The organism is Sulfitobacter sp. 1A12056 (assembly GCF_043558125.1).
GTDB classification, from domain to species: domain Bacteria; phylum Pseudomonadota; class Alphaproteobacteria; order Rhodobacterales; family Rhodobacteraceae; genus Sulfitobacter; species Sulfitobacter faviae.
Window position 1 is genome coordinate 332,673 of the sequence record NZ_JBIFFY010000001.1, and the last position, 56,047, is coordinate 388,719.

Consider the following 56,047-nt stretch of genomic DNA (forward strand, 5'->3'; position numbering starts at 1 on the left):
TGCGACTGGCGGGGCATGTCATCTGGGCCTCGCAGTTCCAAGAGGTCACCGAAGTCAGTGGCGGGGGAAAGGGCGGCCCGCCGACGCCGAAGACGACCGAATACAGCTATACCGTCAGCCTTGCCATCGCGCTCTGCGAAGGGGAGATCACCAGCGTTGGGCGCATCTGGGCAGATGGGGAGGAGATTGCCCCGGACGATCTGAACATGCGCGTTTACCGAGGCGCCGCGAACCAGCAGCCTGACCCGACCATCGCCGCGATCGAGGGCGCGGACCGGGTGCCCGCCTATCGCGGCACGGCCTATGTGGTGATGGAAGACCTTTCGCTTGCGCAATTCGGCAACCGGGTTCCGCAGTTCTCTTTCGAGGTGCTGCGCCCCGAGCAGCCGCAAGTGCCGGGGTGGGAGCACGCGCCCGCCTATGGTGTTCAGGGGCTCGCCCTGATCCCCGGCACGGGAGAATACGCGCTGGCGACGACCCCGGTGCATTACACCGACGGCCCCGGCAGCCGGTGGAGCGCCAATGTGAACTCGCCCGCCGCCAAGACCGATTTTGCGGTCTCCTTGGAAAGCCTGACCGAGGAATTGCCGCGTTTGGAAGCGGCCTCTCTCGTTGTATCATGGTTTGGCGGCGATCTGCGCTGCGGTGACTGTCGCCTGCGGCCCAAGGTCGAAGACCCGGATATCGATGGGGAGAACATGCCTTGGCGAGTCTCTGGCCTGACGCGTGGCACGGCACAGGTGATCACCCAGCAAGACGCGCGCCCGATCTACGGCGGCACGCCCGCCGATGCGGCGGTGGTCGAGGCCATTCACGCGCTGAAGACAGCGGGCAAGGCGGTGATGTTCTATCCGTTTATCTTGATGGATCAGATCGAAGGAAACGGGCTCCCGGACCCCTATAGCGATGCCGAGGACCAGCCCCGCTTGCCGTGGCGCGGACGGATCACGCTTTCGGTGGCCCCGGGGCGACCGGGCAGCCCGGACGGTACGGCGGTGGCAGAAGCCGAGGTGGCGGCGTTTTTCGGAACCGTCACGGCTGCGGATTTCGCGGTGGGCGAAGGCTCGGTCATCTACAACGGCCCCGAGGAATGGACCCTGTCGCGCTTCATCTTGCACTATGCCGCGCTTTGCGCAGCGGCAGGCGGGGTCGAGGCGTTTTGCATCTCCTCGGAGATGCGGGGGCTGACGCAGATACGCGCGGCAGGCAACAGCTTTCCCGCGGTGGCCGGGCTGCGGGCCTTGGCCGGAGAGGTGCGCGCCTTGTTGGGGCCGGAGGTCAAGATCAGCTATGCCGCTGATTGGTCTGAGTATTTCGGCTATCACCCGCAGGATGGCAGCGGCGATGTCTTCTTTCACCTTGATCCGCTATGGGCCGATCCGCAGATCGATTTCATCGGGATCGACAACTACATGCCGCTAGCCGATTGGCGCGATGAGGAGGGGCATCTGGACGGCGAGAACTGGCCCGCGATCTACGATATCGGCTATTTGAAATCCAACATCGAAGGCGGCGAGGGCTATGACTGGTACTACCATTCGCCCGAGGCCCGCGACGCGCAGATCCGCACGCCGATCACCGATGGGGCGCATGATGAGCCTTGGGTGTATCGCTACAAAGACTTGCGCTGCTGGTGGGAGAGCCCGCACCACCCGCGTATCGGCGGGCAGCGGCAAGCCGCTCCAACGGAATGGCAGCCGATGTCGAAACCGATCTGGTTCACGGAATACGGCTGCGCGGCCATCGACAAAGGGGCGAACCAGCCCAACAAGTTCCTCGATCTGAAGAGCTCGGAAAGCGCCTTGCCGCATTATTCCACCGGCGCACGGGACGATCTGATGCAGATGCAATATCTGCGCGCGATCTCGGACTACTGGCGCGATCCGGCGCATAATCCGATCTCGGAGGAATATGGCGCGGCGATGCTTGATACGACGCGCGCCTTTGTTTGGGCATGGGACACGCGGCCTTTTCCCTTCTTCCCCAATAATGTCAATCTCTGGAGCGATGGAGAGAATTACAGCCGGGGCCACTGGCTGAACGGGCGCGCCTCGGCGCGGTCGCTGGCCTCGGTCGTGGGCGAGATTTGCCGCCGCGCGGGTGTGGTGCATTTCGATACCTCCGCGCTGTTCGGCTATGTGCGCGGCTATACGGTTGCCGAGGTTGGCGAGGCGCGGGCCGCGCTGCAACCGCTGATGCTGCGTTATGGTTTTGACGCGATCGAACGCGACGGGGTTTTACAGTTTCGGATGCGTGACGGGGCAGATGCGCTGCCCCTCGACCCTGATCGTCTCGCGGTTCACCCCGACCTGAGCGGGCTGACCGAGCAGTTGCGTGAGGCGGAGGCCGAAGTCTCGGGCCGTGTGCGGCTGCGATTCATTCAGGCCGATGGGGATTTCGACGCGATTGCCGAAGAGGCGGTTCTGGCGGATGAGGCGACCCATGCGGTCACCGGGACCGAGTTGAACATGGCCTTGACCCGAGGCGAGGGGCGGCAGGTGGCCGAACGCTGGCTGACCGAAGCGCGCGTCGCGCGTGAGACGCTGCGGCTGGCATTGCCGCCGTCGCGGATGGCTGTCGGGGCGGGGGATGTGATCGAACTGCCGGGCGATGGGGCGGAGGGGCCGGGACGCTACCGCGTCGACCGGGTGGAACAGGCCGGCTCCCTGCTGATCGACGGCGTTCGGATTGAGCCCGAAGTCTATGATCCCGCACCGCTTGATGAAGAACTTGCAGCGCTGCGCCCCTTCGTCCCGCCGCTGCCGGTTCTGCCGCAGTTCATGGACCTGCCGCTTTTGCGCGGAGATGAGGCGCCCCATGCGCCGCATCTGGCGGTGACGGCGACCCCTTGGCCGGGGTCCGTCGCGGTCTACCGCTCTGCCGTGGATTCGGATTATGCGCTGAACGCCATCGTGGCGAACCGGTCGATCATGGGCGTTACCCAAACGCCGCTGCACGCAGCACGGCCAGGGTTGATCGACGCGGGGCCGGTGCTGGAGGTCAAATTAACCAGCGGCAGCCTTCAGTCCGTTAGCAGAGAGGCGCTTTTAAATGGGGCGAACCTCGCCGCCATCGGGGATGGGAGCGCGGACCGTTGGGAGTTGCTCCAGTTTCAGGAGGCGCAGCTTGTCGCCCCGATGACCTATTGGCTGACCGGTCGTTTGCGCGGGCAGGCGGGCAGCGATGGGTTGATGCCCGAGGTTTGGCCCGCCGGGTCCCGCTTTGTGCTGATGAACGGGACGCCACAGCAGGTCGAGCTGAGCCCGCATCTGCGCCGTGTGGCACAGCATTACCGCATCGGGCCTGCGCGGCGACCGGTGGATGACCCCTCTTACCTGCATCAGGTTCATGCCTTTGACGGGAATGGTCTGCGGCCCTACAGCCCCTGTCATCTGCGGGCCGAGGCTGGGGCCAGTGGCGATATCACCCTTAGCTGGATTCGCCGAACGCGGATCGACGGCGACCCTTGGGAGGGGGCGGAGGTGCCGCTTGGCGAGGAGAGTGAACGCTATCTCTTACGCGTTTACGAAGGCAGCGAGGAGCGGCTGGAGGTGCTGGTCGATACGCCGCGATGGACCTATAGCACTGCGGCACGGGCGGCGGATGGCGTCAGCGGGGCGTTTGACGTGAGGGTGGCGCAGATCTCGGCCACATATGGCGCGGGGCCCGCTACAGGTTTGACCATCCCCGGATAGGCCCGCGCGTTATCACGATTTTGAGCATGTGCGGATTTACAAATGGTCCTACGCTATTGCATGAGCTACCCTTACGGCAGAGTGAAGGAGCCCGTGCCATGGCGCAGACACGCAGAAATATCTCGAAAGTGGACCCGGTCTGGGACCAGATTCAGCAAGAGGCTGAGGATGCGGTGCGTGATGAGCCGTTGATCGGCGGCTTTGTACATGCCTGTATCCTGCACCATAAATCGATCGAGAATGCGCTTTCCTATCGCATCGCGGCCAAGCTTTCGTCGAACGAGATGTCGATGATGGTCGTGCGCGAGATGGTCGAAGAAGCCTATGCCGAAGACCCCGATCTCGTCGCCGCGGCGCGTGCGGATCTGGTGGCCATCTATGACCGCGACCCGGCCTGCCACCGTTTGTTGCAGCCGATTCTATATTTCAAAGGCTATCAGGCGGTGCAGGCCTACCGTGTGGGCCATTACCTCTATGCCAAGGGCAAGCGTGATCTGGCCTATTTCATCCAGATGCGGGTGAGCGAGATTTTTGGCGTGGATATCCATCCGGCGGCCAAGATGGGCAAGGGCATCATGATCGACCACGCGCATTCCATCGTCATCGGTGAGACGGCGGTGGTGGGTGACAACGTCTCGATGCTGCATTCGGTGACCCTTGGCGGCACCGGTAAAGAGGAAGAGGACCGTCACCCAAAGATCGGCAATGGCGTGTTGATCGGCGCAGGCGCGAAGGTTCTGGGCAATATCTCTATCGGCCATTGCAGCCGCATCGCGGCGGGGTCGGTTGTGCTGGAGCCGGTGCCTGCCTGCAAGACCGTTGCCGGGATCCCGGCGCGGATCGTTGGAGAGGCGGGCTGCGATCAGCCGTCGATGTCGATGAACCATCTTTTTGGGCCGGACGCCGAATAGGGGCAGTTGCCAGTATCGCAATAAAAAGCCGGGGCATGCCCCGGCTTTCTTCGTTTGAATGGTGCAGCCCTCAGGCCAGCATGATCATCGGATTTTCAAGGTTCTCGACAATCGCGTTCAACAGCTGGGCCCCGAGCGCCCCGTCGATCACGCGGTGATCGACCGAGAGGGTCACGGACATAACTGTCGCCGCCGTGATTTCACCGTCCTTGCCGATGATCGGTTTCTTCACGCCCGCGCCCACGGCGAGGATCGCACCATGCGGCGGGTTGATGACCGCGTCGAAATTGTCGATCCCGAACATGCCGAGGTTGGAGATCGCGAAGCTGCCGCCCTGATACTCATGCGGTGCCAGCTTGCGGTCGCGGGCGCGGGTTGCGAGGTCTTTCATCTGCGCGGAGAGGGTCGAAAGCGACTTGGTGTCGGCGTCCTGTAGCACGGGGGTGAACAGCCCGCCTTCGATGGCCACGGCCACGGCCACGTCCGAGGGCTTGAGCTTCAGGATACGATCCCCGGCCCAGACCGCGTTGGCATCCGGCACCGATTGCAGCGCCAGCGCGCAGGCTTTGATGATGAAATCGTTAACCGAGAGCTTCACGCCGCGGGCTTCGAGCTGCTTGTTCAGATCGCTGCGGAAGGACAGCAGCGCGTCGATTTGAATGTCGCGGCGCAGGTAGAAATGCGGGACCGTCTGCTTCGCCTCGGTGAGCCGCGCGGCGATGGTCTTGCGCATGCCGTCGAGCTTGACCTCTTCGACCTCGCGGTCCTCGTACATCTTGCGCACGGCGTCTGAGGAGGGGCCAGCAGGAGCAGGCTGTGTCACCGGCGCGGCGTCCTTGGCGGCGGCGGGGCTGTCGGCCTTGGCAGCCGTCGGCTGGGCGCTTTCCACATCGGCTTTGACAATCCGACCGCGCGGGCCGCTGCCCTCGATCTGGGTGAGGTCGAGACCCTTGTCCGCAGCGATCCGGCGGGCGAGGGGGGAGGCGAAGATACGCTCGCCCTTGTCGTCCTTCGGCGCGGCCGGGGCCTTGGCGTCGCTGTTGGTCGGCGCGTCATTCGCATCCGTCGCACCGCGGCCATAGCCCGCTTCGGGCGTTTCGACCTCGGCTGCTTTGGGCGCTTCCTCGGCCTGAGGTTTCTCTTCTTTGGCCGGGGCGGCGCTGTCGATGTCGTCGGCGCTTTCGCCTTCCTCGAGCAGCACGGCGATCGGCGTGTTTACCTTCACGCCTTCGCTGCCTTCTTCGATCAGGATTTTGCCGATGGTGCCTTCGTCGACGGCTTCGAACTCCATCGTGGCCTTGTCGGTCTCAATCTCGGCGAGGATGTCGCCCGAGGCGACCTCGTCCCCCTCTTTGACCAGCCATTTGGCGAGCGTGCCTTCCTCCATCGTGGGCGAAAGGGCGGGCATGAGAATTTCTGTGGGCATGATCCGCTCCTTACCGGTAGGTGACTTTGCGCACGGCCTCAATCACCTCGTCGGTGGTGACCAGCGCGTGTTTTTCGAGGTTGGCGGCATAGGGCATGGGCACGTCCTTGCCGGTGCAGGTGATGACCGGGGCGTCGAGGTAGTCGAACGCCTCCTGCATGATCACGCCGCTGATGTAGCCACCCACCGAGCCCTGCGGCCAGCCTTCTTCGACCGTCACGCAGCGGTTGGTCTTCATCACGGATTTAAGCACCGTCTCGGTGTCCATCGGGCGCAGGGTGCGCAGGTCGATGACCTCGGCCTCGATACCGTCCTCGGCCAGTTTCTCGGCCGCTTCCAGCGCATAGGTCATGCCGATGCCGAAGCTGACGATGGTGACATCCGAACCCTCGCGCCAGATCCGGGCCTTGCCGAAGGGGACGGTGTAGTCCTCGATGTCCGGCACGTCGAAGCTGCGACCGTAGAGGATCTCGTTCTCAAGGAAGATCACCGGGTTCGGGTCACGAATCGCTGACTTCATCAAGCCTTTGTAATCGCTGGCCGAATAGGGCATCGCGACCTTGAGGCCGGGGATCTGCATGAACCAAGCGGCGTAGTCTTGGGAGTGCTGGGCGCCCACACGCGCCGCCGCGCCGTTGGGGCCGCGGAAGACCATGGGCGCGCCCATCTGGCCGCCGGACATGTAGAGCGTCTTGGCCGCGGAGTTGATGATCTGGTCCATCGCCTGCATGGCGAAGTTGAAGGTCATGAACTCGACGATCGGGCGCAGACCGCCGAAGGCCGCGCCGACACCGATGCCGGCAAACCCGTGTTCGGTGATCGGCGTGTCGATCACGCGCTTGGCGCCGAATTCGTCCAGCAGACCTTGGGAAATCTTGTAGGCGCCTTGGTACTCGGCCACTTCCTCGCCCATGAGGAAGACGTTTTCGTCGCGGCGCATTTCCTCGGCCATGGCGTCGCGCAGCGCTTCGCGCACGGTCTGTTGCTTCATCTCGGTGCCCTCGGGCCAGTCGGGGCTGGTGTCGGGCTCGGGCTGCTTCTTGCCCTCGGCAGGCGCTTCGCGGTCATCGTCCGAGGATTTGGCCTCAGCGGGCTTAGCCTCTTCGCCCTTATCCTCGGCGGGGGCGGATTTCGCGGTGTCGATGTCGTCGGCGCTTTCGCCTTCTTCGAGCAGCACGGCGATGGGGCTGTTCACCTTCACGCCTTCGGTGCCTTCCTCGACGAGGATCTTGCCGATGGTGCCTTCGTCCACGGCTTCGAATTCCATCGTAGCCTTGTCGGTCTCGATCTCGGCCAAGATGTCACCAGAGGAGACTTCGTCGCCTTCCTTGACCAGCCATTTCGCCAGCGTGCCTTCTTCCATGGTGGGGCTGAGGGCGGGCATGAGAATTTCGGTTGCCATTGCTTCAGGCCTCCTGCGGAACTTCGGTTGCGTAGATGTCGGTCCAGAGCTCGTCGAGATTGGGCTCCGGGCTTTCCTTGGCGAAATCGGCGCTTTCGTTCACGATCTGCTTGATCTCCTTGTCGATGGCCTTGAGATCTTCCTCGCTCGCGTGGTTGCCCTCCAACAGCAGGCTGCGCACGGCCTCGATCGGGTCGCGTTCGTCGCGCATTTTCTGAACTTCCTCGCGGGTGCGGTATTTCGCGGGGTCGGACATGGAGTGGCCACGGTAGCGGTAGGTCTTGATCTCCAGAATATAGGGGCCGTCCTTGCGGGCGTGTTCCACGGCTTTCTGACCGGCTTCCTTCACCGCCAGCACATCCATGCCGTCGACCGCCTCACCGGGGATGCCGAAGGCGCGGCCACGTTCCCAGATCTCGGCCGAGGAGGTCGAGCGTTGCTGCGAGGTGCCCATGGCGTATTGGTTGTTCTCGATGACAAAGATCACCGGCAGTTTCCACAGAGCGGCCATATTGAAGGTCTCGTAGACCTGGCCCTGGTTCGCCGCACCATCGCCGAAATAGGTGAAGGTGACGCGCCCGTTGCCCTTGTATTGATCAGCAAAGGCAAGGCCCGCGCCAAGCGGCACCTGCGCCGCCACAATGCCGTGACCGCCATAAAAATGCTTCTCTTTTGAGAACATATGCATCGAGCCGCCCTTGCCCTTGGAATAACCGCCCTCGCGGCCCGTAAGCTCGGCCATGACGCCGTTAGGGTCCATGCCGCAGGCCAGCATATGGCCGTGGTCGCGGTAGGAGGTGATGCGCTTGTCGCCTTCCTCAGCAGCGGCCTCAAGCCCAACAACGACCGCTTCTTGTCCGATATAGAGGTGACAGAACCCCCCGATCAGCCCCATGCCGTAAAGTTGTCCGGCTTTCTCTTCAAACCGCCGGATCAGCAGCATGTCGCGGTAGTAGCTGGTCAGCTCCTCCGCCGAGACATTGGGTTTCTTGCTCGATTTCCTCGCGGCCATGGACGTCTCCTCCGTCGGCTTTGGTCAGGTGCCAAAAGTAGTTTAGCGTTAAACTATTCCCTAACGCATTCCAGAATGGATTGCGAGAGACTTTGTGACGTGGTGCGCGCACCACGGCTGACAAGGCGAAGGAGGCCAGAGATTTGGTGTGATTGCAAGGCCGCAGGCGCAGGGCCGGGGCCAATAGACGATAAGCCGCGAGAGCTTAGCGAATGACGATCTCATCGGTGCGGACCATACCTAGCACTTTGCGCGCGCGTTCGTCCAGAAGATCGAGGTCGAGGTAGTCGTCCGACAGGCGGCGGGTGAGGTTCTCCATCCGGGCCACCTCGGCGCGGACCTCGGCCAGACGGTCGCTCAGCTTTTGGTTCTCGGCCACGATCTCGGTCCGGCGGAACAGGCCGAAATCCCCCTGCACGGCGGCAAAGGTGAAATACAGGCTCAGCGCGAATGCGATTGCGAAGAACAGCAATGTGCCGAAAGCCGGTCGGGTGTTGCGTGTCATGGTACTGCCTCTGCGTCTCTTGGCGGACGTGACATCAGTATGGCACAGGCGATTCGTCATGGGAATCCCACAATTGCGGGAAACCCGTTGTTTTTAGCGGTAAATCGCCTTTTTACGCAGCCGATGCGTCCAATGCGGTGACGCCGGGCAGGGTCTTGCCCTCCATCCACTCAAGGAAGGCGCCCCCGGCGGTGGAGATATAGGTGAAATCATCCGCCACGCCCGCTTGATTCAGCGCCGCGACCGTGTCACCGCCCCCGGCGACGGAGATCAGCGTGCCGTCGCGGGTCTTGGCGGCGGCGGCTTGAGCCGCGGCGACGGTGGCGGTGTCGAAGGGCGGGATTTCAAAGGCTCCCATGGGGCCGTTCCAGATCAGGGTGCGCAGCTCGGCGAAGGCCGTCTCGACCAATGCGACGGTCTCGGGGCCCGCGTCGAGCACCATCTGATCTGTCGCGAGTTTTGCATCAGGCCCAAGCGGGGCGACCTTATGGGCCGCACCCTTGGCGAACTCCCGCGAGACCAGACCGTCGACCGGCAGGATGACCCGGCAGCCTGCCTTTTCGGCCTGCGCCATGATGTCCTTGGCCGTGTCGTAATAGTCTGGCTCTTCCAACGATTTGCCCAGATCGGCCCCGAGTGCGGCGAGGAAGGTGTTCGCCATGCCGCCGCCGATGACCAAGACGTCGAGCCGGTTCACGAGGTTCTCCAAAAGCGCGATCTTGGTGGAGACTTTGGCCCCGCCCACGACAGCGCCCACCGGGCGCTCGGGCTTGGCCAGTGCCGTCTCCAGCGCCGAGAGCTCCGCCTGCATCAAGCGCCCTGCGCAGGCGGGCAGCAGCCGCGCCAGCGCCTCGGTCGAGGCATGGGCGCGGTGCGCGGCAGAGAAGGCATCGTTGCAATAGATATCGCCAAGCGCGGCCAACTGGCGGGCGAAATCTTCGTCATTGGCCTCCTCACCGGGGTAGAAGCGGATGTTTTCCATGAGTTGCAGATCGGCCTGCGCGTCGCCTGCGGCGTCCAGCGATGGCAGGAATGCCACGTCGCGGCCCAGTGCCTTTTCCAGCGCGGGAAGGACTTGGCGCAGGCTCATCTCCTCGACGACTTTGCCCTTGGGCCGTCCGAAATGCGCCAGCAGCGTCACCTTGCCGCCGCGCGACAGGATGTCGTCCACCGTGGGCGCAATCCGCTCGATCCGCGTGGCATCGGTGACGCGGCCCTCCTCGACCGGCACGTTGATATCGACGCGCAAGAGCACGCGCTTGCCGTCCAGTTCCATATCGTCCAGTGATTTCCAGCCCATCGGTCTTCTCCCAATCCAATCTCTTGCGCTGTGTTTTGCTGTTATCTGGCCTCAGGTCAATGCGCGGCTTGGCAATCGCGGCTAAGCTCCTTAGGTATCTGGCAAAGACAAACCAAAGGATTGCCCCATGGCCGAGATCAAAGACCCCGAGAACACCATCCTGATGGAGCTGAAAGGCGGCACCGTCGTCATCGAGTTGATGCCCGACCTTGCGCCCAAACATGTGGAGCGGATGAAGGAACTGGCCCGCGCCGGGAAATACGACAACGTCGCCTTCCACCGCGTGATCGAAGGTTTCATGGCCCAGACCGGCGACGTGGCCAATGGCAACATGGAAGACAACTTCAACCTGCGCGCGGCGGGCACTGGCGGCTCGGACCTGCCGAACCTGCCCGCAGAATTCTCCAAGGTTCCGCACGCACGCGGCACCATCGGTGCGGCCCGTTCGGCCAACCCCGACAGCGCCAACAGCCAGTTCTTCATCAACTTCAAGGACAATGACTTCCTCAACGGTCAATACACCGTTTACGGGCAGGTCATTTCCGGCATGGAGCATGTCGACGCGATCACCCGCGGCGAGCCGCCTGCGAACCCTGACCGCATGATCTCCGTCAAGGTGGCCGCAGATGCGTAAGATCGCCACCTCCAGCGCCTTTCTCGCGCTCCTCGGCTCGGCGGCCATGGCCACCGGGCTCGAGATCGAGGTCGCGGGCGAGGCCAATGGCACCGTCAAGATCGACCTGCTCGAAGACGTTGCGCCCAACCACGTGGCCCAGATCACCGAACTGGCCGAGGAAGGCGCCTATGACGGGGTGGTCTTCCACCGCGTGATCGACGGTTTCATGGCGCAGACCGGCGACGTGCAGTTTGGTCGCGCCGATGGCGACACCGCCCGCGCCGGCATGGGCGGGTCCGAGAAGCCCGACCTCAAGGCCGAGTTCTCGGACATCGCCTATGAGAAAGGCGTCGTCGGCATGGCCCGTAGCCAGAGCCCGAACAGCGCCAACAGCCAGTTCTTCATCATGTTCGACGAAGCACCTTTCCTCAACGGTCAGTACACCGTTGTCGGCAAGGTCACCGAAGGGCAGGACGTGGTTGATGCCATCAAGCGCGGCACCGGCCCGAACGGGGCCGTCGTGGGCACGCCGGACGTGATGAAAACGGTCACGGTGACCGAGTAACGTCCCGACGAGCATCGTGTGGGGTGGGCTTGCTCTCCCCACGCCTCGGCCAGCTCAGGCCCTGATGAAATGAGCGTTATCGCCAGTGTTCTGCCAGCAACGCAGCGGGGCGAAATTCCCGAGCTATTAATTTTTATGAAGCGGGCAGGGCGCAGCGTAGCCTGTCCCCCCAAAAGCAAACAGGCGCCGCATTGCCTGCGACGCCTGCGAATGTTCAGCCTGCCGAAGCTTAGGACGCGGGGTTCGGCTTCTGCGCGGGTGCGGATTTCGCGCCGGGGTTCAGCGGGTCGTCCTGACGCTGCACGGAGCCTTCGAAATGCGCGCCGGATTCGATCGCGATGGTCTTGTGGATGATGTCGCCCTCGACCCGCGCGGTCGATGTCAGGCGCACCTTGAGGCCCCGCACGCGGCCCACGATGCGGCCATTGATCACCACGTCATCGGCAACCACTTCGCCCTTGATCGTCGCCGTCTCACCGATGGTCAGCAGATGCGCGCGGATGTCGCCTTCGACTGTGCCTTCAACCTGAACGTCGCCCGTCGTTTTCATGTTGCCGGTCACATGCAGGTCCGAAGACAGAACGGATGCGGGCGGCTTCGCCTTGGGCGCGCTGGCCTTGAACTCGCTCTGCTTAGCGGGCGCGGGGGACGCCGAAGCACTGGAAGGTGCCGGTTTGGATACATCTGCATCCTGAGGGGCGGGATCGTTGATTTTGCTTTTAGAAAACATCGTTTGCAGCCTTGATATAGATCATGGGGTTAACAGCCTTGCCACCTACGCGGACTTCATAGTGGAGATGGACACCGGTGACCCGTCCTGATGCTCCCATATCACCAATATGCTGCCCGCGCGAGACTCTTTGACCAACTTTCACGCGCAGCTTGGACATGTGGGCATAACGGGTCTCAATGCCGAACTCATGCTGGATCTTGACCAGACGGCCATAGCCCGAGGACCAGCCTGCGTGAATCACCACGCCATCGGCGGTTGCATAGAGCGGCGTGCCCATCCCGGCGGCAAAGTCGACGCCCTTGTGCATCCGGCGGCCGCCGGTCTTGGGATCGCGGCGATAGCCGAACTGGCTGGTGAAGCGGAAAGCGTTTTTGACTGGGTTCGCGAAGGGCGCCTTTTCGGCGGCGATGCGGTAGAGGTTCAACCGGTCCATCTGGCCCAGCAACTTGTTCGCGCGCAGCGTGTCGGGGCTCAGCTCCTCGCCGCGGGTGGTGAAGGACAGCGGCGTCATCGGCCCGCCCTGGCCCGAATAGCCCCGGCGCACGGTGGCGAGGATACGGTCGGTCGGCATGCCCGCGCTGCGGAACATCTTGTCGAGCGGGGCGACGGAAACGCTCATCGCCTCTTCAAGCTGGCGGAAGATCGCGTCGTTCTGATCGCGCATCAGGGCGATTTCTTGGGCCATCTCATCGGCCTGCAAAAGCGCATCCTGCGCGTCGACCACGACTTTGTCACGCTCCGCTGCCGTCCGGGCAAGGGCTTGGGCAAGGAAATCGACCGGCGCTTGATCGGCATCGGCGCGCAGGCTGCCCGCTTCGCCGTTCTCAAGGCTGCCTTCCAGTTCGGCCAGTTTCAGCCGGGCCTTCTGGCGGTCTTTCATCGTGTCGCGCAGGGTGGATTGGATCACCTCGATCCCGGTCTCCAATTCGCGGCGGCGCGTCTCAGAGGCCAGCAGTTCGGACTGCATGACGGAAATCTGCGTCAGCGCGGCGTTAAAGCGGTCTTGGGCGGCAAGCGCCTCTTCGGCGCGCAGGTCGCGCTGTGCGGAAAGCTCGTTCAGCCGGGCCTGATAGGTGCGCTGGTCGCGTTTGGCCTGTTCGCGAAAATTGCCGGAGCCAATGCTGTCCATCAAGATGATGGCGGTGGCAATGATGGCCCAAGAAACCAGAAAGGCCGATCCCGCCAGCCCGAGGATCTGGGTGCCGGGCCGCAGGCGGATGAAACGTGTGTCGCTGTCGGATTTCAAAAAGACGCGGCGTTCGGGAAAGTAATGCTCAAGCAGAGCATGCGTCTTGATGGCAATCCGTGTGCGCACGTTTTCGTCCTTTGTCCCGTCCCGTCGGTGCGCGGGGCTCGGCCCCTTCGCGCCCAACGTCAATAGCCAGTGCCCGCGAATGGGGCAACCCTATTGACCCGCGCCTGCGCGGCATTCCCCCATTCGCCCAAAAAAGCGCTTCTTAATTGGCAAAAAACCGCCGATACCAAGCACTTGCTGCGTTAGGCCCGGTTCAGCTTGGCCCGCCATCCGCGGTCAGGGGCCAGTAGAAATCGGGCGGGATTCCCGCCTCGGCGCGCTTTTCCTCGTTGAAGGGCGGCTTCAGATCGCCATGGAAATACTTGCGCACGAGGGCATGAAAACGGTCCTTTGGGTCGTCGTCATGGCGGCCACAGAGAAAGTGAAACCACTTGCTGCCGTAGGCCACATGGGCAACCTCTTCGGCATAGATCGTCTCAAGCGCTGCCACGGCGCTGTCGGCCTTCGCTTTGCGGAAAATCTCGATCATCCCGGGGGTCACATCAAGGCCGCGGGCCTCCAGCACCATGGGCACCACGGCGAGGCGGCCCATCAGATCGTCCACCGTGTCTTCGGCGGCGCGCCACATGCCGGCATGGGCGGGCATGGCACCGTAATGGCTACCCATTTCCTCAAGACAATCGCACATCAGGTTGAAATGTTTGGATTCGTCATCAGCCGCTTTGACCCAATCGTCATAAAAGCCCAAGGGCAGCGGCACATGGGAGAAGCGGGCGACCACATCCCAATGCAGGTCCACTGCGTTCAACTCGATATGCGCCACGGCATGAAGCAGCGCCGCGCGGCCCTCGGGTGTGCCGGGACGGCGGCGCGGGACGTCGCGGGGCGAGAGCAATTCGGGCTGTGCGGGCCGGGCAGGGTGCAGCGGCGGGTCGGCGCGGCCCACTTCGGGGCGCTCACCGGCCTCCCGGGCCGAAAGCCACTGCGCCGCATATTTCCGCGACAGCGCGGTCTTCTCGCGCCCATCCGCCGTGCGCAGCACCGCCTCGGCCATTTCCGCCAGCGGCATCATGCGCCGCGCACCGCGTCGAGCACGGCATCCACATGGCCCGGCACCTTCACCTTGCGCCAGACCTGCGCGATCTGCCCTTCGGCGTCGATCAGATAGGTCGCGCGTTCAATGCCCATGGATTTCTTGCCGTACATGTTCTTTTCGACCCAAACCTCATAGGATTCGGTCACCGCGCCATCGGTGTCCGACAAAAGCGGCACCGTCAGCGCGTGTTTGGCGGCGAATTTGTCGTGTTTGTCCATACTGTCGCGCGAAATGCCAAAGACCTGCACGCCTGCCTCGGCGAAGTCAGACAAACGCTCGGAAAAGCCCACCGATTCCTTGGTGCAGCCGGGCGTGTCGTCGCGCGGGTAGAAGAATAGAACAACCGGCGCGCCGCGCAAGGCAGAGAGCGTGATCTCGCCACCGCCGGTCACGGGAAGGGTGAAATCCGGGGCCGGTTGGCCGGGCTGGGGTCCGATCTGCGACATGGGGCGGTTCCTTTGGCTTGTGAAGGGTCGTTCAGGGCTGTCATACTGCATCTGATTTGACAACGTCAAAGCCGCCCCAGAGAGCCGCCCTATCCGAACCGGAGCCCGATGCGCGACCCGTCCTCTTCCAGCCCCCCTGCGCCAGACGGCGAAAGGCCGCCGCGCCGCCGGTCGCGCCGCCGCGCGGGGATCGTCTCGGCTGTGGTGCTGGTGCTCTTGGCGGCGCTGGCCACCGGGGCGGCGGTCTATTTCACCGGGCGTCCGATTCCGGCGCCGCTTTGGGTGCAGACACGGATCGAGGCGCGGATTGCTTCGGCCCTGCCGCAGGCGCGGGTGGATTTCGGCGCGATGGAATTCGTCGTCGACGAGGGATGGCGCCCCCGCGTGCGTTTGCAAGACATCTTTGTCACCACGCCCGAGGGCGATGAGATCGTCAGTTTCAATGAGTTCAAGGCCAGCCTGTCGATGCGGTCCCTGCTGCGCGGTGTGGCGCAGCCGCGGGCGATTTCGCTTTCGGGCGTGGTGGCCAATCTGCGCCGCGGGGCGGATGGCCGGGTGAGCCTGAGCGCCGGGGCCGGGATTGCGCCACCCGAGCGGGAGGCGGCGACCTTGCCGCAACTCATCGGCCAGATCGACGAGGTGCTGGCCGCCCCCGCGCTTTCCGCCCTGCGCTCGGTCGAGCTGCGCGCGCTGACGCTGCGGTTCGAGGATGCCCGCGCGGGCCGCGCTTGGACCGGAGATGGCGGGCGGCTGCGCCTGTCGCGCAATGGCGATGCGCTTGACCTCTCGGCGGACCTTGCGGTGCTCAGCGGGGGCGCGGGGGTGGCCACGCTCACCGCCAATTACAGCAGCCAAATCGGTGAGAATGCCGCGACCTTTGGTGTGACGTTCGACGGGGTCGATGCGCGCGACATCGCGGCGCAGGGGCCTGCCTTTTCATGGCTTGAAGTGCTGCGGACCAATATCTCGGGCGCGGTGCGCAGCGGCATCGACAGCGCGGGCCGTTTCGCACCGATCAACGCCTCTTTGCAGATCGGCAAGGGCGTCTTGCAGCCCAACCCGCAGACCAAGCCGATCCCCTTCGATGGGGCGCAAAGCTATTTCAGCTACGACCCCGCGCGCCAGCTGTTGCGCTTTGACGAGATGTCCCTCGATAGCCCTTGGGTCTCGGGCAATATCACCGGCAGTTCGCAACTGGGCGATGTCACGGGCGGCATTCCGGGGCGGATGGTGGGGCAGTTCAGTCTGCGCGATCTTCGGGCCAATCCGGCGGAAGTCTACCCCGAAACGGTGGCTTTGGATCAGGCGGATATCGACTTTGAACTCAGCCTTAATCCGTTTCACCTGAAACTGGGGCGTCTGGAGATCAGTGATCAGGGCCGCAACCTGCGCCTTGACGGCGGGCTGGTGGCCGAGCCTGAGGGCTGGAACCTGTCCCTCGACGGGCGGATGGACCGGGTCAGCCCCGAACGCCTACTGGCGCTCTGGCCCGAGGGGGTGAAGCCCAAGACTCGCAAATGGCTGGATGAGAACCTTCATGCGGGCCGGATGCGCAACCTCGATCTGGCGCTGCGGATGGCGCCGGGGGAAGCGCCGCAGACCTATGTTGCCTTTGACTATGCCGGGGCCGAGGTGCGGTTTCTGAAGACCCTGCCGCATATCACCGATGGCAGCGGCCATATGAGCCTGCTCGACAACCGCCTTGTCGTCACGGTGGACGCGGGCGAGGTGATCGCGCCGCAGGGCGGGGCGGTGACTCTGGATGGCTCGTCCTTCATCATTCCTGACGTGCGGGTGAAAGACGGCAGCCCCTCGGTGATCCGGCTCAACACCCGCTCCACCCTGAGCGCGGCGCTGTCGCTGCTGAACCAGCCGCCGATGCGGGTGATGGATAAGGCCGGGCTGCCCGTGACGCTCGCGGATGGGGAGGCAGTGCTGAAAGGCACGCTGGCGCTGCCGTTGAAAAAGGGCGGCAAGCCCGAAGACGTGCGCTATCACTTCGCGGGGGATCTGCTGGCGCTCTCGACCGATACGTTGGTCAAGGACCGGAGCCTTCAGGCCAACAGGCTGGCCATCACCGCAAGCAATGACCGTATCACCATCGGCGGCGAAGGGCGTATCGACGGGGTGGGCTTCGACGGGGAATGGTCGCAGGCGATCGGCCCCGGCTCGGATGAAAGCCGCCTGACCGCGCAGGTGGCGCTGACCCCGGCGGGGCTCGAAGCCTTTGGCGTGGCACTGCCCCCCGGCAGCCTTCGTGGCGAGGGACGCGGGCGGATTGCCGTGGACCTCAAGAAGGGTGAAGCGCCGCGGTTCACCTTGCAAAGCGATCTGGCGGGTTTGGACGTCTCCGTCCCGCAACTGTCATGGAGCAAGGCGACGGGCACCGAGGGCGAGTTGCGACTGGCGGGGCGTTTGGGCGAGACGCCGAATATCGACGCCTTTCAGCTAAACGCGCCGGGGCTGCGGGTGGCGGGCTCCATCGACCTCGCCCCCGGCGGCGCATTGGACCGGGTGCGGATCGACCGGCTGCGGCGGGGCGACTGGCTGGATATCCCGTTGCAACTGATCGGGCAGGGCAAGGGCAACCCGGTGCAGGTGGTGCTGGGCGGCGGCACGCTGGATATGCGTAGGGCCGAATTCGGCGGGGCCGGGGGGCAAGCAGGGCCGCCGATGCGCGTGGCGCTGGACCGGTTGCAGATCACCGACACGATTTACCTGACCGATCTTTCGGGCACATTCGACACCGCCAAGGGGATGGACGGCGCCTTTACCGCCCGGCTCAATGGCGGCACGCCGGTGCAGGGGCGGGTGCTGCCCCAAGCGGGGCGCAGCGCGGTACGGGTGGTCTCGGACGACGCAGGCGGGGTTCTGCGCTCTGCCGGGTTGGTGAAACAGGTGGTCGGGGGCAACCTGTCGCTCACCCTGCTGCCCGTTGGCTCGGGCGGCGCCTTTGACGGACAGCTCACGGTCAGGGACGTCGCTATTCAGGACGCGCCGGGGATCGCGGCGCTGGTCAATGCCATCTCGGTCGTCGGGTTGATTAACGAGCTCAACGGCGATGGGATTTACTTTGACGATGTGGAGGCAAACTTTCACCTTACCCCGAACCGCCTGACCCTGACCGAGGCCAGCGCCGTGGGCGCTTCCTTAGGCTTGTCGATGGATGGGGTCTATGCGCTCGACAGCGGATTGATCGATATGCAGGGCGTGATCTCTCCGGTCTATATGTTCAACGGGATCGGGTCGCTCTTTACCCGCAAGGGCGAGGGGCTGATCGGGTTCAACTACCGGCTCACGGGGGCCGCGAAAGACCCCAGCGTTTCGGTCAACCCGCTCTCGGCGCTCACCCCCGGCATGTTCCGCGAGCTGTTCCGCCGCCCGCCGCCCCAGCCGCCACAGGTGCAGGGCCAAGCGAATCCGGTTGCCCGGGTGCCGGAGGAGCGCTAAGCGCCGAAGCGACCCTGCCGCCAGACCCGGAGCCGCGCCGATGAAGCTTTCCGATTTCGATTTCGACCTGCCTGAGACCCTGATCGCCACCCGCCCTGCCAACCCGCGTTCCTCCGCGCGGTTGCTGGTGGCGGAGGGTGACACTCTGCACGACCGGCGCGTGACCGACCTGACAGACTGGCTGCGCCCCGGCGACCGATTGGTGCTGAACGACACCCGCGTGATCCCCGCACGGCTGAGCGGCATTCGCCATCGCGCTTCGGCCCAAGGGGCGGTGCAGGCCAAGATCGAAGTCACCCTGTTGGAGCCGCGCGGGAACGGCACTTGGTCGGCGCTGATTAAGCCGCTGCGCAAGCTGAAGATCGGCGAAGAGGTCGTCTTTTCCGGCGATCTGCGCGCCACGTTGGAAGCAGTGGAAGACGGGCAGGGGCATCTGCGGTTCAACTGCGCGGGCGATGATTTTGACGCGGCGCTCAATGCCGCGGGGGCGATGCCGCTGCCGCCCTATATCGCCGCCAAACGTGCCGCTGATGCGCAGGACATGACCGACTACCAGACCGTCTTTGCCCGCCACGCGGGTGCGGTCGCGGCGCCCACAGCCTCGCTGCATTTCGACGAACCGCTGCTCGAAGCACTGGCCGCGAAGGGCGTGAGTTTTAGCCATGTCACCCTGCATGTCGGCGCGGGCACCTTCCTGCCGGTCAAGGTCGACGACATCTCGGAACACAAGATGCACGCCGAATGGGGCCGGGTCAGCGCAAAGGCCGCTGAAGAGATTGCCGCCACCCGCGCGGCCGGAGGGCGCGTGATCCCCGTGGGCACCACCGCCCTGCGCCTGATTGAGACGGCGGCGCGCGAGGGTGAGATCACCGCATGGGAAGGCGACACCGATATTTTCATCACGCCGGGGTTCACGTTCAACGTGACCGACGGGCTAATGACAAATTTCCACCTGCCCAAATCCACGCTGATGATGCTGGTCTCGGCCCTCATGGGGGTGCAGCGGGTGAAAGACATCTATGCCCATGCCATTGGTGAGGGCTATCGCTTTTTCTCCTACGGCGATTCCTCCCTTCTGCTGCCTGAGGCGCAAAAACCCGCTTGAATGTCGCACTAGGGGGTGACTAGCCTGCGATTGCCGTCCATGGGAGGGCTTGGGCGAACAAGGAATTGACTGATGATTCAAGTGGTTTCAAGCGCATGGGCGCTTTTGCTGGGCATGTGCCTGTTGATGGTCGGCAACGGCATGCAAGGCACGCTGCTGGGTATCCGCGGCGGCATCGAAGGCTTCTCGACCTTCCAGATGTCGATCGTCATGTCGGCCTATTTCGTGGGCTTCCTCGGCGGGTCGCGCATGGCGCCGGGGATGATCCGGCGGGTGGGCCACGTGCGGGTCTTCGCCGCATTGGCCTCGCTGATCTCGGCGGTGATGATCATCTATCCGACCTTCCCCAACACCATCGTCTGGTCGCTGGGTCGGGTGCTGATCGGCTTCTGCTTCTCCGCCGTCTACGTCACAGCGGAAAGCTGGCTCAACAACGCCGCCACGAACGAAAACCGAGGACAGGCGCTCTCGGCCTATATGATCGTGCAGACGCTGGGCATCGTGATCGCGCAGGCGCTCTTGCTGACCGCCGACCCCTCGGGCTTCGTGCTCTTCGTCATCCCGTCGGTGCTGGTGAGCATCGCGGTGACCCCGATCCTTCTGTCGATCAGCCCGACACCGCCTTTCGATACCACCAAACCGATGAGCCTGCGCGAGTTGATGGATTTCTCGCCGCTGGGCTGCGTCGGCATGTTCCTTCTGGGCGGCGTATTCTCGGCCCAGTTCGGCATGGCGGCGGTTTACGGCGCCGAAGCCGGGCTGAGCGTCGGTCAGATTTCACTTTTCGTGGCCATGTTCTTCGTCGGCTCCGTGATCCTGCAATACCCCATCGGCTGGATCTCGGACCGCATGGACCGCCGCAGCCTGATCGTCATCGTCGCGACCCTCGGCGGTATCGGCTCGGTCATCGGGATGACGCTGGGCCATGTCTTCCCGATCCTGCTGGCCACGGCCTTTCTTGTGGGGGGCATGTCGAACCCGCTCTACTCGCTGCTCATGGCCCACACCAACGACTTTCTGGAGCATGAGGACATGGCCTCGGCCTCGGGTGGGATGATATTTATCAACGGCTTGGGTGCGGTTCTGGGCCCCGTAATCACCGGTTGGATGATGGGCACGGCGCTCGGGCCGGGGGGCTTTTACCTCTTCACCGCCGTGCTTTTCGCCGCTCTGGCCGCCTATGCCTCCTATCGTAAGACACAGCGTGCCGCGGTACCGGTCGACGAGACGGGCAACTACGTGCCGATCTACCCCTCGGCCACTGCCGTGGCCGTGGAGATCGCGCAGGAATATATCATTGAAACGGAACAGGAGGCCGCCGAGGAAGCTGCCCAAGAAAACGCCGAAGCAGAGAAAAACGCCTCTGATAGCGATAACGATGTCGCGGATGACATAAAACGTGACTAGGCTTTTGCGGTAAGACGTTCTTAACTTTAACGAAACGCCCCAGATGCGGCAAAGGAGTGTGCGGGATGGCTGCCACAAATGCAGAACCCCAAGATGTACTGAATTACTGGCTCAAGGACGTAGGTCCGGCCGGGTGGTACAACAGTTCTGAAACGTTGGATGCCGATATCCGCGCGCGTTTCGAGGGGCTTTGGGATGAGGCGCAGGCTGGCAAGCTGAACCACTGGCTGACCAATCCCACCGATGCGCTGGCCTTTCTGATCCTGACGGATCAATTCCCGCGCAACATGTTTCGCGACACGGGCAAGGCGTTTTCCAGTGACCGTACCGCGCTGGCGGCGGCAAAGCTGGCCATCGAAAAGGGGTGGGACATGCGGGTTGAGGCGCCCGCGCGGCAGTTCTTCTACCTGCCGCTGATGCATTCCGAGAACCTCTGCGATCAGGACCGCTGCGTGCGTCTGATGTGCGAGCGGATGCCGAAAAGCGACAGCAGCAACCTGTTGCATGCCCGCGCCCACCGCGAAGTGATCCGCCAGTTTGGCCGTTTTCCCTATCGCAATAAGGCGCTGTCACGCAGTTTCACCGCGCAGGAGACCTCCTATCTCGACGCGGGCGGCTATGGGCGAACAGTCAAGGACCTGCGCGCGGAACTTCAAGCGGCCTGAGCCTTGGCAGGCCGGGGCAACACGCGTGGTTGTGGCGATTGCAAATATGGTTTAGCGGTAAACTATATTTGCAAACCCTAACGCGAGGTCCTTGCCATGGCTGCCAAATCCTTTGATCTGATCGTGATCGGTGCGGGGCCGGGCGGCTATGTCGCCGCGATCCGTGGCGCCCAGCTTGGCCTGAAGGTCGCGGTGGTCGAACGGGAGAATCTCGGCGGCATCTGCCTGAACTGGGGCTGCATCCCCACCAAGGCGCTGTTGCGCTCTGCCGAAGTGTTCCACCTGATGCATCGCGCCAAGGACTTCGGTCTGGCGGCGGATAAGATCGACTATGATCTCGCCGCCGTGGTCAAACGCTCGCGCGGCGTTGCCAAACAGATGGAAGGCGGGGTCAAACACCTGCTGAAGAGAAACAAGGTCGATGTCTTCATGGGCGAGGCTTCGATCCCCGCGAAGGGGAAGGTCTCCGTCAAAACCGATAAGGGCGGCGAGGAGTTGACGGCCAAGAACATCGTGCTCGCCACCGGCGCACGGGCCCGCGAATTGCCGGGGCTAGAGGCGGACGGCAAACGCGTCTGGACCTATCGCCATGCCTTGCAACCTGTGCATGACCCCAAGAAACTGCTGGTCATCGGGTCCGGTGCCATTGGCATCGAATTTGCGAGCTTTTACAACACCCTTGGCGCCGATACCACGGTGGTCGAGGTGATGGACCGCGTGCTACCTGTCGAAGACGAAGAGATTTCGAAATTCGCCAAAAAGGCATTCGAAAAACAGGGCATGACCATCATGCAAAAGGCCACGGTCAAGAAACTCGACCGTGCGGACGACAAGGTCACCGCCCATATCGAACGGGACGGCAAGGTCGAGAAGCTTGAGTTCGACACCGTGATTTCCGCTGTTGGCATTGTTGGCAATACCGAAGGGCTGGGGCTGGAAGAGCTTGGTGTCAAGGTCGACCGCACCCATGTCGTGACGGATGAATATTGCCGCACCGGGGTCGATGGGCTCTTTGCCATCGGCGACATCGCGGGCGCGCCTTGGCTTGCGCATAAGGCCAGCCACGAGGGCGTCATGGTGGCCGAGCTGATCGCGGGCCAGAAACCCCATCCCGTCAAACCCGAAAGCATCGCCGGCTGCACCTATTGCCACCCCCAAGTCGCCTCCGTCGGTTTGACCGAGGCGAAGGCCAAAGAGCAGGGCTATGACATTAAGGTCGGGCGTTTCCCCTTCATCGGCAATGGCAAGGCCGTGGCCTTGGGGGAGCCTGAGGGGCTGGTGAAAACCATCTTCGACGCCAAGACCGGCGAGCTTCTGGGCGCGCATATGGTCGGGGCCGAGGTGACGGAACTGATCCAAGGCTATGTCGTGGGCCGCCAGTTGGAGACCACCGAAGAAGACCTGATGAACACCGTCTTCCCGCATCCGACGCTCAGCGAGATGATGCATGAATCCGTCCTCGACGCTTTCGACCGCGTGATTCATATGTAAAGCGCGCGGGGCAGGGTGCGCCCAACGCGCCTCGCCCCCTCGCACTTCGGCCAAACCGTCGGGAGCCATGTCGTGGTCAGCCTAAACCGTGTCGTCATGCACCGCAGCACCCGCCGGATGATTGACCGTTTGAACCCTGAAATGCTGGATGCCGCCGAAATCTCCGGCAAGTTCGGCAAACGGTTTACGTTCAAGAGCTACACCCAGTTCGCCTATCCGACCTATGACATCTGCGCAGGTCCCTTCACCGATCCGGCGAGCGGTGCCGTGCGGCAGTTCGATCTGATCCTCGCCAATCAGGTTTGGGAGCATCTCGACCGGCCTTATACGGCACTGGGCCATGTTCAACAGATGCTCAGGCCGGGCGGATATTTCTGGATCGCCGTGCCCTTTTTCGTCCCCTTTCATGCGGCCCCAAATGACAACTCCCGTTGGTCCGCCCGGGGCCTGAAGAACCTGCTGATCGAAGCCGGGTTTGAGGCGCATCGGATCACCGCCAAACAATGGGGCAACCGCGCCGCCGCCGCCCGCAATCTAGAACCCGACTGGCCCCCGGCTTTCGACAAGACCACGGATGATCTGACCAACGACCCCAAGATGCCGCTCTGCGCATGGGCGCTGGCTCAAAAGGCTTGAGGGCAGATGGCTGAACACACCTCCTTTCTGCGCGTCTTTGCGCTTTGGGCCGCGGGGCTGGGGGCGGCGGCGCAGTATGGCAAGATGAGCGTCATCTTTGACCTGCTGCCGGATATCTACCCGCAGGCCGGGGCGGCGCTCGGGTTCTTGGTCTCCTTGGTGGGCGGTGTCGGTATCCTCCTTGGTGTCGTGGCGGGGCTGGTGGTCGCCCGGGTCCGCTATCGCCGCGCGCTCCTCTTCGCCCTTTGGCTTGGCGCGGCTGTGTCGGCTTTTCAGGCGCTTTTGCCGGGCTTTGGCTGGATGCTGGCCAGCCGGGTGGTCGAAGGGCTGTCACATCTGGCCATCGTCGTCGCCGCGCCGACCCTCATCGCGCAGCTTAGCGCTGTGAAAGACCGCGGGTTTACCCTGACCCTCTGGGGCACCTTCTTTGGCGTCGCCTTCGCGGTCCTGACGCTTTTCGGCCGCCCGCTCGCATTGAACTGGGGTGTGCCAGCGCTCTTCGCCGTTCACGCGGTCTATATGGCGGGCTGCGCGCTGGTGCTCTCCACCAGTCTGCGCAGCTTGCCGGAGGAGGGGGCGCAGCCGCCTTTCTTCCTGCCGCAGATACTCCGCGATCACCTTGCGATTTACCGGTCACCCTTCCTCTCCGCCCCGGCGGCGGGGTGGTTGTTCTATACATTCAGCTTCGTCTCCATCCTTACTGTCTTGCCGCCCTACCTCCCCGAGGGATGGCGCGCGGTCACCATGGCCGCCATGCCGCTCACCAGTATCGCGGTGTCGATGACCATTGGCGTGGCGCTGCTGCGCCGCCTGCCAGCGGTCTACGTCGTGCAAACGGGCTTTGGCCTCTCGGCCCTTTCCATGGTTTGGCTCTGGCTCGCCCCCGGCACCCCGCTGGCCTGTCTGGCGCTTGCTGGGGCCATGGGGCTGATCCAAGGGGCAAGTTTCACCGCTGTGGCGCAGCTGAACACCGGCCCTGCCGCGCAGGCGCAGGCCAACGGCGCGGTGGCGCAGATGGGCAACCTCGGCAACAGCCTGGGCACGCCGGTCATGGCCTTCGGTCTGGCAAGCTTCGGCGCCGCGGCGCTGCCGTTACTTGCGGGCGGGGCCTTCGTTATGGGGCTTGTGGCACATCTCCTCCTCGGTGCGGCCCGACGTCGCAGGCGGCACGTTCCTGTTTAGTTCTCACTTTTCCGTTGGAAAACACTGCATCAGCACCTATGTACAAATCGTTAAGAGGGGCATGTGATGGCTGAGCTGAAGAATATTGAAGTGCGCGGCGCGCGCGAGCACAATTTGAAGAACATCGACGTGGATATTCCACGGGACCAACTGGTTGTAATCACCGGGCTTTCTGGTTCCGGCAAGTCGAGCCTTGCCTTCGACACGATCTATGCCGAAGGGCAGCGGCGCTATGTGGAATCGCTCTCGGCCTATGCGCGGCAGTTCCTTGATATGATGCAAAAGCCGGATGTGGATCACATTTCCGGCCTCAGCCCCGCCATCTCAATCGAGCAAAAGACCACGTCGAAGAACCCAAGGTCGACCGTCGGCACGGTGACCGAGATTTACGACTACCTGCGTCTGCTCTTCGCCCGCGTCGGCACGCCCTATAGCCCCGCCACCGGCAAGCCCATTGAAGCGCAGCAGGTGCAGGATATGGTCGACCGGATCATGACAATGGAAGAGGGCACGCGGGCCTATCTGCTGGCCCCCATCATCCGTGACCGGAAAGGTGAATACCGCAAGGAATTCATTGAGTTGCGCAAGCAGGGCTTCCAGCGGGTCAAGGTGAATGGCGACTTTTACGATCTGGATGAGCCGCCCACCTTGGATAAGAAATTCCGCCATGACATCGACGTCGTCGTCGACCGGATCGTGGTGCGCGAAGGTTTGGAAACGCGGCTTGCGGACTCGCTCCGCACCGCGCTCGACCTTGCCGACGGGATCGCTGTGCTAGAGACGGCCCCCAGCGAAGGTGAGGCAGAACGCCATACGTTCTCCGAGAAATTCGCCTGTCCCGTCAGTGGCTTCACCATCCCCGAGATTGAGCCGCGGTTGTTTTCCTTCAACGCGCCCTTCGGGGCTTGTCCGTCTTGTGACGGCCTTGGGGTCGAGCTTTTCTTCGACGAACGTTTGGTGGTGCCGGATCAAAACCTAAAGATCTATGATGGTGCGCTGGCGCCTTGGCGTAAGGGGAAGTCACCTTACTTTAAGCAGACCATCGAAGCCATTGCGAAACATTACAATTTTGACCAGAAGACCCGTTGGAAAGACCTGTCTGAGAAGGTCCAGAACGTCTTCCTCCACGGCTCCGGCAAAGAAGAGATCACCTTCCGTTATGACGAAGGCGGCCGCGTCTATGAAGTGAAGCGGGTGTTCGAAGGGGTCATTCCCAACATGCAGCGGCGCTACCGCGAAACCGATAGTAATTGGGTGCGCGAGGAGTTCGAACGCTATCAGAATAACCGCCCTTGCGGCACCTGCGGCGGCTATCGCCTGCGGCCCGAAGCGCTGGCGGTGCGGATTGGCCCGCGCGACGGTGGTGAAGATGAATTGCTGCATATCGGCAAAGTCGTCGAGATGTCGATCCGCGAGGCTTTCGACTGGTGCAAAACGGTGCCAGACCATCTGACCGATCAGAAGAACGAGATTGCCCGGGCCATTTTGAAGGAAATCCGGGAACGTCTTGGCTTCCTAAATAACGTTGGTCTTGAGTACCTTACGATGTCACGTTCAAGTGGAACGTTAAGTGGTGGTGAGAGCCAGCGCATTCGTTTGGCGAGCCAGATCGGCTCGGGGCTGACGGGCGTTCTATACGTTCTTGATGAGCCGTCGATTGGTCTGCACCAGCGCGACAATGACCGTCTCCTCGATACGTTGAAGAACCTGCGCGATCAGGGGAATACCGTGATCGTGGTTGAGCACGATGAGGAGGCCATCCGCGAGGCGGATTACGTCTTTGACATCGGGCCGGGGGCTGGGGTGCACGGCGGGCAGGTTATCAGCCATGGCACGCCGCAAGAGGTTGCAGCCGACCCGAATTCAGTTACGGGTCAATACCTTACCGGCGTTCGCGAAATCTCCGTCCCGGCGAAGCGGCGCAAGGGGAATAAGAAGAAGTTGCAGGTGGTAAAGGCCACCGGCAACAACTTGCAGAATGTGACGGTGGACTTTCCGCTGGGGAAATTCGTCTGCGTGACGGGCGTGTCGGGGGGCGGCAAATCGACCCTGACGATTGAAACCTTGTTCAAGACCGCTTCGATGAATCTGAATGGGGCCCGGCAGACGCCAGCGCCATGTCAAACGATCAAGGGGTTGGAGCATCTCGATAAGGTCATCGACATTGACCAACGCCCGATTGGGCGGACTCCGCGTTCTAATCCAGCGACTTACACCGGGGCCTTCACCCCAATCCGCGACTGGTTTGCCGGTCTGCCGGAGGCCAAGGAGCGCGGCTATAAGCCCGGGCGCTTCTCCTTCAACGTGAAGGGGGGGCGTTGTGAGGCCTGTCAGGGCGATGGGGTCATCAAGATTGAGATGCATTTCCTGCCGGACGTCTATGTGGAATGCGAAACCTGTAAGGGCGCGCGTTATAACCGTGAGACGCTAGAGGTGAAGTTCAAGGGCAAGAGCATCGCCGATGTCCTTGATATGACTGTGGAAGATGCGCAGAACTTCTTTGCCGCGGTGCCGTCGATCCGGGAGAAGATGGACGCGCTGATGCGGGTCGGCCTAGGGTATATCAAGGTGGGTCAACAGGCGACGACGCTTTCGGGCGGTGAGGCGCAGCGGGTGAAGCTTAGCAAGGAGTTGAGCAAACGCTCGACCGGGCGCACGCTTTACATTCTAGATGAGCCAACCACCGGTTTGCATTTTGAGGACGTGCGTAAGCTTTTGGAAGTGCTGCATGAATTGGTTGATCAGGGAAACTCCGTCGTGGTGATTGAGCATAACCTCGACGTGGTGAAAACTGCCGATCACATCATCGATATTGGCCCCGAGGGCGGTGATGGCGGGGGCCGTGTCGTGGCCACGGGTACGCCCGAAAAGGTCGCGAAAGTGGCCGAGAGCTACACGGGGAAGTACCTTAAGCCCATGTTGCGCAAGGAGACGAAAGTGGCGGCGGAATAACCGCCGCCACTTCACCGTGTCAGTTATGTTAGGGGCTTAGCCCTTATATCCGCGCTGTTCGAACCGCGGGAGCATGGCAGAGAAATCTTTGCCCTTGCCGCCTTCCTCTTCGACGAAGCGGGTGTAGAGCTCTTTCGCCAGCGCGCCCATGGGCGTGTCGGCATTGGCCATTTCAGCGGCTTGCTGCGCGAGGCCCAGGTCCTTCAGCATCAACTCCGCCGCGAAGCCCGGTTTGTAGTCGTTGTCGGCAGGCGACTGCGGACCGACGCCGGGGGCAGGGCAGTAGGCGTTCATTGACCATGAATAGCCGGAGGACGTGCTAACCACGTCGAACATCCGCTCACGATCAAGGCCCAGCTTGTCGGCGAGTGCGAAGGCTTCGCACGTGGCGATCATCGTGGCGCCGAGGATCATGTTGTTGCAGATCTTCGCGGCTTGGCCCGCGCCCGGGTCGCCGCAGTGCACGGCCTTTTGACCCATGATGTCGAAGAGCGGTTTGGCTTTCTCGAAGGCCGCTTCTGCACCGCCTGCCATGAAGGTGAGCGTGCCGCCCTGTGCGCCGCCGATGCCGCCGGAGACGGGGGCGTCGACGAAAAGCAGCCCGGCTTTCTGCGCCGCCTCTGCCGCGAAACGCGCGCTTTCAACGTCCACGGTGGAACAGTCGATCAGCAGCGCGCCGGGGGCCATATGGGCGACCGCTTCCTCGGCGACTTGGCGCAGGATCGCGCCATTGGGCAGCATGGTGATGACGACTTCGGCGTCGGTCACCGCTTCGGCGATGGTCTTGGCTTCGGCCACCCCTTCGGCGGTGGTACCGGCCACGTCATTGCCGCGCACCGTATGGCCCGCGGCGGCGAGGTTGGCCGCCATCGGGCCGCCCATGTTGCCCAGCCCGATAAAACCGATTGTGAGTTTGCTCATGAATTTTCCTCCAACTTCAATTCGTTATCGCCCAAGGGGGCGAGCATGGCTTCGACATCGGCCTGCGGTACGTTCCAATCGGCATGTTGCCAGTTGGGGCTGCGATCCTTGTCGATGATCGCGGCGCGCACGCCTTCGATGAAGTCGCCTTTTTCCAGTGACCGCGCGGTAAAGCGGTATTCTTGTTGCAGCGCCGGGACCATGCCGATGCCCGGGCCGCGCAGACGGCGGAGCATTTCCAGCGTGCATGCCATCGACAGGGGGGAGTTGCGGCGCAGGGTCTTCAGCGTCTCGGCGGCGAAGGCGCTTTCCGATATGGAAAAGGTGGCTTCGATCTTTTCCAAATTCTCCGGGGCGAAGAGGTGATCCACCTCATCCTGAACTTCGGCCAGTTTGGATGGGGGCGGGGTCGTTGCCGCGCGGTCGAGGATGAAGGGATCGCCGTTTTCTTCCAGTTGCGCGATCAGCTCGGGCCATTGGTCCTCGGGGATGAAGTAGTCGGCAAAGCCCGCGTGCAGTACATCCGCCGGACCCATGCGCGCCCCGGTGAGGCCGAGGTATTCGCCCATCCGCCCCGGCGCTTGCGCCAGCAGCAGCGTGCCGCCCACGTCTGGCACCAGTCCGATGCCGCATTCCGGCATGGCGATCGTGCTCGTCTCGCCCACCACGCGGTGCGAGCCGTGGCAACCGATGCCGACGCCGCCGCCCATGGTGAAGCCCTGCATGAAGGAGATCACCGGCTTGGGGTAGCCATGCAGCTTGTTGTTGAGCCGGTATTCATCGGCCCAGAACTGCCGGGCGAAATCGTAATCGCCCTCCTTGCCGGTCTGGTAGAGTTGCGCGACGTCGCCGCCAGCGCAGAAGGCTTTCTCGCCCTCCGCGTCCAACACGACGACCGCGACCTCCGGGTCGTCGCGCCAAGCATCAATGGCCTTCTCGATGGCGATACACATGTCGTAGCTCAGCGCGTTCAGCGCCTTGGGCCGTGTTAGGGTGATGCGGCCCGCGCGACCCGTTTTGCGGATGTCGATGTCACTCATGGGGGCCTCAGCGGTTCTTGAGCATGTCGCGGGCGACGATCACGCGCATGATCTCATTGGTGCCTTCGAGGATCTGGTGCACGCGCAGGTCGCGGACCAGCTTCTCGATGCCGTAGTCGGCAAGGTAGCCGTAGCCGCCGTGCAGTTGCAGACATTGGTCGACGACCTTGCTGCCGGTCTCGGTCACGAATTTCTTGGCCATGGCGCAGAACTTGGTGGCGTCCGGCGCACCGGTGTCGAGCTTCCACGCCGCTTGGCGCAGGAAGGTGCGCGCGGCCTGCAACTCGATCTCCACGTCGGCGAGACGGAACTGCAGCCCCTGGAACTGGTCGATGGTCTGGCCGAAGGCCTTGCGGTCGCCCATGTATTCCAGCGTCTTGTTCAGCGCGGTTTGTGCCGCGCCAAGCGAGCAGGCGGAGATGTTAAGCCGCCCGCCGTCGAGCCCCGCCATGGCGTATTTGAAGCCTTTGCCCTCTTCACCGACAAGGTTCTCGGCCCCGATCTTGCAATCGTCGAACTGCACCAGCGCGGTCGGCTGGCTGCGCCAACCCATCTTGTCTTCCAAACCGCCGAAGCTGAGGCCCGGGGTGCCGTCCTCGACATAGACGGTGGAGACGCCGCGCGCGCCCTCGTCGGAGGTGCGCACCATGGTGACATAGGCATCCGAATAACCGCCGCCTGAGATGAAGGCCTTGGTGCCGTTCAGCGTGTAGCCCTCATTGCTGCGCTCGCAGCGGGTCTTCAGCGCCGCCGCGTCGGAGCCGGAGCCGGGTTCGGTGAGGCAGTAGCTCAGTACCGTCTCCATGGTCAGCACCTTGGGCATGACGCGCTCTTTCATCTCATCACTGGCGAAAGTGTCGAGCATCTTGGCGCACATGTTGTGAATCGAGAGGAATGCCGCGACGGAGGGGCAGGCCATCGAGAGCGCCTCGAAGACCAGCGTGGCGTCAAGGCGCGTGAGACCCGCGCCGCCGGTTTCCTCCGAGACGTAGAGCCCGCCGAAGCCCAGCTCGCCGATCTGCGGCCACAACTCCTTGGGGATGGTGCCGTCCTTTTCCCACTGGTGGGCATGGGGGGCGATATTGTCCTGCCCGAAGGCATGGGCCATGTCGAAAATGGCGGTCTGTTCCTCGTTCAATGCGAAATCCATCGCGGCTCCTCCCTGAAGTCATGTGTCCTTGGAACTGAACACTTGTTTAATTCTATCAGCCGAAAGGAGCCGCAACAAGCGTCACAGATCGGCGTGGTATTCCTCTATCAATTGGCGCACGACCGCTTCGCCGCCTTTGCCCTCGGGCGCGTCGGTCCAGACTTTGCGCTGGCGGTCGGCAGAGGTGCCCTCTTTCACCACATCACGCAGGGCGCAGACCTCATCTAGACACCCGAGCGCTTCGGCATCCTCGGCGATCATGCCGATGATCTCTTCGAAAATCTGATCGAAGGGTTTGAGGGTCGGCCCGCCGAAGTCGATCAGCGTCTCGTTCACGCCGTAGCGCTGCGCGCGCCAGCGGTTTTCCTCGATCAGGAAACGGTCATACTCACGCCAGCGCAGGTTGCTGTCGCGCAGGCGCAGCAGGAAGCGGGCGATGGATTGCGTCAGCCCCGCCAGCCCAAGCGCATGTGACAGGCGCGGTTGGACGTCGCAGATACGGCTTTCTAGCGTTGGGTAATGGGTCGAAGGGCGCAGGTCCCACCAGATTTTCGACTGGTCGGGGATGATGTCGAGGTCGATCAACGCCTGCGTGCTGCGTTCATATTCCCCCCAGCTATGGAGCAGAGGCGGCAGGCCGGTGCGCGGCATGCTTTCCATCACCGCAAGTCGGTAGGAGGCCAGCCCGGTGTCTTCGCCCTGCCAATAGGGCGAAGAGGCCGAGAGCGCCAGCAGATGCGGCAGGAAATAGGAGAACTGCGGCATCAGATCGATGCGCAGGTCGTCGCCCTCGATCCCCACATGGACATGCATCCCGCAGCTCAGCATGCGGCGGGCGACGTTTTCCAACTCGTTCTCGATCTTGGCGTAGCGTTCCTTGTGGGTGATCTCTTGGTTCTTCCAGTCCGAAAACGGATGGCAGGACACGGCGATGGGGGCGAGGTTGTGTTTGGCGGCATGTTTGGCGATGGTGCTGCGCAGGTGGCGCAGATCGTCGCGGGCCTCGGCCACAGTGGCGCAGGGTTTGCTGCCAATCTCGATCTGACAGAGCAGCATCTCGGGGCTGACCTGATCGCCAAGGTCTTTGCGGCAATCCTCCATCAGCCCTTCGGGGGTGTCAGCCAGCGCCAGTGAATCCTTGTCGACCAGAAGATATTCTTCTTCGATTCCGATGGTGAATTCTTTTTGCATGGCGCTGGCCTCGTTCTTTGAGGCCGACTGCCCGGGGGCAGCCGGCGTGATGATTTACTCCATCACCGGGATGGAGAACTCGCCACCCTCCTTGATGCCCGACGGCCAGCGGGCCGTCACGGTCTTGGTGCGGGTGTAGAACTTGAACGCATCCGGGCCGTGCTGGTTCAAATCGCCGAAGACGGATTTCTTCCAGCCGCCGAAGGTGTGGTAGGCCAGCGGCACCGGGATCGGCACGTTCACGCCGACCATGCCGATGTTGATGCGGTTGGCGAAGTCGCGCGCCGCGTCGCCGTCACGGGTAAAGATCGCCGTGCCATTGCCGTATTCATGGTCCATCGCAAGGCCAAGCGCTTCTTCGTAGTCCTTGGTGCGGACGCAGGTCAGCACGGGGCCGAAGATTTCCTGCTGGTAAATGTCCATGTCCTTGGTCGCGCGGTCAAACAGGTGCGGGCCGACGAAATAGCCGTTCTCGTAGCCCTGAAGTTTGAAATCGCGCCCATCGACGACCAGTTCCGCGCCCTGATCGATGCCGGTCTGGACCAGACGCTCGATATTGGCCTTGGCGGCGGCGGTGACCACGGGGCCGTAGTCCACGTCATTGCCCGCGGTATAGGGGCCGACTTTCAGCTTCTCGATTCGCGGCACCAGCTTCTCGATTAGACGGTCGGCGGTTTCCTCGCCCACCGGCACGGCGACCGAGATCGCCATGCAGCGTTCGCCCGCAGCACCGTAGCCCGCACCCACAAGCGCGTCGGCGGCCTGGTCGAGGTCTGCGTCGGGCATGATGATCATGTGGTTCTTGGCACCGCCGAAGCACTGCACGCGTTTGCCGTTGGCGCAGCCGGTGGCATAGATGTACTCGGCGATCGGCGTGGAGCCGACGAAGCCGATGGACTGGATCACGTCGTGTTGCAGGATCGCGTCGACCGCTTCTTTGTCGCCATTCACGACCTGGATGATGCCCTTGGGCAGACCGGCTTCTTCCAGCAGTTCGGCCAGCATCAGCGGCACGGAGGGGTCACGCTCGGACGGTTTCAGGATGAATGCGTTGCCGCAGGCGATGGCGGGCGCGAACATCCACATCGGGATCATGGCCGGGAAGTTGAAGGGCGTGATGCCCGCGGTGACACCCAGCGGCTGGCGCATGGAGTACATGTCGATGCCGGGGCCTGCGCTGTCGGTGAAGTCGCCCTTCAGCAGTTCCGGCGCGCCAATGCAGTATTCCACCACTTCGAGACCACGCTGCACGTCGCCGGCGGCGTCGGGCAGGGTCTTGCCGTGCTCGCGGCTCAGCGCTTCGGCCAGCTTGTCCATGTCGCGGTTCAGCAGGGCCACGAATTTCATCAGCACGCGGGCGCGGCGCTGCGGGTTGGTGGCGGCCCATTTCGGCTGTGCAGCCAAGGCGTATTCCACGGCCTTGTTCAGTTCTTCGCCATTGGCCAGCGGCACCTTGGCCTGCACCTCGCCGGTGGCGGGGTTCATCACGTCGGCAAAGCGCCCGGAGGTGCCCTTAACGTGTTCGCCGTTCAGGTAATGGGTCATCTCTTGCATGATCGGTCTCCTCTATGGTTGGCGGCACGATAGCCTTGCAAAAAGAACCGGAACAGAGGAAGGATGGCAAAACCGTCTTGCATTTTTGCAAAGCGTAGGAGGGCAGGTAGATGGATCAGAATTGGGATGACCTGCGGCTGTTTCTGGCCGTCGCACGAGAGGAAAGCCTGTCTGGCGCGGGCAAACTGCTGCGGCTCGACCCCGCAACGCTGGGCCGCCGTATGGCACGGTTGGAAAAGGCGTTGCAGACCGTCCTCTTCGTGAAATCGCCGCAGGGCTATATGCTGACCGAAGCGGGGCGAGACCTCATGCAGCGGGCAGAGCGGGCCGAACAGGCGATGCGCGCGGCCACCGCCGGGGTGCAGGTGCAAAGCGATCAGCTTTCGGGGCAGATCCGTGTCGGCGCGCCCGATGGGGCGGCGAACTATCTGCTACCGCAGGTCTGTGCGGCGATTGCCGCGAAGAACCCCGATCTGGACGTGCAGATCATCGCATTGCCGCGCGTTTTCAACCTGTCCCGGCGCGAGGCGGATATGGCCATCGGGGTGAGTGCGCCCACGGCGGGGCGGCTGGTGGTGCAAAAAGTGACGGACTACCACCTCCATCTCGCCGCCGCGGAAAGCTATCTGGCGCAGCATCCTGAGGTGACCGCCGTGGGCGATCTGCAAGGGCACCGGATGGTCGGCTATATCCCCGATATGATCTTTGACCGTGAGTTGGACTACCTTGCGGACCTTGGCATCAGCCGGGTGGCGCTGGCGTCGAATTCCGTCTCCGTGCAGGTGCGGATGATCCAGCAGGGCGGGGGGATTGGGGTCGCGCATGACTTCTCGCTTGCCGCGACGCAGGGGGTGCGGCGCATCCTCACCGATGCCGTGAGCCTCAAACGCGCCTTCTATCTGATCCGCCACGCAGATGACCGCCGCAATGCCCGGTTGGCGGCCTTTGCCGAAGCGCTGGCCACCGGATTGCGGGCCGAGACCGCGCGGCTGGAGGCGCTGGCCTCGGGCCGGGCTGCGCCAAAAGCTTGACAGAAAAGGATTTCGCGGTGACGCTGGAGGTGACTTTGCCCTGTACCCAAGGAGGCGCCAGATGCTCGTATCGCAGATTCTCAAGACCAAGCCCGATGACAAGGTGGTGACGGCCAAACCCGGATTGGCGATCTCCGAGGCGGCGGCGATGCTGGCCGAGAAACGGATCGGGACGCTGGTGATTTCGGCCGATGGCAAGACGCCTGATGGGATCCTGTCCGAGCGGGACATCGTGCGCGAGCTGGGCCGCGCAGGCGCGGGCTGTCTGGAGCAGGCGGCCGAAACCCTCATGACCCGCAAATTGGTGACCTGTAGCCGCGACGACCGGTCCGATGCGGTGCTGCAAAAGATGACCGATGGTCGCTTCCGCCATATGCCCGTGCTTGAGGACGGAGAGCTGGTGGGGCTGATCTCCCTCGGCGATGTGGTCAAAGCACAATTGCAAGAGCTGTCGATGGAGAAACAGGCTCTTGAAGGCATGATCATGGGCCACTGAAGCGGCCGTTGAACTGTGACCCCTGCCGACTGACGGCGGGGCAATGCTACCGCTAACCGACTTGCGCTTGGGGCGGTGAAATGATTGGCTGTGCCGCAACGCAGCAGATACGCAGGACAATTACATGCGCATAGCCCTTTACCCCGGTACGTTCGACCCGATCACGCTGGGGCATATCGACATCATCCGCCGCGCGGCCCGTATGGTCGACCGGCTGGTGATCGGCGTGGCCATCAACCGCGATAAGGGGCCGTTGTTCACCCTCGAAGAACGGGTCGCCTTGATCGAAGCGGAATGCGCGCAACTTGCCGAGGAGACCGGCGTCGAGATCGTGGTGCATCCTTTCGAGAACCTGCTGATCGACTGCGCCCGCGATGTCGGCGCCCAGACCATCGTGCGCGGCCTGCGCGCCGTGTCCGATTTCGAATATGAGTTCCAGATGGTCGGCATGAACCGGCAGCTAGACGATTCCATCGAAACGGTCTTCTTGATGGCCGAGGCCACCCATCAGGCGATTGCCAGCAAATTGGTGAAAGAGATCGCGCGGTTGGATGGGGATGTCAGTAAATTCGTGACGCCGGCTGTGAATAAGGTGCTGATTGAGCGGTTTTCGCAGAAGTAGCGTTTGGAGTGGCGAGTGGGCCGTGTGGGGCGCGGTTCTGCGAGGTATTTTTAAAAGGATGAAGGGGGAGGGGCGTGGCGCTTGGTTGGTGGCCGCGCCTTTTTTGGTTGGCGTAAGGTCGAGCTTGGAGAGCTGAGCGGTTACCGCCAGAAGGCCATCCATTCTATCAGCTCAAAGAGCTTTTTGCCGAGATAGACCATATGGTCCGCGCCATAGACGTAGAGGTCAATCATCATCGCCCCGGCAATGACGAGGGCCAGCACAATGGCGATGGGATTGGTCATGGTGTGGCTCCGGGCGGGGATGGCCTGATATTACAGGCACGTCCCCGCCGTGCAAGCCTTAGCCCAACTGGCCCATGGCCACGGCCACATCGGCCATGCGCACCGAGAAGGCCCATTCGTTATCGTACCACCCCAGCACGCGCACCGTGCGGCCTGCGACGACGATGGTCTGGTCGGGGGCGAAGATGCAGCTTTCTTCGGTATGGTTGAAGTCGATGCTGACCTTCTGCTCGGGGTCGTAGGCCAGCACGCGTTTCATCGGGCCATCGGCGGCGGCGCGGGCGGCGGCGTTGATTTCCTCCACCGTCACGTCGCGGCTGGCCTGGAAGGTGAGGTCGACAGCGGAGACATTGGGGGTGGGCACGCGCATGGCGGTGCCGTCGAGTTTGCCCTTCAGCGCCGGCAGCACTTCGCCCAGGGCCTTGGCGGCGCCGGTGGAGGTGGGGATCAGCGCCATGGCGGCGGCGCGGGCCCGGTAGAGGTCGTTGTGGCGGCGGTCGAGCGTCGGCTGGTCGCCAGTGTAGCTGTGGATCGTGGTCATCAGACCGCTTTCGATGCCCACGGCTTCGTGCATCACCTTGGCCAGCGGCGCGAGGCAGTTGGTGGTGCAGGACCCGTTGGAGATCATCCGGTCGGAGACTTCGAGCTGGTCGTCGTTGACGCCGTAGACGATGGTCTTGTCGACGTTCTTGCCTGGCGCCGAGAGGAGCACGCGTTTGGCGCCATTTTCGAGGTGCACATTTGCTTTGTTGCCGTCGTTGAACTTGCCGGTGCATTCCAGCACCACGTCGCAGCCGGACCAGTCGAGCTCTTCAAGGTTGTAGGTCGACATCATCTCGATGTCGTTTTGGCCGAGGTTCATGTAGCCGTCGTCGATCTGAACCTCGCCCGGGAAACGGCCATGGACGGAATCGTATTTGATGAGATGCGCCGCGGTGCTGAGCGGGCCGGTGGCGTTGACCTTGATCACTTCGATATCATCGCGTCCCGAGGCCGCGATATGGCTGAGCGTGCAGCGGCCGATGCGGCCAAATCCGTTGATGCCAACTTTGATGGTCATGGTGCATTCCTTGTCTCGGGCCGCGCGGGTGGGGGGCCGTATGTCGGGGTCGCGGGTTCTATATCCGGCAGGGGCGGTCAGGGGAAAGGGGCAAAACCAAATGATTTCCATATGTTAGCGTTAAACTTGCATGTTAGCGGTAAAGGTCGCAACGGCTTCGGACTTGCCAGATGGGCTGCACATGCTACTTCGGATGCAGCACGCAAAAAGGGGCATGGAATGAGCGGTTTACTGGCACTTGTGGATGACGTGGCGGCGATCGCCAAGGTTGCAGCAGCGAGCGTGGATGACGTGATCGGGCAGGCGGCCAAGGCGGGCTCTAAAGCGGCGGGCGCGGTGATCGACGATGCCGCCGTGACGCCGAAATATCTGCATGGGTTCAAGGCCGAGCGTGAATTGCCGGTGATCTGGCGGATCACCAAGGGGTCGTTGCGCAATAAGCTGGTCTATTTGCTGCCCGTGGGTCTGCTTTTGGCGAATTTTGCGCCATGGGCGATCCCGCCGCTTTTGATGCTGGGCGGGGCCTACCTGTGTTTCGAGGGGGCCGAGAAGGTCGCCCATGCGCTTGGTTGGGGGCATGGGCATGAGGATTATCCCGATAAGGAGAAGGTGGTCGAAGACCCTGCGCAGCTGGAGGAGAAGAAGGCCGCAGGCGCGATCAAGACTGACTTTATCCTGTCGGCGGAGATCATGACCATTGCCCTTTCTGCGATCCCCGAAAGCAACTTTTGGATGGAGGCGGCGACGCTTGCGGCGGTGGCGATTATGATCACCGTGGCGGTCTATGGCGCTGTCGCCTTGATCGTCAAAATGGATGATGTGGGGCTTGTAATGGCGAACCGGGGGCGGTTTGGCCTGACGCGGAGCTTGGGCCGCGGTCTGGTCCGCGGGATGCCGGGGTTCCTGAAGCTGCTGACCATTGTCGGGACCGCGGCCATGCTTTGGGTCGGTGGGTCGATTATCATCCACGGGTTGGAGCAGATGGGTTATGCCGCACCTTACAAATGGATTCATGACATCGCCGTGACCGTTGGTCATGCAGTGCCGGCGCAGTTCCAAGGGGCCGTCGAATGGATCACCACGGCAGGGTTTGACGGGGTCTTTGGTCTGGCGCTTGGTCTTGTTCTGATCCCAATCGGGGAAAAGATCGTGACGCCGATCTGGCGTAAGGTGTTTCATAAGGCTGCCGTTTAAGAGCGACCTTATCTCGCAAAGGAAAAAGGGGGCGACGGATGAACCGTCGCCCCCTTTTGGTATTGTATGACCCGCAGATCAGAGCAGCGCTTTGGCCTTCTCTGCCACGTTCTCTGCGGTGAATCCGAAGCGCTCGAAGAGTTCTTCCGCCGGGGCAGAGGCGCCGAAACGGTCCATGCCAACGAAATCGGCTTTGCCGTATTTGCCGCGCTCACCAAAGAGCCACTGATCCCATCCCTGACGGGCACCGGCCTCGATCCCGACGCGCACGGCGCCACCGGGCAGCACGCGCTTGCGGTAGGCTTCGTCCTGCGCGGCGAAGAGTTCCATGCAAGGCATGGAGACGACGCGGGTGCCGATGCCTTCGGCTTGGAGCAGCTCGCGCGCGGCCAATGCGACATGCACCTCAGAGCCGGTGGCAATCAGGATCACCTGACGTTTGCCCTCGGCATCAGCCAGCACATAGGCGCCTTTTTCGGTGAGGTTGTTGTTTTTGTGCTCCAGGCGCACGGTGGGCAGGCCCTGACGGGTCAGCGACAGAACCGACGGCGTGGTTTTCGTGGTAAAGGCGAGCTCCCAAGCCTCTGCCGTTTCCACCGCGTCGGCGGGGCGGAAGACGTAGGTGTTGGGCGTGGCACGGCTGATCGCCAGATGCTCGATCGGCTGGTGGGTCGGGCCATCTTCGCCAAGGCCGATGCTGTCATGGGTCATGACGAAGGCCGTGGGGATTTGCATCAGGGCCGCCAGACGCATCGCGGGGCGCGCATAGTCGGTGAAACACATGAAGGTGCCGCCATAGGGGCGCAGGCCGCCGTGCAGCGCCATGCCGTTCATCGCCGCCGCCATGCCGTGTTCGCGAATGCCCCAGTAGACATAGCGCCCGCCGCGGTTGTCGGTGTCGAAGATGCCAAGATCGCTGGTCTTGGTGTTGTTCGAACCGGTCAGGTCCGCCGAGCCGCCAACGGTTTCCGGCAGGATCGGGTTCAGCACTTCGAGGGCTTTCTCGCTTGCCGCGCGGGTCGCCATCTTGGGCGCGCCTTCGGTGATCTGCTTTTTGAAGGCCTTGACCCTCGCGCTCATCTTTTTCGGCGCGTCGAGGGCGAGGGCACGATTAAAGGTCTCGCGCTTGGCGCGGGGCAGTTTGTCGAAACGCTCTTCCCAGTCGCGGCGGGCATCGGCGCCGCGTTTGCCGATCTCTTCCCAAGCGGATTTCACGTCCGCGGGCACTTCGAAGGGGCCGGTGGTCCAGCCATAGGCGGCTTTGGCTTCGGCCATCTGGTCGGCGTCGGTCAGCGCGCCGTGGCCTTTCGAGGTGTCCTGCGCGGCGTGGCCGAGCGCGATATGGGTTTTGCAGGCAATCATCGTGGGCAGGTCAGAGGCTTTCGCCTCGGTCAAGGCCGCGTCGATCTCATCGGGGTTGTGGCCGTCGATCTCAATCACATGCCAGCCGGCGGCCTTGAAGCGGGTGACCTGATCGGTGGTGTCTGACAGGGTGACGGGGCCGTCGATGGTGATGTTGTTGTTGTCCCACATCACGATGAGCTTGCTCAGCTTGTGACGGCCGGCCAGCGTGATTGCCTCTTGGCTCACGCCTTCCATCAGGCAGCCGTCGCCAGCGATGACATAGGTGTAATGGTCCACGACCTTCGCAGCGTATTGCGCGCGCAGCATCTCTTCGGCCATGGCGAAACCGACGGAGTTGGCGATGCCTTGGCCCAGCGGGCCGGTGGTGGTCTCAATCGCATCGGCGAGGAAGTTCTCCGGGTGGCCCGCGGTGCGCGCGCCCATTTGGCGGAAGTTCTTCAACTCTTCGATGGGGAATTGCTCATAGCCCGTCAGGTGCAGCAGCGAATAAAGCAGCATGGAGCCGTGGCCCGCCGACAGGATGAAGCGGTCGCGGTCGGGCCAAAGCGGGTTGGACGCGTCGAACTTCAGGTGCTTCTCAAAGAGGACGGTGGCCACATCGGCCATGCCCATCGGCATGCCGGAGTGGCCGGAATTGGCGGCGGCCACGGCATCGAGGGTCAGCGCGCGAATGGCGGTGGCCTTGGACCAGTGGTCGGGGTTTGCGCTTGCGAGGGCTGTCAGATCCACGGGGGCTTCCTTTGGGGCTGTGGCAGATTGGGCTCGTGCATACCAGCGATGGGGCAAAGTTCAAGCACAACCGGGGTGCGCGAGCGGGTCCGGGGCGGCCCATAGCGGGGGCGAGAGTGAACTTGGCGGCTCAAGTCGCTGAAACGAAAGGGGGGGCGCAATTTGAGCGCGCTTTGGCTAGGATTGCGAAAACCGGCTGATACGGGCGATTCGCGCGCGTGACATTGGGCGTGGCGCGCGCTATCTGCGGGACGGGCCGCCGCAACAGGGTGCAGCCCGGGGCACGGCAGGCGAAAACGCCGCCGAGAGAGCAGGACGAGTGAGGAGAATTCATGCGGATGAGTGAACTTGAAGACTATCAGCGCCGCATCACGGCCGCGATGGACCAGATGGCCAAGGGGGTGGACCGGCTGAGCGCCGCGCCCGCAGAACCGGATGAAGATATCGTGCAGGCCTTGGAAGAGGAGCGGCAAGCCAACGCTCAGCTGACCGACCGGGTCAAGACGCTGAAGGAAAGCCATCAGGACGAATTGAACGACCTGCGTGCGCAGATGGACTTTAACAACGACCGGGTGACCCAGCTTGATATGGACGTGCAGCGTCTGCGTCAGGCGAATGAGCAGCTGTCGGCGGCCTGTGAGCAGTTGCGGCTGGCCAATGCCGAGGGGCTGGCCGATCCCAAGCTGATCGACACCGCCGTGATTGCAGAGTTGGAGAGCCTGCGCGCCACCCGCGCGATCGAGATGGCCGAGATCGACGCGGTATTGACCGCGCTGGCCCCCTTGGTCGAAGAAGGCGAGCCGGAAGTTGAAGCTGCGGATGAAACGGGGGCAGAGGCCAAAGCCGAAGCGCCCGCGCCCGAGACAACTGCGCAAGACGACAGCGCCGAAGAAGAACCCAAGTCAGGAGGGGCCGACTGATGCCCGAGGTACGGATCACCATTGGCGGCCGCCATTTCGAGGTCGCCTGTCAGGAAGGTGAAGAAAGCTATCTGCAATCCGCCGCCAAGATGCTGGACGACGAAGCCCGCGTGCTGAGCGATCAGGTGGGCCGCATGCCCGAGGCGCGGATGTTGCTGATGGCGGGCCTGCTTCTGGCCGACAAGACCGCAAGCGTCGAGGATCGCATCGCAGAGTTGCGCGCGGAACTGGCCGAACGTGAGGCCGAACTCACCAGCCTGCGCAACGTCAAGGTCGAGCCTGAGCGGATCGAAGTGCCGGTGGTGCCGCAGGGGGTGAAAGACACCCTTGCCGAAATCGCCGCCCGGGCCGAGGCGCTGGCCGCCGAGATCGAGGAGAAGGCGGGCAAATGAGCCGGGTCCTCAGGGCAGCCTTTTGCGCGCTGCTCTGGGCCGCGCCTGCGGGGGCCGAAACCTCCGCCGTTACTTACATTTGTGAGCGCGGCGTTTCGGTGCCGGTGGTCTATGTGCCCGATGCCGATCCGGGCATGGCGGTGCTCTATGTCGAGGGGCGGTTGATCCAGTTGCGCAGTCTGCCATCCGCCTCGGGCGCGCGCTATGGCTGGCCTTCGGACGGCGCGGGCTATGAGTGGTGGGAGCATCAGGGCCGTGCTTCGCTGGCTTGGCGGGCAGGGGGCAATGACGCAGTGACCCCGATCTACACCGACTGTTTGCCGCAAGATTGAAGGGCCGGGATTGCGGCGCGGGCTGCAATATGCTCTGGGGGGCGCGAAACGTGCCCCTTTGGGGTTTCCTCCCTCTGCGCTCCTTTGGCGCGACCCTCCATGACGTAACAATCAGGACGCCTTCCGATGACCACAAAACCCCGCATCATCATCTCCAGTGACCACGCCGACATCGCCCTACGCCAAGACATCGCGCGTCATGTGGCCGAACGTGGGTTCACGGTTGAAGACATCGGCCCCGAGACGGCGGAAAGCACCGATTACCCCAAACACGGCGAGGCCGCCGCACGGCGCATCGCGGCGGGGGAATTCGATCTGGGCATTTTGATCTGCGGCACGGGGCAGGGCATCATGATGGCCGCCAACAAGGTCAAAGGCATCCGCTGCGGCGTTTGCAGCGATACCTTCTCGGCCAAGATGATCCGAGCGCATAATGACGCGAATATGCTGTCGATGGGCGCGCGGGTGATCGGCGGTGGTCTGGCGCTTGAGATCGTGGATGCCTTCCTTGATACCGAATTCGAAGGCGGGCGCCATGGGCGCCGGGTGGATATGATCTCGGCCATCGAAGACTGAGGCACCGCCCGAGCCTTACATACAAAAACACCCCGGAGCGCGAAACCGCTCCGGGGTGTTTTGTTTGACGCGGGCGCCCGGCTTAGCCGTTGGCTTCGCGGATCTTATCGGCGGCTTCCTTGTCGAAGGCGACGCCGTTCTCGTCGAACAGGGTGTCCAATTCGCCCGACAGCGTCATCTCGGTGATGATGTCGCAGCCGCCGACGAATTCGCCTTTGACGTAAAGCTGCGGGATGGTTGGCCAGTCGGAGAAATCCTTGATCCCTTGGCGCAGGTTCTCATCTGCCAGCACGTTCACGTCGCTGTAGTTCACGCCCATGTAGTTCAGCACCCCGGCCACGCGGCTGGAGAAGCCGCACTGCGGCATTTCTTTCGTGCCTTTCATAAACAGAACCACGTCATTCTCGGTGATCTGTTCCTTAATCTGGCTTGCGGCATCGCTCATGTCATTCGTCCTTCGTATCTGGTTTCTTGAACGCAGCGTGATAGCGCCGCGCATAGGTTTCATCGTCGGCCCAGGGTTTGACCTCAACCTCGGCCCCGCCGAGGAAAAAGCCGCCCCGTTTCTTGGTCCAATTCGTATGCCCGCGCTCTAGGCTTTCGTTGCGCCGCGCGGTGCGGGCCACGGCATCCAAATCCAGCGCCTCCATCCCCAGCGGCACCTTGCCGGTCTCAGGCCGGGGTGGCTGGCGCCGCGACAGCGGCACATGCTGGCCGCGCCGGGCGCGGTGCTGGGCATAGGCGGTGGCGGCGATCCCGCCCACGACAGCCGCAGCGACCCAGCCCCACATGATTAGTCCGGGGTCCGGGTGGTAAGCGCCAGCGCGTGCAATTCGCCGTTTGACCCGTCCATCTTCCCTTTGAGGGCCGCATAGACGGCGCGCTGCTGTTGGACCCGGTTCATGCCGCGAAAGCTTTCGTCCACGACCATGGCCGCCATATGCACGCCATCATTGCCTTCGACGGTGATCTTGGCATCCGGAAAGGACGCGCGGATCAGGTCTTCGATTTCGCTGGCTTGCATGGGCATGGGGTGGCTCCGGCTGTTGTGAGTGCTTGGGCTAGATGTAGTGCCGCAGGCCACGGCGTGCAAGGCGAAGCCGAAGGCCGGATCGGCCATTGACCTTTGCCCCTATTGCGACACACTTTGCGCCCTCACGTTGAAAGGACAACCGATGGACCGGATCCCCGAACAAGCGCTCGACTGGGCCGAAGCCGGACAGCCTGTGGCCTTTGCCACGGTGGTGGAAACATGGGGCTCCGCCCCCCGCCGCGCAGGCGCGCAACTGGCGGTGGCGGGCGACGGCATGATGATGGGCTCCGTCTCGGGCGGCTGCGTCGAAGGGGCCGTGGTGGTCGAGGCGCTGGAAGCGCTGGAGGACGGGCGCACGCGGCTGTTGGAATATGGCGTCAGCGATGGTGATGCCTTTGCCGTGGGGCTGGCCTGCGGCGGCACGATCAAGGTGCTGGTGGAGCCGGTGGGGTCGGAGGCGCTCAGCCTTAAGATGCTGCGCGAACTGGTGGCAAGGCGCGCGGCCCGTAAGCCGGTGGCCTATGAGGTGGCGTTGGACGGCAGCGACCGTCGGCTGACAGAGGCGGGGCATGAGGACCGCTTTCGCCGCGACCGCTCTGGCGTGGAGGATGAAACCGGGCGGTTCATTGCCATCCACAATCCGCCGCTGCGGCTGGTGATCGTGGGCGCCGTGCATATTGCGCAGCATCTGGTGCGCATGGCGACGGAGGCGGGGTTCGATCCGATCGTCGTCGACCCGCGGGAGGCTTTCGGCTCACCCGCCCGCTTTTCCGATTGCCAAGTGGTGAACGATTGGCCCGACGTCGCCCTGCGTGAGATCGGTATTGATGCGCGCACCGCCGTGGTCTTGCTGACCCATGACCCGAAACTCGACGATCCGGCGCTGCATGTAGCGCTCGTGTCCGAGGCTTTCTATATCGGCGCGCTCGGCTCGACCCGGACGCAGGCCAGCAGGCTTGATCGGCTGGCGGAAGCAGGTGTGGCGGCAGAGCAGGCGGCGCGTATCCACGGGCCGGTCGGCCTCGATATCGGTGCGGCCAGCCCAGCTGAAATCGCCGTGTCGATCCTTGCCCAGACGATCCAAAGCCTGCGCCGCCCATGAGGTTTGGCCCGGTCCCTTTGAGCGCGGCTTTGGGCGCGACGCTGGCCCATTCCGTCGCGGTGACGGCGGGGCGGCTGCGCAAGGGCCGCGTGCTGACCCAAGAGGATATCGCAGCACTGGAAGGCGCAGGCATCGAAGAGGTGATCGTCGCCCGGCTCGACCCCGGTGATATTGACGAGAACGCAGGCGCCGCGCGGCTGGCCGAAAGCCTCTGCGGTGCGGGGCTGCGGATGTCGAAACCCTTTACCGGGCGGGTGAACCTGCTGGCCGATGGGCCGGGGGTGGTGGTGATGGACCGCGCGGCGCTTGAGGCGGTCAATGCGGTGGACCCGATGATCACGCTGGCCACCGTGCCACCCTATCAGCAGATGGGCGAGAGCGGCATGGTGGCGACGATCAAGATCATCTCCTACGCCCTGTCTGAAAGCACAGTCGAGGCTGCCTGCGCGGCGGCGGGAGAGGGCGCCTTGCGCCTCGCGCCGCCTCTGCTGCGCGATGCCACGCTGATCATCACAGACGTGCCCGGCGGGGCCGGGGACAAGGGCCGCGCCGCGGTGGAGGGGCGGCTGACGGCGCTTAATGTGATCCTTCGCGATGTTGTAACCGTTCCCCACCGCAGCGCCCCGTTGGCCGAGGCGATTGCGGCGGCAGAGACCGATCTGGTCCTGATCCTCACCGCCTCCGCCACGTCGGACATCAATGACGTCGCCCCCTCCGCCCTGCGCGCGGCGGGGGGCGAGGTCACGCGCTTTGGCATGCCGGTCGATCCGGGCAATCTGCTCTTTCTCGGCCAACTTGGCACCCGCGCCGTGATCGGCCTGCCGGGCTGCGCCCGTTCGCCCGCGCTCAACGGAGCCGATTGGGTGCTGTCACGGCTGGTCTGCGGCATTCCCGTCACCAGCGCGGATATCGCGGCGATGGGGGTGGGCGGCTTGCTGAAAGAGATCCCCACGCGCCCGCAGCCGCGCAACCCCGGCAAAAGCGCGGGCAACGGCTGAGGCAAAACCTTAGGAAAATATATGTTCTCAACTAGGGCTTGTCGTGCTTAACTGATCTCAACAAGCGTCAGACTGGGAGGAAGAACATGACACAGGTCAAGATGACCGTGAACGGCAAACCCGCGTCGGGAGAGGTCGAAGGCCGCACGCTGCTGGTGCATTTCCTGCGCGATGATCTGGAACTGACCGGCACCCATGTGGGCTGCGACACCAGCCAATGCGGCGCCTGCGTGGTGCATGTCAACGGCAATGCTGTCAAGGCCTGCACCATGTTCGCGGTCGAGGCCGATGGCGCCGAGGTTGAGACCATCGAAGGGCAGGCGGCCCCCGATGGCACGCTCAGCACCATCCAACAGGCGTTTCAGGATCACCACGGGTTGCAATGCGGCTTTTGCACGCCGGGCATGGTGATGTCGGCGGCGGCGCTGCTAAAGGAAAACCCGAAACCTTCGGAGGCCGAGGTGCGCCATTACCTTGACGGCAACATCTGCCGCTGCACCGGCTACCACAACATCGTCAAAGCGGTCATGGCGGCCAGCGGCCAGGAGGTCAGCGCGCTGGCGGCAGAGTAACGTTGGAAGCAGTGTCGCGCTGAGCAGACCTGTGATGGCGGAGGGAGGACCGCCAGAACCGGAACCCGCGTGACGGATCAGGTGCATCGCACCGCCACCAAACGGGAGGATATTATGCCAAAGGATTTTGAACCGACGAGCGGTATTGGGGCCAGCAGCAAAAGACGGGAGGATGTGCGCTTTCTCACCGGGGCGGGGCGCTATACCGATGACATCAACCTGCGCCGCCAGACCCATGTATTTTTCCTGCGCTCGGATGTGGCCCATGGGCGGCTGACCGGGGTCGATACCTCTGCCGCCGAAGACATGCCCGGCGTGCTGAAGATTTTCACCGGCGCGGATTTCGCCGAAGTGGGCGGGATGCCCTGCGGCTGGCAGATCACCGACAAACACGGCCAACCCATGCAGGAGCCGAAACACCCCGTGCTGGCGCATGAAAAGGTCCGCCATGTGGGCGAGCCCATCGCCGCCGTCGTGGCCGAAACGTTGGCGCAGGCCCGTGACGCCGCCGAAGCGATTGTCGTCGATATCGACGAGTTGCCCGCCGTGGTGAACATGAAAGACGCCGTGAAAGACGATGCGCCCAAGGTGCATGACGATCTGACCAGCAACCTCTGCTATGACTGGGGTTTCGTGGAAGAGAATAAGGAGGCGGTGAGCAAAGCCTTTGACGAGGCCGCCCATGTCACCACGCTTGAGCTCGTGAACAACCGCCTCGTCGCCAACCCGATGGAGCCGCGTGTGGCAATCGGCGATTACAACCGGTCGGACGGGGAGCATACGCTCTATACCACCAGCCAGAACCCACATGTGATCCGCCTGCTGATGGGCGCCTTCGTGCTGGGCATTCCCGAGCACAAGCTGCGTGTGGTAGCTCCGGATGTCGGCGGCGGCTTCGGCACCAAGATCTTCCACTATCAGGAGGAGGCCTTTTGCACATTCGCGGCCAAGGCGGTGGGGCGTCCGGTGAAATGGACCTCGAGCCGGTCGGAAGCCTTCATGTCCGACGCCCATGGCCGCGACCATGTGACCAAGATCGAACTGGCGCTGGATGCGGAGAATAACTTCACCGCCCTGCGCACCGATACCTATGCCAATATGGGGGCCTACCTGTCGACCTTCGCGCCTTCGGTGCCGACTTGGCTGCACGGCACGCTCATGGCGGGGAACTATAAAACGCCGCTGATCTACGTGAACGTTAAGGCGGTCTTTACCAATACCGTGCCAGTAGATGCCTATCGCGGGGCCGGTCGGCCCGAGGCGACCTATCAGTTGGAGCGTTTGATCGACAAGGCTGCGCATGAGTTGCAGGTCGACCCGATCAAACTGCGCCGCCAGAACTTCGTGACGGAGTTTCCCTATGCCACCCCGGTGGCGGTGGAATATGACACGGGCGATTACAACGCCACGATGGACAAGCTCGAAGAGATCGCTGACCACGCGGGCTTTGAAGCGCGGCGCCGTGAGAGTGAGGCGAAGGGCAAGCTGCGCGGCTTTGGCGTGAACTGCTATATCGAGGCCTGCGGCATTGCACCGTCGAACCTTGTGGGCCAACTCGGCGCGCGCGCGGGGCTCTATGAAAGCGCGACGGTGCGGGTCAACGCCACCGGCGGGCTGGTCGTGATGACCGGCAGTCACAGCCACGGGCAGGGGCATGAGACCTCTTTCGCGCAGGTGGTGGCCGATATGATCGGCATCGACGAGAATATGGTCGAGATCGTCCATGGCGACACCTCTAAGGTGCCGATGGGCATGGGCACCTATGGCTCGCGCTCGCTCGCGGTGGGCGGCAGCGCCATGGTGCGCGCGACCGAAAAGATCATCGCCAAGGCCAAGAAGATCGCAAGCCACCTGCTCGAAGCCTCGGAAGGGGATATCGAGTTGAAGGATGGGGCCTTTAGTGTTGCGGGCACGGATAAATCCGTGGCTTGGGGCGATGTGACGCTTGCCGCCTATGTGCCGCATAACTACCCGTTGGAAGAGATCGAACCGGGGCTTGAGGAAACCGCATTTTACGACCCGTCGAACTTCACCTATCCGGCGGGGGCCTATGCCTGTGAGGTCGAGTTGGACCCCGAAACCGGCCATGTCACCGTCGAACGTTTCACCGCCGCCGATGATTTTGGCAATGTGGTGAACCCGATGATCGTGACCGGCCAAGTCCACGGCGGTTTGGCCCAAGGCATCGGTCAGGCGCTCTTGGAGAACTGTGCTTACGATGAAGACGGCCAACTCCTCAGCGCGTCCTACATGGATTACGCCATGCCGCGCGCCAGCGATTTGCCGTTCTATGACGTGGATCACTCCTGCCAGACGCCCTGCACCCACAACCCCTTGGGCGTGAAAGGCTGCGGGGAGGCGGGGGCCATCGGCTCGCCCCCTGCGGTGGTCAACGCGGTGCTCGATGCCATGCGCTCGGGCGGGAAGGACATCGGCCATATCGACATGCCGGTCAGCCCCGCGCGGGTCTGGGAGGCGATGAATGGCTAAGCGCCTGCTGAAGATTGGTTTGAGAAAAGAGGCGACGCTCGGGCGGCCTCTGGGAAGGATGAAAGATGTATGATTTCGAAGTAGAGCGCCCCAGCAGCGTGGCGGATGCGGTCAAGGCTTTGGGGCAGGAGGATGCGCAACCGCTCAGCGGCGGTCAGACGTTGATCCCCACGCTGAAGGCGCGGCTGGCGATGCCCTCGGTTCTGGTGTCGCTGGCGGGGATCGATGCGCTCAAAGGGGTTGAGATGCGCGATGGCGCGCTTTGGATCGGTGGCGGCACGACCCATGCCACGGTCATGCGCGAGGCGGCGGAGAGCTACCCGGCGCTCGCCAGCCTCGCCGCACGGATCGGCGACCCGGCGGTGCGCAACCGGGGGACCATCGGCGGATCGCTCGCCAATAACGACCCCTCTGCCTGCTACCCGGCGGGCGCTCTGGCCAGTGGCGCGACGATTGAGACCGACCGCCGCGAGATTGCCGCGGATGACTATTTCCAAGGCATGTTCACCACCGCGTTGGAGGAAGGGGAGATCGTCACCGGCGTCCGTTTCCCCATCCCTGAGGCCGCGCATTACGAGAAATTTATTCAGCCCGCCTCGCGCTTCCCGCTGGTCGCGGCCTATGTCGCGCGCCTCGGCGATGGGGTGCGCGTGGCGATCACGGGTGCGTCGAACGACGGTGTCTTCCGCTGGACCGAAGCCGAAACTGCCCTCTCGGAACGCTTCGCGCCGGAAGCTTTGGAGGGGCTGGCCCTCGACGCGGGCGACATGATCAGCGATCTGCACGGCAGCGGCGCCTACCGCGCCCATCTGTGCGGCGTGATGACCCGCCGCGCCGTGGCCGCCATCGCCTGATAGCCGATAACAGCAGCGTAAACTTTTGCCGCGTCCTTATAGGGGGCGCGGTATTTTCATGGGGTAAGCTCTTGATATTGGATAGCGGAACCAGCGCCCCCATCATGCGTTGGGTGACAAGCGCTGCCCGAACGGCGTTCCCGTAATGATGAGGACGTGAACATGAAAAACCTACTGAGATCTACGACTTCGCTGGGTCTGAGCCTTGCCTTGGCTTTCCCCCATGGCGCCTTTGCGCAGGAGCAAAATTTGAATGAATGCGGCCCCGTGGGCGAAGCGACCGAATTCCCATGCGCATTCGATGATCAGACGGTAGAAAGTGCCGAAGAGCTTCGTGTTATGGCCGGGCTGAGCGGTGAGGCCGAGGCGGAAGTCGAAGCGGAAGGTGAAGCAGAGGTCGAGGCCGAGGCGGAGACCGAAGCCGAGGCGGGTTCGCTGCTGGATCAGGCAACTGGCGCGGTTGAAGCGACGGGTGACGCTGCTGCGGCTGCCGTGAACGACGTGACCGAACAGGCCGAAGAGGCCGCGGACGCAGCAGAGGCGCAGGCTGAAGCCGCAGAAGAGGCGGCAGAGGAAACCGCAAGCGAAGCGGAAGCGGAGACCGCCGAGGCCGAAGCCGAGATGACCGCCGAGACTGAGGGCGAGGTTGAAGTCGAGGAAGAGGTTGAGACCGACGCGGAAGTTGAAGCCGAGCAGGAAAGCGAAGCCGAGGTTGAGGAAGAGGCCGAGGCCGAGATCGACGAAGACGTTGAGGCTGAGATTGCGCAGGACGTGGAAGCTGAAGCCGAAGCGACCGATGAAGTTGATGCTGAGGCGACCGAAAGCGTAGAAACCGACGAAAACGCCGAAGCTGCAGCTGGCGCGGAAACCAATGAGACTGCCGTCGAGACCTCGGAAGAAGCCGAGGCCGAAATGGAAGCCGAAACCAGCGGCGAAGCGGTCGGCGAGGAAGACAACGCCGGTCTGACCGAAGAGCAGATCCAAGCCCGTGAAGAGCGCCGCGAAGCCCGCCGTGCCGAACGCCGCGAAGAGCGCCGTGAGCAACGCCGCGCCGAGCGTGAAGCTGCCGCCGCCGCCGCCGCTGCTGCCGAAAGCGATGCGGACGCCGAAGTCGTGACCGAAGAAGTTACCGAAGAAGACGTGCGCAGTTCGGACGAAGACTTCGAGACCGAAGTGACTGCGGCAGGCGAAGCCGATGCCGCCGCCGCTGAGGACGACGACAGCGGGATGTCGGACTTCGAAAAAGCGCTGCTGCTTGGCCTTGGGGCCGTCGCTGTCGGCTCGGTGCTGAACAACGGTGAGAAAATCGTCAGCCGCTCCGGTGACCGTGTGGTCGTGCAGGACGACACAGGCGAGCTGCGCGTCCTGAAGGATGACAACGCACTGCTCCGCCGCCCCGGTGACGAGGTGCAGACCCAGACCTTCGACGACGGCTCCACCCGGACCATCGTGACCAAAAGCGACGGCAGCCGGGTCGAGACCATCCGCTCGCGGGATGGCACCGTGCTGCGCCGGACGAATTTTGACGCGCAGGGCCGTGAATATGTGCTGGTCGATGACCTCGTGGAAGAGCGCGAAGTCGTCGTGAACGATCTACCGCAGGTCCAGCAGACCCAGCAGGCACAGCGCGCCAGCACCCAAGATGAGGCTGCGCTGCGTCAGGCCCTGCAAGCTGAGATGCGCAACGATCAGGGGCGGACATTCTCCCTGCGTCAGGTGCGCGAAATTCGTGAGGTACGCTCCCTCGCGCCGGAACTGGAACTCGATGCCGTACGCTTCCCCACCGGCTCTGCCGCGATCCAGCCGGAACAGGCCCGCGCACTGGCCAATATCGGGACCACACTGCGTGACCTGATCCAGAAGGACCCGCGCACCGTGATCCTCGTCGAAGGTCACACCGATGCGGTGGGCGATGCGAGCTATAACCTCGCCCTGTCGGACCGCCGCGCGGAGACCGTGGCGCTGGCGCTGACCGAGTACTTTGATGTGCCGCCCGCCAACCTGATCACGCAAGGCTATGGCGAGAGCCAGCTGCGCGTGCCGACCACGTCGGCGGAACCTGCGAACCGTCGTGCCGTGGTGCGCAACATTACAGGTCTGCTGCGCTAAGCAGACCAGCACCCCAAACAGAAAACGCCCCCGGAGCGATCCGGGGGCGTTTTGCGTTATTGGATGGTGAATGGGCCAGTCGGGCCCGTCATGCGGACCCGATTGAGCTGATCACTTGTTGGGTAGCGGCCCGATCACCATGACCATTTGGCGCCCTTCCATCTTGGGGAAGTTCTCCACCCGGCCGATCTCTTTGGTGTCGGCAGCGACGCGCTCCAAAAGCTCACGACCGAGGTTCTGGTGCGCCATCTCACGGCCACGGAACCGGAGGGTAACCTTCACCTTGTCGCCACCTTCAAGAAACTTGAAGACATTGCGCATCTTCACATCGTAGTCGTTCGTATCCGTGTTCGGACGGAACTTGACCTCTTTGATCTCGATGATCTTCTGTTTCTTGCGGGCTTCGCTCTCGCGCTTTTGCTGTTCATATTTGAACTTGCCGAAATCCATGATCTTGCACACGGGCGGCTTGGCATTGGGCGAAATTTCAACAAGGTCGAGGCCGGCGTCATCGGCCATTTCCATGGCGCGCTGTGGCGAGACAACGCCGACGTTTTCGCCATCGGCACCGATCAGGCGGATTTCGGGGGCACGGATCTTGTCGTTGACGCGCGGGCCGGTGTCACGTTGGGGCGGCGCGTTATGAGGTCTGCGAGCGATGGTGATGGTCCTTTGATTGTTACCTAATTCGAGAATGCAAGGTAAACCCGCGTGGGGCCATCTTCAAGTCGCAAAATCACGCTATGCGTGGGCTTTGGGGCGATTTACCCTTGATCTGGGGCGATTGTGGCGCAATTCACGGCTATGCGGCCCCGGGGGAAATCTTTAACCTCGCGGGGCGTAGATTAAGGGGAATGGAATGAAGAATCTGGTCTGGTTGGTCGTGGCGGCGCTGATTGCGCTGGCGGGCTATATGCTTTTCACCGGCAAAGGGCCGCAGGAAGTGGCCATCGAAGCTTCCGAGGCGATCAATGCGCCCGAGGTGGCCGAAGATATGACCAACGCCGCTGAAGACGCCGCCGATGCAATCGCGGGCAGCGTGGATGCCGCCGGGGAGGCGATCAGCGATGCCGTGGATGACGCAACCGAGAGCGCCAATGACGCGGGGGAGCCTGCGGCGCAGAATTAAGCGGCTCCGCGCAGCGCGGTAAAGCAAAGGCCGTGTCCTGGGAACCGGGCGCGGCCTTTGCTTTGGTTTGATCCGTCTGACGGATTACTCGGCGGCGGGTTTCATTTGGAAACCTTCCTTAACCTGATCGGCAGGGGTCACCGGGTAGTCGCCCGAGAAACAGGCGTCACAATACTGCGGGCAGTCGGCGTTGCGGCCTTCGGCTTCGCCCACCGCGCGGTAGAGACCGTCGAGCGAAATGAACTTGAGACTGTCGACCTGCAAGTGGTCGCGCATCTCATCCTCGGACATGGTCGCCGCCAGTAGCTTTTCGCGCTGCGGGGTGTCGACGCCGTAGAAACAGGGCCAAGCCGTGGGGGGGGAGGCGATGCGGAAGTGCACCTCTTTCGCGCCCGCGTCGAGGATCATCTCTTTGATCTTGCGCGAGGTCGTGCCGCGCACCACCGAGTCGTCGACCAAGATCACCCGCTTGCCCTTGATCAGCGCACGGTTGACGTTGAGCTTGAGACGGACCCCCATGTTGCGGATCTGCTCGGTCGGCTCAATGAAGGTCCGGCCCATATACTGGTTGCGGATGATCCCCATCGCGTAGGGAATACCGGATTCAAGGCTATAGCCAATCGCCGCCGGGGTGCCGCTGTCAGGCACGGGACAGACGAGATCGGCCTCCACAGGGCTTTCCTTGGCCAGTTCGCGGCCAATATTCTCACGCGTTTCATAGACCGAGCGACCGCCGAGGATGCTGTCGGGGCGGCTGAAGTAGACATGTTCGAAAATACAGAAACGCGAGGCGACACGGCGGAAGGGGAAATGGCTTTCGACCCCTTTCTCGGTGATCACCACCATCTCGCCCGGTTCGATCTCGCGGACGAATTCCGCGCCGATGATATCGAGCGCGCAGGTCTCCGAACTTAGCGCCCAGCCATCGCCGACACGGCCCAGCACCAGCGGGCGCACCCCCAGCGGATCGCGCACGCCGATCAGCTTGGTGCGTGTCATGGCAACGACCGAAAAGGCCCCCTCGACCCGGCGCAGCGCATCTTCCATCCGCTCGGGGATGTTTTGCTGCAAGGATCGGGCCATCAGGTGAATGATGCACTCACTGTCGGATGAGGATTGGAAGATCGAGCCCCGCTCGATTAACTCACGGCGCAGGGCGTTGGCGTTGGTGATATTGCCGTTATGGGCAATCGCGGCGCCGCCCATGGCGAACTCGCCAAAGAAAGGCTGCACGTCGCGGATCGCGGTGGGGCCTTTGTTGCCAGAGGTCGAATAGCGGACGTGACCGATGGACAGCTCGCCGGGCAGGGTCTGCATCACATCCTGCGAGGTGAAATTGTCGCGGACATAGCCAAAGCGGCGGGCCGATTGGAAACCGGCGGCGGGATCGTAGCTGACGATGCCGCCAGCCTCTTGTCCACGGTGCTGGAGGGCGTGCAGGCCAAGGGCCACGAAAGTGGCGGCATCGGCAACGCCAACCACGCCAAAGACGCCGCATTCCTCCTTCAGTTTATCCTCATCTCCGCTGTCACGCAGATAGGAAGTGTCAAAGGGATGGGCGGGCGGCATGTGCTTGGACAACGGGGCAACTCCGAATCCGGGTGAGGTCGCTGCCTATGTAGGGGCTTCGCAAGCGGCTGTCACCCCGCATGTCGCCTGCGGGGGGCATGAGGCAGGATAAAGCGCCGCATTGCCCGCCAAGGAGGCGCCCCCCGTAACCTGCCAAGCCCAAACGCAAATCAGGCGGCCATGATGCTCTGGCCGCCTGTCTAAAAGGATTATGTTAAGAGATTATGAAGGCCTTAGGCGCTACATTTGCCCACCAGCGCCTCATAGCGGTTGGTGATCCAGCCGAGCGCCTCTTGCGGGTCTTTTTCTTCGATCTGGCCGGTGAAGCGCGAGAACACGGCGGCGGAGCGGCTGTTTTCGACCATTGTGGTCCGCTCACCGGTGATGACGGTGTCGTAGACGAAGAAGGCAATCGCGACGAGCAGCACGCCGCGCACGACTCCGAAGATGAAGCCAAGCCCTTGGTCCACGCCGCCCAGCATAGAGCGGTGCACGAGCGAGGAGAACAGCGGCGTGAAGAGCGAGACCACGATAAGCGCCGCGGCAAAGACCAGCGCGAAGGCACCGATCACCGACAATTCGCAGCTATCGGCCAAGAATTCGCCCACATAGGGCAGTTCACGCACCAGCGGCTCGACCTGCGGCGCAAAGAGAAAGGCCAGCACGGCCGCTGCAATCCAGCCGACAATCGCCATCAACTCGCGCACTAGCCCGCGGCCATAGGCCAGCAATGCCGATAGCACGATGACAACCGCGACCACCCCGTCAATAATGGTAAAACCGTCCATGCGCGTTCTCGCCCTCGTCTAAGGGGGGATCAGCCCGCCCCGAAAATTTCGCCAACAAATCCGGTCAGATCGCTCATCGTATTCAGCGCAATTCCGGTCACACCCACAGCCTTGCCGCCGCGCGGTGCAATAGCGCTCGTAAAACCAAGTTTTTGCGCCTCTTTCAACCTGTTTTCCGTCTGGCTGGCGGGGCGCAGCGCACCGGAGAGGCTAATCTCTCCGAAAACAACGGTTTCGGCGGGCAGGGCCGCGTCTTCCCGCGCCGACAAGATCGCGGCGGCCACGGCGAGATCGGCGGCGGGTTCGGAGATCTTCATCCCGCCCGCCACATTAAGGTAGACATCCAGCCCCGCGAAAGGAATTCCGCACCGCGCTTCCAATACCGCGAGGATCATCGCCAGACGCCCCGAATCCCAGCCCACCACCGTGCGGCGTGCTTGAGAATGGGGCGAGGGGGCCACGAGCGCCTGAAGTTCGACCAAGACAGGCCGGGTGCCTTCGATGCCCGCAAAGACGACCGAACCGGGAGAGGGTTGTCCGCGTTCCGACAAGAACAGCGCCGAGGGGTTGATCACCTCTGACAGACCGCCGCCCGTCATCTCGAAAACGCCGATCTCATCCGCCGGGCCAAAGCGGTTTTTCACCGCGCGCAGGATGCGGAACTGGTGCCCGCGCTCACCTTCGAAATAGAGCACG

The 56,047-nt window shown here is 63.0% G+C and carries 51 protein-coding genes (2 of these 51 only partly in view); 27 read left to right on the forward strand and 24 right to left on the reverse strand.

Annotated elements, in window-relative coordinates:
* On the forward strand, positions 1-3,695 hold the 3' portion of the coding sequence (locus ACGYLD_RS01660) for a glycoside hydrolase/phage tail family protein (protein ID WP_394400797.1). The gene continues 235 nt to the left of window position 1, outside the view; the window shows 3,695 of its 3,930 coding nt (coding positions 236-3,930); the start codon falls outside the window, past its left edge; the stop codon is at positions 3,693-3,695.
* 98 nt (positions 3,696-3,793) lie between these two features.
* Positions 3,794-4,606 carry a serine O-acetyltransferase gene (cysE, locus tag ACGYLD_RS01665; protein WP_209217607.1) on the forward strand — a complete coding sequence of 271 codons (813 nt, stop codon included), beginning with the start codon at positions 3,794-3,796 and terminating at the stop codon, positions 4,604-4,606.
* A 70-nt stretch (positions 4,607-4,676) separates the two neighbouring features.
* Here the strand turns inward: cysE and ACGYLD_RS01670 are convergent, their stop codons facing one another.
* The 5 genes from ACGYLD_RS01670 to ACGYLD_RS01690 all read right to left on the reverse strand — a co-directional run bounded on the left by ACGYLD_RS01670 (position 4,677) and on the right by ACGYLD_RS01690 (position 10,251).
* A complete protein-coding gene (locus ACGYLD_RS01670; RefSeq protein ID WP_271691521.1) occupies positions 4,677-6,032 on the reverse strand; it encodes a pyruvate dehydrogenase complex dihydrolipoamide acetyltransferase in 1,356 nt (451 codons plus the stop codon).
* A 10-nt stretch (positions 6,033-6,042) separates the two neighbouring features.
* Complete coding sequence (locus ACGYLD_RS01675; RefSeq protein WP_271691520.1) at positions 6,043-7,434, reverse strand: pyruvate dehydrogenase complex E1 component subunit beta; 1,392 nt, start codon at positions 7,432-7,434, stop codon at positions 6,043-6,045.
* A gap of 4 nt (positions 7,435-7,438) precedes the next feature.
* Entirely contained in the window at positions 7,439-8,446 is a 1,008-nt protein-coding gene (gene pdhA, locus ACGYLD_RS01680) for a pyruvate dehydrogenase (acetyl-transferring) E1 component subunit alpha (RefSeq protein WP_067265381.1), read from the reverse strand.
* Positions 8,447-8,651: 205 nt separating this feature from the next.
* Positions 8,652-8,951 carry a septum formation initiator family protein gene (locus tag ACGYLD_RS01685; RefSeq protein ID WP_067265383.1) on the reverse strand — a complete coding sequence of 100 codons (300 nt, stop codon included), beginning with the start codon at positions 8,949-8,951 and terminating at the stop codon, positions 8,652-8,654.
* 112 nt (positions 8,952-9,063) lie between these two features.
* The gene (locus ACGYLD_RS01690; RefSeq protein ID WP_271691519.1) at positions 9,064-10,251 is read right to left on the reverse strand and encodes a phosphoglycerate kinase; all 1,188 of its coding nucleotides are present in this window, start codon (positions 10,249-10,251) and stop codon (positions 9,064-9,066) included.
* Between the two features lie 127 nt (positions 10,252-10,378).
* On the opposite strand from ACGYLD_RS01690, the gene ACGYLD_RS01695 reads away from it, so the two are divergent.
* Both ACGYLD_RS01695 and ACGYLD_RS01700 read left to right on the forward strand, forming a co-directional pair.
* Positions 10,379-10,885, forward strand: a complete 507-nt coding sequence (locus tag ACGYLD_RS01695; protein ID WP_271691518.1) for a peptidylprolyl isomerase — start codon at positions 10,379-10,381, stop codon at positions 10,883-10,885.
* The gene (locus ACGYLD_RS01700) at positions 10,878-11,432 is read left to right on the forward strand and encodes a peptidylprolyl isomerase (protein ID WP_271691517.1); all 555 of its coding nucleotides are present in this window, start codon (positions 10,878-10,880) and stop codon (positions 11,430-11,432) included. The genes ACGYLD_RS01695 and ACGYLD_RS01700 overlap by 8 nt, the downstream gene beginning before the upstream one ends.
* Before the next feature lie 229 nt (positions 11,433-11,661).
* On the opposite strand, the gene ACGYLD_RS01705 is transcribed toward ACGYLD_RS01700, so the two are convergent.
* From ACGYLD_RS01705 to ACGYLD_RS01720, 4 genes are all read right to left on the reverse strand, one after another.
* Positions 11,662-12,162 (reverse strand): polymer-forming cytoskeletal protein, encoded by a 501-nt coding sequence (locus tag ACGYLD_RS01705; RefSeq protein WP_271691516.1) that lies wholly within the window; start codon positions 12,160-12,162, stop codon positions 11,662-11,664.
* A complete protein-coding gene (locus tag ACGYLD_RS01710) occupies positions 12,152-13,480 on the reverse strand; it encodes a M23 family metallopeptidase (protein ID WP_067265396.1) in 1,329 nt (442 codons plus the stop codon). Before ACGYLD_RS01710 ends, ACGYLD_RS01705 begins: the two co-directional genes overlap by 11 nt.
* Positions 13,481-13,673: 193 nt before the next feature.
* On the reverse strand, positions 13,674-14,492 hold the full coding sequence (locus tag ACGYLD_RS01715; RefSeq protein WP_394400803.1) for a ferritin-like domain-containing protein: 819 nt from the start codon (positions 14,490-14,492) through the stop codon (positions 13,674-13,676).
* The gene (locus ACGYLD_RS01720) at positions 14,489-14,962 is read right to left on the reverse strand and encodes a peroxiredoxin (protein ID WP_394400806.1); all 474 of its coding nucleotides are present in this window, start codon (positions 14,960-14,962) and stop codon (positions 14,489-14,491) included. The genes ACGYLD_RS01715 and ACGYLD_RS01720 overlap by 4 nt, the downstream gene beginning before the upstream one ends.
* 108 nt (positions 14,963-15,070) lie before the next feature.
* Between ACGYLD_RS01720 and ACGYLD_RS01725 the strand changes: the two genes are divergently transcribed.
* The 8 genes from ACGYLD_RS01725 (at position 15,071) to uvrA (ending at position 27,850) form a co-directional block, all read left to right on the forward strand.
* Complete coding sequence (locus tag ACGYLD_RS01725) at positions 15,071-18,412, forward strand: DUF3971 domain-containing protein (RefSeq protein WP_394400809.1); 3,342 nt, start codon at positions 15,071-15,073, stop codon at positions 18,410-18,412.
* 40 nt (positions 18,413-18,452) lie between these two features.
* Positions 18,453-19,517, forward strand: a complete 1,065-nt coding sequence (queA, locus tag ACGYLD_RS01730) for a tRNA preQ1(34) S-adenosylmethionine ribosyltransferase-isomerase QueA (RefSeq protein WP_271691511.1) — start codon at positions 18,453-18,455, stop codon at positions 19,515-19,517.
* A gap of 72 nt (positions 19,518-19,589) precedes the next feature.
* Positions 19,590-20,924, forward strand: a complete 1,335-nt coding sequence (locus ACGYLD_RS01735) for an MFS transporter (protein WP_271691510.1) — start codon at positions 19,590-19,592, stop codon at positions 20,922-20,924.
* A 65-nt stretch (positions 20,925-20,989) separates the two neighbouring features.
* On the forward strand, positions 20,990-21,589 hold the full coding sequence (locus tag ACGYLD_RS01740) for a DUF924 family protein (RefSeq protein WP_276153897.1): 600 nt from the start codon (positions 20,990-20,992) through the stop codon (positions 21,587-21,589).
* 96 nt (positions 21,590-21,685) lie between these two features.
* Positions 21,686-23,080 carry a dihydrolipoyl dehydrogenase gene (lpdA, locus tag ACGYLD_RS01745; protein WP_394400813.1) on the forward strand — a complete coding sequence of 465 codons (1,395 nt, stop codon included), beginning with the start codon at positions 21,686-21,688 and terminating at the stop codon, positions 23,078-23,080.
* A 72-nt stretch (positions 23,081-23,152) separates the two neighbouring features.
* Entirely contained in the window at positions 23,153-23,716 is a 564-nt protein-coding gene (locus ACGYLD_RS01750) for a methyltransferase domain-containing protein (RefSeq protein ID WP_276153896.1), read from the forward strand.
* 6 nt (positions 23,717-23,722) lie between these two features.
* Entirely contained in the window at positions 23,723-24,898 is a 1,176-nt protein-coding gene (locus tag ACGYLD_RS01755) for an MFS transporter (protein ID WP_271691507.1), read from the forward strand.
* Between the two features lie 66 nt (positions 24,899-24,964).
* Positions 24,965-27,850, forward strand: a complete 2,886-nt coding sequence (gene uvrA / locus ACGYLD_RS01760) for an excinuclease ABC subunit UvrA (RefSeq protein ID WP_271691505.1) — start codon at positions 24,965-24,967, stop codon at positions 27,848-27,850.
* 36 nt (positions 27,851-27,886) lie between these two features.
* On the opposite strand, the gene mmsB is transcribed toward uvrA, so the two are convergent.
* The 5 genes from mmsB to ACGYLD_RS01785 all read right to left on the reverse strand — a co-directional run bounded on the left by mmsB (position 27,887) and on the right by ACGYLD_RS01785 (position 33,706).
* Positions 27,887-28,771, reverse strand: a complete 885-nt coding sequence (mmsB, locus tag ACGYLD_RS01765) for a 3-hydroxyisobutyrate dehydrogenase (RefSeq protein ID WP_271691504.1) — start codon at positions 28,769-28,771, stop codon at positions 27,887-27,889.
* Positions 28,768-29,811 (reverse strand): enoyl-CoA hydratase/isomerase family protein, encoded by a 1,044-nt coding sequence (locus ACGYLD_RS01770; protein ID WP_394400818.1) that lies wholly within the window; start codon positions 29,809-29,811, stop codon positions 28,768-28,770. The genes mmsB and ACGYLD_RS01770 overlap by 4 nt, the downstream gene beginning before the upstream one ends.
* 7 nt (positions 29,812-29,818) lie before the next feature.
* A complete protein-coding gene (locus ACGYLD_RS01775; RefSeq protein ID WP_394400821.1) occupies positions 29,819-30,961 on the reverse strand; it encodes an acyl-CoA dehydrogenase family protein in 1,143 nt (380 codons plus the stop codon).
* Between the two features lie 81 nt (positions 30,962-31,042).
* The gene (locus ACGYLD_RS01780) at positions 31,043-32,152 is read right to left on the reverse strand and encodes a carboxylate-amine ligase (RefSeq protein ID WP_276153894.1); all 1,110 of its coding nucleotides are present in this window, start codon (positions 32,150-32,152) and stop codon (positions 31,043-31,045) included.
* A 54-nt stretch (positions 32,153-32,206) separates the two neighbouring features.
* Complete coding sequence (locus ACGYLD_RS01785; protein WP_271691499.1) at positions 32,207-33,706, reverse strand: CoA-acylating methylmalonate-semialdehyde dehydrogenase; 1,500 nt, start codon at positions 33,704-33,706, stop codon at positions 32,207-32,209.
* 110 nt (positions 33,707-33,816) lie between these two features.
* On the opposite strand from ACGYLD_RS01785, the gene ACGYLD_RS01790 reads away from it, so the two are divergent.
* The 3 genes from ACGYLD_RS01790 (at position 33,817) to coaD (ending at position 35,855) form a co-directional block, all read left to right on the forward strand.
* Positions 33,817-34,737, forward strand: a complete 921-nt coding sequence (locus tag ACGYLD_RS01790) for a LysR family transcriptional regulator (RefSeq protein WP_067265445.1) — start codon at positions 33,817-33,819, stop codon at positions 34,735-34,737.
* Between the two features lie 61 nt (positions 34,738-34,798).
* On the forward strand, positions 34,799-35,233 hold the full coding sequence (locus tag ACGYLD_RS01795) for a CBS domain-containing protein (RefSeq protein WP_067265447.1): 435 nt from the start codon (positions 34,799-34,801) through the stop codon (positions 35,231-35,233).
* Positions 35,234-35,357: 124 nt separating this feature from the next.
* A complete protein-coding gene (gene coaD / locus ACGYLD_RS01800) occupies positions 35,358-35,855 on the forward strand; it encodes a pantetheine-phosphate adenylyltransferase (RefSeq protein ID WP_168613531.1) in 498 nt (165 codons plus the stop codon).
* 140 nt (positions 35,856-35,995) lie between these two features.
* Here coaD and ACGYLD_RS01805 read toward each other — a convergent pair whose 3' ends face one another.
* Both ACGYLD_RS01805 and gap read right to left on the reverse strand, forming a co-directional pair.
* Positions 35,996-36,139 (reverse strand): hypothetical protein, encoded by a 144-nt coding sequence (locus tag ACGYLD_RS01805; RefSeq protein WP_271691496.1) that lies wholly within the window; start codon positions 36,137-36,139, stop codon positions 35,996-35,998.
* 58 nt (positions 36,140-36,197) lie between these two features.
* A complete protein-coding gene (gap, locus tag ACGYLD_RS01810; RefSeq protein WP_271691494.1) occupies positions 36,198-37,199 on the reverse strand; it encodes a type I glyceraldehyde-3-phosphate dehydrogenase in 1,002 nt (333 codons plus the stop codon).
* A 219-nt stretch (positions 37,200-37,418) separates the two neighbouring features.
* Between gap and ACGYLD_RS01815 the strand changes: the two genes are divergently transcribed.
* Positions 37,419-38,393, forward strand: coding sequence for a DUF808 domain-containing protein (locus ACGYLD_RS01815; protein ID WP_271691493.1), 975 nt, complete (start codon positions 37,419-37,421; stop codon positions 38,391-38,393).
* 78 nt (positions 38,394-38,471) lie between these two features.
* On the opposite strand, the gene tkt is transcribed toward ACGYLD_RS01815, so the two are convergent.
* Positions 38,472-40,487 (reverse strand): transketolase, encoded by a 2,016-nt coding sequence (gene tkt / locus ACGYLD_RS01820; protein WP_394400826.1) that lies wholly within the window; start codon positions 40,485-40,487, stop codon positions 38,472-38,474.
* Positions 40,488-40,825: 338 nt separating this feature from the next.
* Between tkt and ACGYLD_RS01825 the strand changes: the two genes are divergently transcribed.
* From ACGYLD_RS01825 to rpiB, 4 genes are all read left to right on the forward strand, one after another.
* Positions 40,826-41,407 (forward strand): hypothetical protein, encoded by a 582-nt coding sequence (locus ACGYLD_RS01825; RefSeq protein ID WP_394400829.1) that lies wholly within the window; start codon positions 40,826-40,828, stop codon positions 41,405-41,407.
* On the forward strand, positions 41,407-41,799 hold the full coding sequence (locus ACGYLD_RS01830) for a cell division protein ZapA (RefSeq protein ID WP_168613525.1): 393 nt from the start codon (positions 41,407-41,409) through the stop codon (positions 41,797-41,799). Before ACGYLD_RS01825 ends, ACGYLD_RS01830 begins: the two co-directional genes overlap by 1 nt.
* Entirely contained in the window at positions 41,796-42,131 is a 336-nt protein-coding gene (locus ACGYLD_RS01835) for an MliC family protein (RefSeq protein ID WP_394400832.1), read from the forward strand. Before ACGYLD_RS01830 ends, ACGYLD_RS01835 begins: the two co-directional genes overlap by 4 nt.
* Positions 42,132-42,257: 126 nt before the next feature.
* A complete protein-coding gene (gene rpiB / locus ACGYLD_RS01840) occupies positions 42,258-42,707 on the forward strand; it encodes a ribose 5-phosphate isomerase B (RefSeq protein WP_394400835.1) in 450 nt (149 codons plus the stop codon).
* An 82-nt stretch (positions 42,708-42,789) separates the two neighbouring features.
* Here rpiB and grxD read toward each other — a convergent pair whose 3' ends face one another.
* From grxD to ACGYLD_RS01855, 3 genes are read right to left on the reverse strand one after another with little or no spacing between them, the layout of a single operon-like run.
* Positions 42,790-43,152: a Grx4 family monothiol glutaredoxin gene (gene grxD, locus ACGYLD_RS01845; RefSeq protein WP_209217636.1), complete on the reverse strand. Its 363-nt coding sequence runs from the start codon at positions 43,150-43,152 to the stop codon at positions 42,790-42,792.
* Between the two features lies 1 nt (position 43,153).
* A complete protein-coding gene (locus ACGYLD_RS01850) occupies positions 43,154-43,498 on the reverse strand; it encodes a hypothetical protein (protein ID WP_271691486.1) in 345 nt (114 codons plus the stop codon).
* A 2-nt stretch (positions 43,499-43,500) separates the two neighbouring features.
* Positions 43,501-43,737, reverse strand: a complete 237-nt coding sequence (locus tag ACGYLD_RS01855) for a BolA family protein (protein WP_067268222.1) — start codon at positions 43,735-43,737, stop codon at positions 43,501-43,503.
* Positions 43,738-43,882: 145 nt separating this feature from the next.
* On the opposite strand from ACGYLD_RS01855, the gene ACGYLD_RS01860 reads away from it, so the two are divergent.
* The 6 genes from ACGYLD_RS01860 to ACGYLD_RS01885 all read left to right on the forward strand — a co-directional run bounded on the left by ACGYLD_RS01860 (position 43,883) and on the right by ACGYLD_RS01885 (position 51,865).
* On the forward strand, positions 43,883-44,842 hold the full coding sequence (locus ACGYLD_RS01860) for an XdhC family protein (RefSeq protein WP_394400838.1): 960 nt from the start codon (positions 43,883-43,885) through the stop codon (positions 44,840-44,842).
* Positions 44,839-45,840 carry a molybdopterin-binding protein gene (locus ACGYLD_RS01865; protein WP_271691484.1) on the forward strand — a complete coding sequence of 334 codons (1,002 nt, stop codon included), beginning with the start codon at positions 44,839-44,841 and terminating at the stop codon, positions 45,838-45,840. The genes ACGYLD_RS01860 and ACGYLD_RS01865 overlap by 4 nt, the downstream gene beginning before the upstream one ends.
* Positions 45,841-45,926: 86 nt before the next feature.
* Entirely contained in the window at positions 45,927-46,412 is a 486-nt protein-coding gene (locus ACGYLD_RS01870; protein ID WP_394400841.1) for a (2Fe-2S)-binding protein, read from the forward strand.
* A gap of 114 nt (positions 46,413-46,526) precedes the next feature.
* Positions 46,527-48,902: a xanthine dehydrogenase family protein molybdopterin-binding subunit gene (locus ACGYLD_RS01875; protein ID WP_271691482.1), complete on the forward strand. Its 2,376-nt coding sequence runs from the start codon at positions 46,527-46,529 to the stop codon at positions 48,900-48,902.
* Between the two features lie 65 nt (positions 48,903-48,967).
* Positions 48,968-49,756 carry a xanthine dehydrogenase family protein subunit M gene (locus ACGYLD_RS01880; RefSeq protein ID WP_209217642.1) on the forward strand — a complete coding sequence of 263 codons (789 nt, stop codon included), beginning with the start codon at positions 48,968-48,970 and terminating at the stop codon, positions 49,754-49,756.
* Between the two features lie 162 nt (positions 49,757-49,918).
* Entirely contained in the window at positions 49,919-51,865 is a 1,947-nt protein-coding gene (locus tag ACGYLD_RS01885; RefSeq protein ID WP_394400845.1) for an OmpA family protein, read from the forward strand.
* A 111-nt stretch (positions 51,866-51,976) separates the two neighbouring features.
* Here the strand turns inward: ACGYLD_RS01885 and infC are convergent, their stop codons facing one another.
* Entirely contained in the window at positions 51,977-52,525 is a 549-nt protein-coding gene (gene infC / locus ACGYLD_RS01890; protein ID WP_394401325.1) for a translation initiation factor IF-3, read from the reverse strand.
* Between the two features lie 199 nt (positions 52,526-52,724).
* Between infC and ACGYLD_RS01895 the strand changes: the two genes are divergently transcribed.
* A complete protein-coding gene (locus ACGYLD_RS01895; RefSeq protein WP_394400848.1) occupies positions 52,725-52,994 on the forward strand; it encodes a hypothetical protein in 270 nt (89 codons plus the stop codon).
* A gap of 84 nt (positions 52,995-53,078) precedes the next feature.
* On the opposite strand, the gene purF is transcribed toward ACGYLD_RS01895, so the two are convergent.
* From purF to radA, 3 genes are all read right to left on the reverse strand, one after another.
* Positions 53,079-54,563, reverse strand: coding sequence for an amidophosphoribosyltransferase (gene purF, locus ACGYLD_RS01900; RefSeq protein WP_209217844.1), 1,485 nt, complete (start codon positions 54,561-54,563; stop codon positions 53,079-53,081).
* Between the two features lie 233 nt (positions 54,564-54,796).
* Positions 54,797-55,351: a CvpA family protein gene (locus ACGYLD_RS01905; protein ID WP_067268241.1), complete on the reverse strand. Its 555-nt coding sequence runs from the start codon at positions 55,349-55,351 to the stop codon at positions 54,797-54,799.
* Between the two features lie 29 nt (positions 55,352-55,380).
* A protein-coding gene (gene radA, locus ACGYLD_RS01910; protein WP_271691478.1) for a DNA repair protein RadA crosses the window boundary here: on the reverse strand, positions 55,381-56,047 show its end. The gene runs 701 nt beyond the window's last position; 667 of the gene's 1,368 nt are visible here — the last part of the coding sequence; its start codon lies beyond the right edge, outside the window; it ends in the stop codon at positions 55,381-55,383.

What these genes read in the sequence shown, in the direction of transcription:
- cysE (WP_209217607.1), top strand. Translation starts at nt 3,794, where the DNA reads ATGGCGCAGACACGCAGAAATATCTCGAAAGTGGACCCGGTCTGGGAC.
- ACGYLD_RS01670 (WP_271691521.1), bottom strand. Translation starts at nt 6,032, where the DNA reads ATGCCCACAGAAATTCTCATGCCCGCCCTTTCGCCCACGATGGAGGAA.
- ACGYLD_RS01675 (WP_271691520.1), bottom strand. Translation starts at nt 7,434, where the DNA reads ATGGCAACCGAAATTCTCATGCCCGCCCTCAGCCCCACCATGGAAGAA.
- pdhA (WP_067265381.1), bottom strand. Translation starts at nt 8,446, where the DNA reads ATGGCCGCGAGGAAATCGAGCAAGAAACCCAATGTCTCGGCGGAGGAG.
- ACGYLD_RS01685 (WP_067265383.1), bottom strand. Translation starts at nt 8,951, where the DNA reads ATGACACGCAACACCCGACCGGCTTTCGGCACATTGCTGTTCTTCGCA.
- ACGYLD_RS01690 (WP_271691519.1), bottom strand. Translation starts at nt 10,251, where the DNA reads ATGGGCTGGAAATCACTGGACGATATGGAACTGGACGGCAAGCGCGTG.
- ACGYLD_RS01695 (WP_271691518.1), top strand. Translation starts at nt 10,379, where the DNA reads ATGGCCGAGATCAAAGACCCCGAGAACACCATCCTGATGGAGCTGAAA.
- ACGYLD_RS01700 (WP_271691517.1), top strand. Translation starts at nt 10,878, where the DNA reads ATGCGTAAGATCGCCACCTCCAGCGCCTTTCTCGCGCTCCTCGGCTCG.
- ACGYLD_RS01705 (WP_271691516.1), bottom strand. Translation starts at nt 12,162, where the DNA reads ATGTTTTCTAAAAGCAAAATCAACGATCCCGCCCCTCAGGATGCAGAT.
- ACGYLD_RS01715 (WP_394400803.1), bottom strand. Translation starts at nt 14,492, where the DNA reads ATGATGCCGCTGGCGGAAATGGCCGAGGCGGTGCTGCGCACGGCGGAT.
- ACGYLD_RS01720 (WP_394400806.1), bottom strand. Translation starts at nt 14,962, where the DNA reads ATGTCGCAGATCGGACCCCAGCCCGGCCAACCGGCCCCGGATTTCACC.
- ACGYLD_RS01725 (WP_394400809.1), top strand. Translation starts at nt 15,071, where the DNA reads ATGCGCGACCCGTCCTCTTCCAGCCCCCCTGCGCCAGACGGCGAAAGG.
- queA (WP_271691511.1), top strand. Translation starts at nt 18,453, where the DNA reads ATGAAGCTTTCCGATTTCGATTTCGACCTGCCTGAGACCCTGATCGCC.
- ACGYLD_RS01735 (WP_271691510.1), top strand. Translation starts at nt 19,590, where the DNA reads ATGATTCAAGTGGTTTCAAGCGCATGGGCGCTTTTGCTGGGCATGTGC.
- ACGYLD_RS01740 (WP_276153897.1), top strand. Translation starts at nt 20,990, where the DNA reads ATGGCTGCCACAAATGCAGAACCCCAAGATGTACTGAATTACTGGCTC.
- lpdA (WP_394400813.1), top strand. Translation starts at nt 21,686, where the DNA reads ATGGCTGCCAAATCCTTTGATCTGATCGTGATCGGTGCGGGGCCGGGC.
- ACGYLD_RS01755 (WP_271691507.1), top strand. Translation starts at nt 23,723, where the DNA reads ATGGCTGAACACACCTCCTTTCTGCGCGTCTTTGCGCTTTGGGCCGCG.
- uvrA (WP_271691505.1), top strand. Translation starts at nt 24,965, where the DNA reads ATGGCTGAGCTGAAGAATATTGAAGTGCGCGGCGCGCGCGAGCACAAT.
- mmsB (WP_271691504.1), bottom strand. Translation starts at nt 28,771, where the DNA reads ATGAGCAAACTCACAATCGGTTTTATCGGGCTGGGCAACATGGGCGGC.
- ACGYLD_RS01770 (WP_394400818.1), bottom strand. Translation starts at nt 29,811, where the DNA reads ATGAGTGACATCGACATCCGCAAAACGGGTCGCGCGGGCCGCATCACC.
- ACGYLD_RS01775 (WP_394400821.1), bottom strand. Translation starts at nt 30,961, where the DNA reads ATGGATTTCGCATTGAACGAGGAACAGACCGCCATTTTCGACATGGCC.
- ACGYLD_RS01780 (WP_276153894.1), bottom strand. Translation starts at nt 32,152, where the DNA reads ATGCAAAAAGAATTCACCATCGGAATCGAAGAAGAATATCTTCTGGTC.
- ACGYLD_RS01785 (WP_271691499.1), bottom strand. Translation starts at nt 33,706, where the DNA reads ATGCAAGAGATGACCCATTACCTGAACGGCGAACACGTTAAGGGCACC.
- ACGYLD_RS01790 (WP_067265445.1), top strand. Translation starts at nt 33,817, where the DNA reads ATGGATCAGAATTGGGATGACCTGCGGCTGTTTCTGGCCGTCGCACGA.
- ACGYLD_RS01795 (WP_067265447.1), top strand. Translation starts at nt 34,799, where the DNA reads ATGCTCGTATCGCAGATTCTCAAGACCAAGCCCGATGACAAGGTGGTG.
- coaD (WP_168613531.1), top strand. Translation starts at nt 35,358, where the DNA reads ATGCGCATAGCCCTTTACCCCGGTACGTTCGACCCGATCACGCTGGGG.
- ACGYLD_RS01805 (WP_271691496.1), bottom strand. Translation starts at nt 36,139, where the DNA reads ATGACCAATCCCATCGCCATTGTGCTGGCCCTCGTCATTGCCGGGGCG.
- gap (WP_271691494.1), bottom strand. Translation starts at nt 37,199, where the DNA reads ATGACCATCAAAGTTGGCATCAACGGATTTGGCCGCATCGGCCGCTGC.
- ACGYLD_RS01815 (WP_271691493.1), top strand. Translation starts at nt 37,419, where the DNA reads ATGAGCGGTTTACTGGCACTTGTGGATGACGTGGCGGCGATCGCCAAG.
- ACGYLD_RS01825 (WP_394400829.1), top strand. Translation starts at nt 40,826, where the DNA reads ATGAGTGAACTTGAAGACTATCAGCGCCGCATCACGGCCGCGATGGAC.
- ACGYLD_RS01830 (WP_168613525.1), top strand. Translation starts at nt 41,407, where the DNA reads ATGCCCGAGGTACGGATCACCATTGGCGGCCGCCATTTCGAGGTCGCC.
- ACGYLD_RS01835 (WP_394400832.1), top strand. Translation starts at nt 41,796, where the DNA reads ATGAGCCGGGTCCTCAGGGCAGCCTTTTGCGCGCTGCTCTGGGCCGCG.
- rpiB (WP_394400835.1), top strand. Translation starts at nt 42,258, where the DNA reads ATGACCACAAAACCCCGCATCATCATCTCCAGTGACCACGCCGACATC.
- grxD (WP_209217636.1), bottom strand. Translation starts at nt 43,152, where the DNA reads ATGAGCGATGCCGCAAGCCAGATTAAGGAACAGATCACCGAGAATGAC.
- ACGYLD_RS01850 (WP_271691486.1), bottom strand. Translation starts at nt 43,498, where the DNA reads ATGTGGGGCTGGGTCGCTGCGGCTGTCGTGGGCGGGATCGCCGCCACC.
- ACGYLD_RS01855 (WP_067268222.1), bottom strand. Translation starts at nt 43,737, where the DNA reads ATGCCCATGCAAGCCAGCGAAATCGAAGACCTGATCCGCGCGTCCTTT.
- ACGYLD_RS01860 (WP_394400838.1), top strand. Translation starts at nt 43,883, where the DNA reads ATGGACCGGATCCCCGAACAAGCGCTCGACTGGGCCGAAGCCGGACAG.
- ACGYLD_RS01865 (WP_271691484.1), top strand. Translation starts at nt 44,839, where the DNA reads ATGAGGTTTGGCCCGGTCCCTTTGAGCGCGGCTTTGGGCGCGACGCTG.
- ACGYLD_RS01870 (WP_394400841.1), top strand. Translation starts at nt 45,927, where the DNA reads ATGACACAGGTCAAGATGACCGTGAACGGCAAACCCGCGTCGGGAGAG.
- ACGYLD_RS01875 (WP_271691482.1), top strand. Translation starts at nt 46,527, where the DNA reads ATGCCAAAGGATTTTGAACCGACGAGCGGTATTGGGGCCAGCAGCAAA.
- ACGYLD_RS01880 (WP_209217642.1), top strand. Translation starts at nt 48,968, where the DNA reads ATGTATGATTTCGAAGTAGAGCGCCCCAGCAGCGTGGCGGATGCGGTC.
- ACGYLD_RS01885 (WP_394400845.1), top strand. Translation starts at nt 49,919, where the DNA reads ATGAAAAACCTACTGAGATCTACGACTTCGCTGGGTCTGAGCCTTGCC.
- ACGYLD_RS01895 (WP_394400848.1), top strand. Translation starts at nt 52,725, where the DNA reads ATGAAGAATCTGGTCTGGTTGGTCGTGGCGGCGCTGATTGCGCTGGCG.
- purF (WP_209217844.1), bottom strand. Translation starts at nt 54,563, where the DNA reads ATGCCGCCCGCCCATCCCTTTGACACTTCCTATCTGCGTGACAGCGGA.
- ACGYLD_RS01905 (WP_067268241.1), bottom strand. Translation starts at nt 55,351, where the DNA reads ATGGACGGTTTTACCATTATTGACGGGGTGGTCGCGGTTGTCATCGTG.